This window comes from Pseudomonas sp. FH4 (assembly GCF_000510915.2).
GTDB lineage: Bacteria > Pseudomonadota > Gammaproteobacteria > Pseudomonadales > Pseudomonadaceae > Aquipseudomonas > Aquipseudomonas brenneri.
Genome location: NZ_AOHN01000002.1, coordinates 285,963 through 334,996, shown reverse-complemented (window position 1 = coordinate 334,996; position 49,034 = coordinate 285,963). Strand labels below are relative to the sequence as shown.

The 49,034-nt window shown below is 60.7% G+C and carries 47 protein-coding genes and 1 other RNA gene (1 of these 48 only partly in view); 23 read left to right on the top strand and 25 right to left on the bottom strand.

Annotated elements, in window-relative coordinates:
- Window positions 1-197: 197 nt before the first annotated feature.
- From H097_RS02370 to H097_RS02345, 6 genes are all read right to left on the bottom strand, one after another.
- Window positions 198-1,202 carry an extracellular solute-binding protein gene (locus H097_RS02370; RefSeq protein WP_032856975.1) on the bottom strand — a complete coding sequence of 335 codons (1,005 nt, stop codon included), beginning with the start codon at window positions 1,200-1,202 and terminating at the stop codon, window positions 198-200.
- Window positions 1,203-1,328: 126 nt separating this feature from the next.
- A complete protein-coding gene (locus H097_RS02365; RefSeq protein ID WP_191982816.1) occupies window positions 1,329-2,546 on the bottom strand; it encodes a 2-octaprenyl-3-methyl-6-methoxy-1,4-benzoquinol hydroxylase in 1,218 nt (405 codons plus the stop codon).
- 9 nt (window positions 2,547-2,555) lie between these two features.
- Window positions 2,556-3,041, bottom strand: coding sequence for a DUF4442 domain-containing protein (locus tag H097_RS02360; RefSeq protein ID WP_032856973.1), 486 nt, complete (start codon window positions 3,039-3,041; stop codon window positions 2,556-2,558).
- Window positions 3,034-4,221: a 2-octaprenyl-6-methoxyphenyl hydroxylase gene (gene ubiH, locus H097_RS02355; RefSeq protein ID WP_032856972.1), complete on the bottom strand. Its 1,188-nt coding sequence runs from the start codon at window positions 4,219-4,221 to the stop codon at window positions 3,034-3,036. Before ubiH ends, H097_RS02360 begins: the two co-directional genes overlap by 8 nt.
- Window positions 4,218-5,540, bottom strand: coding sequence for a Xaa-Pro aminopeptidase (gene pepP, locus H097_RS02350; RefSeq protein WP_032856971.1), 1,323 nt, complete (start codon window positions 5,538-5,540; stop codon window positions 4,218-4,220). Before pepP ends, ubiH begins: the two co-directional genes overlap by 4 nt.
- A gap of 20 nt (window positions 5,541-5,560) precedes the next feature.
- The gene (locus H097_RS02345; RefSeq protein ID WP_032856970.1) at window positions 5,561-6,118 is read right to left on the bottom strand and encodes a YecA family protein; all 558 of its coding nucleotides are present in this window, start codon (window positions 6,116-6,118) and stop codon (window positions 5,561-5,563) included.
- A 137-nt stretch (window positions 6,119-6,255) separates the two neighbouring features.
- On the opposite strand from H097_RS02345, the gene H097_RS02340 reads away from it, so the two are divergent.
- From H097_RS02340 to H097_RS02330, 4 genes are all read left to right on the top strand, one after another.
- Window positions 6,256-6,465, top strand: coding sequence for a TIGR02449 family protein (locus H097_RS02340; RefSeq protein ID WP_007982902.1), 210 nt, complete (start codon window positions 6,256-6,258; stop codon window positions 6,463-6,465).
- Window positions 6,462-6,779, top strand: coding sequence for a cell division protein ZapA (locus tag H097_RS02335; RefSeq protein WP_032856969.1), 318 nt, complete (start codon window positions 6,462-6,464; stop codon window positions 6,777-6,779). Before H097_RS02340 ends, H097_RS02335 begins: the two co-directional genes overlap by 4 nt.
- 30 nt (window positions 6,780-6,809) lie before the next feature.
- A non-coding RNA gene (gene ssrS / locus H097_RS27440) (6S RNA) lies at window positions 6,810-6,988 on the top strand.
- Window positions 6,989-7,044: 56 nt separating this feature from the next.
- Entirely contained in the window at window positions 7,045-7,680 is a 636-nt protein-coding gene (locus H097_RS02330) for a 5-formyltetrahydrofolate cyclo-ligase (protein ID WP_032856968.1), read from the top strand.
- 2 nt (window positions 7,681-7,682) lie between these two features.
- On the opposite strand, the gene H097_RS28375 is transcribed toward H097_RS02330, so the two are convergent.
- Window positions 7,683-7,835 (bottom strand): hypothetical protein, encoded by a 153-nt coding sequence (locus tag H097_RS28375; RefSeq protein WP_090292371.1) that lies wholly within the window; start codon window positions 7,833-7,835, stop codon window positions 7,683-7,685.
- A gap of 196 nt (window positions 7,836-8,031) precedes the next feature.
- Between H097_RS28375 and H097_RS02325 the strand changes: the two genes are divergently transcribed.
- From H097_RS02325 to H097_RS02305, 5 genes are all read left to right on the top strand, one after another.
- Window positions 8,032-8,481 carry an EVE domain-containing protein gene (locus tag H097_RS02325; protein WP_032856967.1) on the top strand — a complete coding sequence of 150 codons (450 nt, stop codon included), beginning with the start codon at window positions 8,032-8,034 and terminating at the stop codon, window positions 8,479-8,481.
- A gap of 86 nt (window positions 8,482-8,567) precedes the next feature.
- Window positions 8,568-9,533, top strand: a complete 966-nt coding sequence (locus H097_RS02320; protein WP_032856966.1) for an HlyD family efflux transporter periplasmic adaptor subunit — start codon at window positions 8,568-8,570, stop codon at window positions 9,531-9,533.
- Entirely contained in the window at window positions 9,530-12,247 is a 2,718-nt protein-coding gene (gene rbbA / locus H097_RS02315; RefSeq protein WP_032856965.1) for a ribosome-associated ATPase/putative transporter RbbA, read from the top strand. Before H097_RS02320 ends, rbbA begins: the two co-directional genes overlap by 4 nt.
- Window positions 12,247-13,365 (top strand): ABC transporter permease, encoded by a 1,119-nt coding sequence (locus H097_RS02310; protein WP_032856964.1) that lies wholly within the window; start codon window positions 12,247-12,249, stop codon window positions 13,363-13,365. The genes rbbA and H097_RS02310 overlap by 1 nt, the downstream gene beginning before the upstream one ends.
- A 158-nt stretch (window positions 13,366-13,523) precedes the next feature.
- Window positions 13,524-13,964, top strand: a complete 441-nt coding sequence (locus tag H097_RS02305; protein ID WP_032856963.1) for a hypothetical protein — start codon at window positions 13,524-13,526, stop codon at window positions 13,962-13,964.
- 69 nt (window positions 13,965-14,033) lie between these two features.
- Here H097_RS02305 and H097_RS02300 read toward each other — a convergent pair whose 3' ends face one another.
- A complete protein-coding gene (locus H097_RS02300) occupies window positions 14,034-14,441 on the bottom strand; it encodes a flagellar basal body-associated protein FliL (RefSeq protein ID WP_032856962.1) in 408 nt (135 codons plus the stop codon).
- A gap of 149 nt (window positions 14,442-14,590) precedes the next feature.
- On the opposite strand from H097_RS02300, the gene H097_RS02295 reads away from it, so the two are divergent.
- On the top strand, window positions 14,591-15,568 hold the full coding sequence (locus tag H097_RS02295) for an NADPH:quinone oxidoreductase family protein (RefSeq protein WP_032856961.1): 978 nt from the start codon (window positions 14,591-14,593) through the stop codon (window positions 15,566-15,568).
- Window positions 15,569-15,841: 273 nt separating this feature from the next.
- Window positions 15,842-17,179, top strand: a complete 1,338-nt coding sequence (gene glpT, locus H097_RS02290; protein WP_032856960.1) for a glycerol-3-phosphate transporter — start codon at window positions 15,842-15,844, stop codon at window positions 17,177-17,179.
- Here glpT and H097_RS02285 read toward each other — a convergent pair.
- Window positions 17,176-17,829: a gamma-glutamylcyclotransferase gene (locus H097_RS02285; protein WP_032856959.1), complete on the bottom strand. Its 654-nt coding sequence runs from the start codon at window positions 17,827-17,829 to the stop codon at window positions 17,176-17,178. The two genes, glpT and H097_RS02285, sit on opposite strands and share 4 nt — an antisense overlap.
- Window positions 17,830-18,210: 381 nt before the next feature.
- Here H097_RS02285 and H097_RS02280 point away from each other — a divergent pair, with 381 nt between their 5' ends.
- The gene (locus H097_RS02280) at window positions 18,211-18,687 is read left to right on the top strand and encodes a hypothetical protein (protein ID WP_032856958.1); all 477 of its coding nucleotides are present in this window, start codon (window positions 18,211-18,213) and stop codon (window positions 18,685-18,687) included.
- Between the two features lie 45 nt (window positions 18,688-18,732).
- On the opposite strand, the gene H097_RS02275 is transcribed toward H097_RS02280, so the two are convergent.
- The 5 genes from H097_RS02275 to H097_RS02255 form a co-directional block, all read right to left on the bottom strand.
- Window positions 18,733-19,701 carry a CDP-6-deoxy-delta-3,4-glucoseen reductase gene (locus tag H097_RS02275; RefSeq protein WP_032856957.1) on the bottom strand — a complete coding sequence of 323 codons (969 nt, stop codon included), beginning with the start codon at window positions 19,699-19,701 and terminating at the stop codon, window positions 18,733-18,735.
- Window positions 19,701-21,167 (bottom strand): 4-hydroxy-3-polyprenylbenzoate decarboxylase, encoded by a 1,467-nt coding sequence (gene ubiD / locus H097_RS02270; protein WP_032856956.1) that lies wholly within the window; start codon window positions 21,165-21,167, stop codon window positions 19,701-19,703. Before ubiD ends, H097_RS02275 begins: the two co-directional genes overlap by 1 nt.
- Window positions 21,168-21,323: 156 nt before the next feature.
- Entirely contained in the window at window positions 21,324-22,583 is a 1,260-nt protein-coding gene (gene rho, locus H097_RS02265) for a transcription termination factor Rho (RefSeq protein WP_003176825.1), read from the bottom strand.
- A gap of 232 nt (window positions 22,584-22,815) precedes the next feature.
- Window positions 22,816-23,145, bottom strand: coding sequence for a thioredoxin TrxA (gene trxA, locus H097_RS02260; protein WP_032857000.1), 330 nt, complete (start codon window positions 23,143-23,145; stop codon window positions 22,816-22,818).
- Between the two features lie 120 nt (window positions 23,146-23,265).
- Window positions 23,266-23,967: an FCD domain-containing protein gene (locus tag H097_RS02255; RefSeq protein WP_032856999.1), complete on the bottom strand. Its 702-nt coding sequence runs from the start codon at window positions 23,965-23,967 to the stop codon at window positions 23,266-23,268.
- Window positions 23,968-24,223: 256 nt separating this feature from the next.
- Between H097_RS02255 and H097_RS02245 the strand changes: the two genes are divergently transcribed.
- Genes H097_RS02245 through H097_RS02230 form a run of 4 tightly spaced genes read left to right on the top strand, consistent with a single transcriptional unit; the run spans window position 24,224 to window position 27,063 of the window.
- Window positions 24,224-25,009 (top strand): transporter substrate-binding domain-containing protein, encoded by a 786-nt coding sequence (locus H097_RS02245; protein WP_032856954.1) that lies wholly within the window; start codon window positions 24,224-24,226, stop codon window positions 25,007-25,009.
- Window positions 25,010-25,023: 14 nt separating this feature from the next.
- Window positions 25,024-25,692, top strand: coding sequence for an amino acid ABC transporter permease (locus H097_RS02240; RefSeq protein ID WP_032856952.1), 669 nt, complete (start codon window positions 25,024-25,026; stop codon window positions 25,690-25,692).
- A complete protein-coding gene (locus H097_RS02235; RefSeq protein ID WP_032856951.1) occupies window positions 25,689-26,339 on the top strand; it encodes an amino acid ABC transporter permease in 651 nt (216 codons plus the stop codon). The genes H097_RS02240 and H097_RS02235 overlap by 4 nt, the downstream gene beginning before the upstream one ends.
- The gene (locus H097_RS02230; RefSeq protein WP_032856949.1) at window positions 26,326-27,063 is read left to right on the top strand and encodes an amino acid ABC transporter ATP-binding protein; all 738 of its coding nucleotides are present in this window, start codon (window positions 26,326-26,328) and stop codon (window positions 27,061-27,063) included. Before H097_RS02235 ends, H097_RS02230 begins: the two co-directional genes overlap by 14 nt.
- Here the strand turns inward: H097_RS02230 and H097_RS02225 are convergent.
- The 4 genes from H097_RS02225 to H097_RS02210 form a co-directional block, all read right to left on the bottom strand.
- Window positions 27,035-27,634, bottom strand: coding sequence for a hypothetical protein (locus tag H097_RS02225; RefSeq protein WP_082445509.1), 600 nt, complete (start codon window positions 27,632-27,634; stop codon window positions 27,035-27,037). The two genes, H097_RS02230 and H097_RS02225, sit on opposite strands and share 29 nt — an antisense overlap.
- Window positions 27,600-30,029: a fimbria/pilus outer membrane usher protein gene (locus H097_RS02220; protein ID WP_032856996.1), complete on the bottom strand. Its 2,430-nt coding sequence runs from the start codon at window positions 30,027-30,029 to the stop codon at window positions 27,600-27,602. Before H097_RS02220 ends, H097_RS02225 begins: the two co-directional genes overlap by 35 nt.
- A 49-nt stretch (window positions 30,030-30,078) precedes the next feature.
- Window positions 30,079-30,771, bottom strand: coding sequence for a fimbria/pilus chaperone family protein (locus tag H097_RS02215; protein ID WP_206575966.1), 693 nt, complete (start codon window positions 30,769-30,771; stop codon window positions 30,079-30,081).
- A 135-nt stretch (window positions 30,772-30,906) separates the two neighbouring features.
- A complete protein-coding gene (locus tag H097_RS02210) occupies window positions 30,907-31,554 on the bottom strand; it encodes a DUF1120 domain-containing protein (protein WP_032856947.1) in 648 nt (215 codons plus the stop codon).
- A gap of 481 nt (window positions 31,555-32,035) precedes the next feature.
- On the opposite strand from H097_RS02210, the gene ppx reads away from it, so the two are divergent.
- Window positions 32,036-33,538, top strand: a complete 1,503-nt coding sequence (gene ppx, locus H097_RS02205) for an exopolyphosphatase (protein WP_032856946.1) — start codon at window positions 32,036-32,038, stop codon at window positions 33,536-33,538.
- Between the two features lie 3 nt (window positions 33,539-33,541).
- Here ppx and H097_RS02200 read toward each other — a convergent pair whose 3' ends face one another.
- The 3 genes from H097_RS02200 to hemB form a co-directional block, all read right to left on the bottom strand.
- Window positions 33,542-35,071, bottom strand: a complete 1,530-nt coding sequence (locus H097_RS02200) for an amidase family protein (protein WP_241495417.1) — start codon at window positions 35,069-35,071, stop codon at window positions 33,542-33,544.
- Window positions 35,072-35,223: 152 nt separating this feature from the next.
- Window positions 35,224-37,446, bottom strand: a complete 2,223-nt coding sequence (gene ppk1, locus H097_RS02195; protein WP_032856944.1) for a polyphosphate kinase 1 — start codon at window positions 37,444-37,446, stop codon at window positions 35,224-35,226.
- Between the two features lie 18 nt (window positions 37,447-37,464).
- Window positions 37,465-38,478, bottom strand: a complete 1,014-nt coding sequence (gene hemB, locus H097_RS02190) for a porphobilinogen synthase (protein ID WP_032856943.1) — start codon at window positions 38,476-38,478, stop codon at window positions 37,465-37,467.
- 218 nt (window positions 38,479-38,696) lie between these two features.
- Here hemB and H097_RS02185 point away from each other — a divergent pair, with 218 nt between their 5' ends.
- Both H097_RS02185 and elbB read left to right on the top strand, forming a co-directional pair.
- Window positions 38,697-39,338 carry a DedA family protein gene (locus tag H097_RS02185; RefSeq protein ID WP_032856942.1) on the top strand — a complete coding sequence of 214 codons (642 nt, stop codon included), beginning with the start codon at window positions 38,697-38,699 and terminating at the stop codon, window positions 39,336-39,338.
- 318 nt (window positions 39,339-39,656) lie between these two features.
- Complete coding sequence (gene elbB, locus H097_RS02180; protein ID WP_032856940.1) at window positions 39,657-40,325, top strand: isoprenoid biosynthesis glyoxalase ElbB; 669 nt, start codon at window positions 39,657-39,659, stop codon at window positions 40,323-40,325.
- Window positions 40,326-40,439: 114 nt separating this feature from the next.
- Here the strand turns inward: elbB and H097_RS02175 are convergent, their stop codons facing one another.
- Window positions 40,440-42,332 (bottom strand): FTR1 family protein, encoded by a 1,893-nt coding sequence (locus H097_RS02175; protein ID WP_032856939.1) that lies wholly within the window; start codon window positions 42,330-42,332, stop codon window positions 40,440-40,442.
- 303 nt (window positions 42,333-42,635) lie between these two features.
- Here H097_RS02175 and H097_RS02170 point away from each other — a divergent pair, with 303 nt between their 5' ends.
- The 4 genes from H097_RS02170 to H097_RS02155 are packed head-to-tail and all read left to right on the top strand — an operon-like array spanning window position 42,636 to window position 45,779.
- A complete protein-coding gene (locus H097_RS02170; protein WP_032856937.1) occupies window positions 42,636-44,033 on the top strand; it encodes a lipoprotein in 1,398 nt (465 codons plus the stop codon).
- Between the two features lie 10 nt (window positions 44,034-44,043).
- Window positions 44,044-44,412, top strand: a complete 369-nt coding sequence (locus H097_RS02165) for a YcfL family protein (RefSeq protein ID WP_032856935.1) — start codon at window positions 44,044-44,046, stop codon at window positions 44,410-44,412.
- A gap of 35 nt (window positions 44,413-44,447) precedes the next feature.
- On the top strand, window positions 44,448-45,035 hold the full coding sequence (lpoB, locus tag H097_RS02160) for a penicillin-binding protein activator LpoB (protein ID WP_032856934.1): 588 nt from the start codon (window positions 44,448-44,450) through the stop codon (window positions 45,033-45,035).
- 3 nt (window positions 45,036-45,038) lie between these two features.
- A complete protein-coding gene (locus H097_RS02155) occupies window positions 45,039-45,779 on the top strand; it encodes a hypothetical protein (RefSeq protein ID WP_032856933.1) in 741 nt (246 codons plus the stop codon).
- A gap of 78 nt (window positions 45,780-45,857) precedes the next feature.
- Here H097_RS02155 and H097_RS02150 read toward each other — a convergent pair whose 3' ends face one another.
- The 3 genes from H097_RS02150 to H097_RS02140 form a co-directional block, all read right to left on the bottom strand.
- Entirely contained in the window at window positions 45,858-46,490 is a 633-nt protein-coding gene (locus tag H097_RS02150) for a LysE family transporter (protein ID WP_032856931.1), read from the bottom strand.
- A gap of 70 nt (window positions 46,491-46,560) precedes the next feature.
- A complete protein-coding gene (locus tag H097_RS02145; protein ID WP_032856930.1) occupies window positions 46,561-47,130 on the bottom strand; it encodes a mechanosensitive ion channel family protein in 570 nt (189 codons plus the stop codon).
- A protein-coding gene (locus tag H097_RS02140) for an ATP-binding cassette domain-containing protein (RefSeq protein ID WP_032856928.1) crosses the window boundary here: on the bottom strand, window positions 47,130-49,034 show its 3' portion. It continues 6 nt past the right edge of the window; 1,905 of the gene's 1,911 nt are visible here — the last part of the coding sequence; its start codon lies off the right edge, out of view; its stop codon occupies window positions 47,130-47,132. Before H097_RS02140 ends, H097_RS02145 begins: the two co-directional genes overlap by 1 nt.

Here is a 49,034-nt window from a genome sequence, read left to right as displayed (position 1 = left end):
ACCCCAAGAAATTGGATTGGTGTCCAACTTCTTGGGGGCAGTCCAACATTGTGGGAGCTGGTTTCTGTGGGAGCCGGGCTTGCCCGCGATGCTGACACCTCGATTTATCAGAAATACCGAGGTGATGCTATCGCAGGCAAGCCAGCTCCCACACAAGCCAGCTCCCACATTAGATTTGCGGTGTTTTTAAGCCCGTATCAGTTCCAGCCCGCGCGATCCATCAGGCGAATCGCTTCGGCCTGGCGCTTGCCCGCGACTTCCACCGGCAGGGTATCGGCAACGAACTTACCCCAGGCAGCTACTTCTGCAGACGGCTGTACCGCCGGGTTGGCCGGGAACTCCTGGTTCACGTCAGCAAAGATCTTCTGTGCTTCTGGGGTGGTCATCCACTCCACCAGGGCCTTGGCCGCCTCCGGGTGCGGTGCATGCTTGGTCAGGCCAATACCCGACAGGTTGACGTGCACGCCACGGTCGCCCTGGTTCGGCCAGAACAGTTTGACGCCCAGGTCCGGCTTTTGCTTGTGCAGGCGGCCGTAGTAGTAGGTATTGACGATGCCGACATCACATTGCCCGGCGTTGATCGCTTCCAGCACGGAAACGTCATCGGAGAACACGTCAGTGGACAGGTTACTCACCCAGCCCTTGATGATTTCTTCGGTCTTGGCCGCGCCATGGGTCTCGATCAGGGTGGCGGTCAGCGACTGGTTGTAGACCTTTTTCGCCGTGCGCAGGCACAGGCGGCCTTCCCATTGCTTGTCGGCAAGGGCTTCGTAGGTGGTCAACTCACCCGGCTTCACGCGGGCAGTGGAGTAGGCAATGGTCCGCGCCCGCAGGCTCAAGCCGGTCCAGGCATGGCTTGCAGCACGATATTGCGCAGGGATGTTGGCGTCGATCACCTTGGAGGTGAACGGCTGCAGGATGCCCATCTGCTCGGCTTGCCAGAGGTTGCCGGCATCCACGGTCAGCAGCAGGTCGGCGGTGGCGTTCTCGCCTTCGGCCTTGATGCGCTGCATCAGCGGCGCTTCCTTGTCGGTGATGAACTTGATCGGGACGCCGGTCTTCTTGGTGTAAGCGTCGAATACCGGCTTGATCAGCTCGTCGATACGAGAGGAGTAGACCACTACTTCGTCAGCCGCCTGGGCGGTCGTGCTGGCAATCAGGGTGAGTGCCAGGGCAGTCAGGAGGCGCTTGGGTGCCAACATGGGTGCGGTCTCTCGTAATCGAAGGAGTGCAAATGATAAGGACTCACATTTAGCATCTCAACCGAACACTTGGTGGAGGCGTTACGAGATGTTGCATAACTGGATTCTGGGGTGCGGCAACTGGCCTCAGGGCTTGGCCAGATCCGGTAGATCCCCGGTCAACCCCAGCGCCTGGCGCACAAACAGCGCCTTGGCCTCGGGCATCTGGTCGACCATCTTCAACCCGGCATTGCGCAACCAGCGCAACGGCAATTGATCAGCCTGGAACAACCGCTCAAAGCCCTCCATTGCCGCCATCAGCGCAAGATTGTGGGGCATGCGCCGGCGCTCGTAGCGACTGAGCACCTTCACATCGGCCAAGCGCTCACCGCGCTCGGACGCCTGCAGCAGCACCTCGGCCAGCACCGCCGCGTCGAGGAACCCCAGGTTAACGCCCTGCCCCGCCAACGGGTGGATGACATGGGCCGCATCGCCAATCAGGGCCAGGCCTTCGGCGACGTAACGCTTGGCGTGACGTTGGCGCAGTGGCACGCACAGGCGTGGGTCGGCACTGACCACGGTGCCCAACCGGCCTTCAAAGGCACGTTCCAGTTCGCGGCAGAAGGTTTCGTCGTCCAGGGCCATCAGGCGTTCGGACTCGCTCGGTGTGGTTGACCAGACGATGGAACACCAATCTTCCTGGCCATCGCGCACCAATGGCAGGAACGCCAGCGGCCCGTGGTCGGTAAAACGTTGCCAGGCCGTGCGCTGGTGCGGCTGGCTGCTGCGTACGCTGGTGACAATGGCGTGATGCAGGTAATCCCATTCGCGGGTGGCGGTGCCGGTCAGGCGGCGTACCGCCGAGTTGGCCCCGTCCGCGGCGATCACCAATGGCGCGCGCAGGGTGCGGCCATCGGCCAGGGTCAGCAGCCAGTCGTCGCCGGAGCGGCGCATCTGCTCCAGGCGGGCATTGGCCAGCAGGCCCAGGTCGCAGTCGTGCAGGCGGTCGAGCAAGGCGTCCTGGACCACGCGGTTTTCGACGATATGCCCCAACACTTCGGCATGCACGCTGGCCGCCGAAAAGTGGATCTGCCCGGTGCCGCTGCCATCCCAGACCTGCATCTCGCCGTACGGGCTGGCGCGGCGGCTGGCAATGCCATCCCACACCCCCAGGCGCTCAAGAATGCGATGGCTGGCCGCCGACAAGGCACTCACTCGCGGTTCAAAAGGAGCCGCGGCGTCGAATGGCTTGACGCTCAACGGGCTGCCGTCGAGCAGCAGCACTTGCAGGCCACTGCCTTGCAACGCCAGCGCCAGGGCGCTTCCGACCATTCCGGCCCCGACAATCAGCACATCTGCGCGCATGTCCATGCTTTAAGCCTGTCTCGCTGGCGGCTTGCGCCGCACGTAAAGGGTTTTGTCGACGCGCGCCACCAGGGTGCCGGAGCCGTCATGAATCAGGACCTTGAGGTGGGGCAAATACTTCTCGCCACCTGCGGTCTGTCGACGAATTTCATCCAGCAAGGCGTCGTCGATGGAAAATTCGGCATACACCGGGCCTTTGCCCGGCGAGATGAAATCGATGCTGGCGGCCTTATCCCAGACGATGTAGTCGCGCCCCAGGTTCTCCATCAACAGCAGCATGTAGAACGGGTCGACCATCGAATACAGGCTGCCGCCAAACTGGGTCCCGACATAATTGCGGTTGTACCAGCCCAGGCCCATGCGCACCTTGGCGTGACGAAAATCCGCACTCAGGTGCTGCACCCGAACCCCAGCCCCCAGGTACGGCGGGTATAGGCTCAAGAACCAGCGCAACAACCGCGCCTTGCCCAGGCGCTCGATCAGCCACTTACGCATCGGGGCGCGTACCCAGGCCCATGGCCTGCCGAGCGAACCAGCGCTTGGCCGGCGGCAACAGGTCCAGGCCCAGCAGGCCCAGGTTGCGGCCCATGGCGACCAGTGGTTGGCCGCTGCCGAACAGGCGGGTGACCTGGTCGGAGAAACCCACGGTCATTTGCTGATCCAGGCGCTGGCGTTCGCGGTAGGCCTGCAAGGTCGCCAGGTCGCCCGGTATTGCCGGCCCGCCCAACAACGCCTCGGCCAATGCATAAGCGTCGCGCAGCGACAGGTTGAAGCCCTGGCCGGCAATCGGGTGCAGGCTGTGGGCGGCGTTGCCGAGGATCACCAAGTGCGAGCGCACTTGCTCCTCGGCCTCCACCAGCGTCAGCGGATACAAATGACGCGCGCCGACCTGTTTCAAGGTGCCCAGGCGGTAGCCGAACACGCCCTGCAACTCACTGAGGAAGCTGCGCTCATCCAACTGCGCCAAGCGCTGGGCGTCCATGCCGACACGGGTCCAGACTAGCGCACAGCGGTTGTCCGCCAGCGGCAACAAGGCCATCGGGCCCTCGTCGGTGAAACGCTCGAACGCCTCGCCGTTATGCGCTTCGCTAGGGGTGATGTTGGCGATCAGCGCGCTCTGGTTATAGGGACGCTGTTTGACGCCAATACCCAACTGCTCGCGCAAGCCGGAGCGGCCGCCATCGGCCAGTACCGCAAGGTCGCACTCGATGACGGTTTCATCGTTGAGGGTCAGGCGGTAGCCGTCGGCCAGCGGTTCCAGGCGGCTGACTTCAGCCGGGCAACGCCAACTGATCACGTCCTTGTCCAGGCCTTGCCACAGGCACTGCCCGAGCCAGGCGTTTTCCACCACGTAGCCCAGGGCCGGCACGCCTTCTTCCAGCGCCGACAAGCGGGCGGTAGAGAAGCGGCCACGATCGGAAACGTGGATTTGCTTGATCGGCTCGGCACGCCGAGAAATGTCCTGCCACACGCCCAGGCGCTGGTAAATCTGCCGCGCACCAAACGACAGCGCCGAAGAGCGGGCGTCGTAGCTCGGCTGATAGCTGTCGCCGGGAGCGAAGGGTTCGATCAACACGATCTTCCAGCCCCGGGCCTTGGCCCCGGCCTGCAACGCCAACGCCAGGCTGGCGCCCACCAGGCCGCCGCCGATAATGGCCAGGTTGACCCGGCTCATCGGGCGGCCGCCATCAGTGCTTCGATCTCGGCCACGGTCTTGGGTACGCCGCCGGTCAGAATTTCACAGCCTTGCTTGGTCACCACCACGTCATCCTCGATGCGCACGCCTATGCCACGCCATTTCTTTGCCACGTTCTGGTTGTCCGGGGCAATGTAGATGCCCGGCTCCACGGTCAGGGCCATGCCCACTTCCAGCACTCGCCACTCGCCGCCGACCCTGTATTCGCCGACATCATGCACATCCATGCCCAGCCAGTGTCCGGCGCGGTGCATATAAAAAGCCTTGTAGGCTTCGCTGGCGATCAACTCGTCCACATCACCCTGCAACAAGCCCAGCTTCACCAACCCGGCGGTGATGACGTGCACTGTCGCCTCATGCGCCTGGTTCCAGTGCTTGTTCGGTGCGATCTGCGCAAAGGCGGCTTCCTGAGAGGCCAGCACGACTTCATAGATCGCTTTCTGCTCGGCGGAAAACTTGCCATTGACCGGCCAGGTGCGGGTGATATCGCTGGCGTAGCAGTCGATCTCACAGCCGGCATCGATCAAAACCAGATCACCGTCCTTGAGCAACGCGTCATTCTGCTGGTAGTGCAGGATGCAACTGTTGCGCCCCGACGCGACGATGGAGCCATAAGCCGGCATCTTCGCCCCGCCCCGGCGGAACTCGTAATCAAGCTCGGCTTCCAGGCTGAACTCATGCAGCCCGGCGCGGCTGGCCTGCATCGCCCGGATATGGGCAGCGCAGGAAATCCGCGCAGCTTCGCGCATCACCTTCACTTCTGCGGCGGATTTATACAGGCGCATGTCGTGAAGCAGATGATCCAGGGCAACGAATTCGTTCGGCGGCTGCGCGCCGAGGTGCGCCTTGGAGCGGATCACGTTGATCCATTCCATCAGGTGCCGGTCGAACTCGGCATTGCTGCCCATGGCCGAGTACACCCTGTCGCGACCTTCGATCAGGCCGGGCAGGATGTCGTCGATATCGGTAATCGGGAAAGCATCGTCGGCGCCGTATTCGCGAATCGCGCCTTCGGTACCGGCGCGCAGGCCGTCCCACAATTCGCGCTCGGCATTGCGTTCGCGGCAGAACAGCACGTATTCGCCATGGGCGCGGCCCGGCATCAACACAATCACCGCTTCCGGTTCGGGGAAGCCGCTCAGGTACTGGAAGTCGCTGTCCTGGCGGTAGACATGCTCGACATCACGGTTGCGGATCGCCACGGCGGCGGCCGGCAGGATCGCGATGCTGTTGGGTTCCATCTGCGCCATGAGCGCCTTGCGGCGGCGGGTGTATTCCGCTTTGGGGATATGGATCATGGGCAGATGGGTTCCCTCTCTTAGTGCAGCGACGGCTTGGGCGCTGCGGGCTCAGCGGACTTTTTGGTCTCGGTGAACAGCAGCAGCGGCGCGACGCGCAGGTATTCCATGACTTCCATGTAGTCACCTTCGCCGTCTTCGGATTCTTCCAGGGCATCTTGCACCTGGGAGATGGCTGCCAAATCCTGCAACACTTCCTTGGCGTCGCTGCTCAACTCCAGGCCACCGGCATTTACGCCAAAACCATGGAGGAAGCCCTGGCACCATTGGCCCAGTGCGGCGGCGCGTTCGGCGAGCGGGGCGTCATCGCTTGGCAGCAGCAGGACCACAGTGACGTCATCACCGGTCAGTTCGCCCTTGACCATCTCTTGTAGGCCGATCAAGGCATTGCGCACGTTGTCCAACGGCTCGGTTTCCAACAGCTCGGCAACGTCAGCCAGCCAGTTGTCGGCGTCAAAGCCAACACCGGTGCAACTGCGGCCCAGCAGCACGCCGTGCAGTTCGGCAGGCGAGCAAGGATGACCGCTGGAGCTCAGCAGTTTGGAAAAAGCGTCGTACGGGGAGTTCTGAATAGGCATGATGAGCTAGGCGCCAGGCGGCGCGATGTCTAGAATGAAGCGCTGTATCCTAGCACCGGCAGACGCACCCGACTATCAAGGGCGTCAGATCGTTTATCCTGCAGTTGCCATTCATCAGACAAATCCAGTGGAACCCCATGGAAGACACCGACTTGCAAGCGCTGATGGCCAGACTCGAATTGCTAATTACCCGGGTCGAGCAACTAAAGAGTCAAAACGGACTCCTATTAGCTCAGGAAAAGACCTGGCGCGAGGAACGCGCTCACCTCATTGAAAAAAACGAAATCGCCCGGCGTAAGGTCGAATCGATGATTTCGCGCCTGAAGGCCCTGGAGCAAGACTCATGAGTTCAAGCAATAGCGTCACCGTGCAGATTCTCGACAAAGAATATTCAATCATCTGCCCCCAGGAAGAGCGCAGCAACCTGGTGAGCGCCGCCCGCTACCTGGATGGCAAGATGCGTGAGATCCGCAGTAGCGGCAAAGTCATCGGCGCCGACCGTATCGCCGTGATGGCCGCGCTGAACATTACCCACGATCTGCTGCACAAGCAGGAACGCCCTGACGTACAGGCCAACGGCTCGACACGCGAGCAAGTGCGCGACCTGCTGGAGCGCGTTGACCTGGCTCTTTCCAACGATCAAGAGCAACCCAAGGGCTGATTGCAGCGGCTGTTTGGGGTATACTCGCTTCACTCCCTGGCGTGCTTGCCAGTCGGCGATGTCCCTGAGCCGATTCGCACTACCCTGGAAGTTGCACGTTGGGCTGGTGTGCATGTCCGCTAGACGGAAAGCCTTAAAGCCTACTGCATCTTCCACCTTGAACTTTCGGGTTCAAGGGCTAAGTCGACAGCGGTTCTGTCGGGGAGCCTGATTCCCAAACTCAATGCCAGTCCCCGGACTGGCATTGTTGTATGAGCCGACCACCATGACCGAACCTGCGCCGCTTTCCCGTCCGCAACTTCGACGCATGTTACGCAAGGCCCGCCGTGCCCTGACGCCGAGCGAGCAGCGCCAGGCCGCCCTTGGCCTGTATCGGCAACTGGCACAGCACCCGCTGTTTCGCCGGGCCAAACATATTTCCCTGTACCTGCCGATGGATGGTGAAATCGATCCGCGCTTGCTGCTGCGCGCGGCCCAGCGCCGAGGCAAGGCCACTTACCTGCCGGTGCTCAGCGCCTGGCCGCGGACCAAGATGGTGTTCCAGCGCGTGCGGCGCGGGGAAAAACTCAAAGCCAATCGCTTCGGCATTCTTGAGCCACGGGCCAACCTCGGACAACAGCGCAAAGTCTGGGCACTGGACCTGGTGTTGTTACCGTTGGTGGGCTTCGACGATGCCGGTGGGCGACTGGGTATGGGTGGCGGTTTTTATGACCGCAGCCTGGCCTATCTTTCGCGCCGCAGTCACTGGCGCAAGCCAACCCTGTTGGGCCTGGCCCATGAATGCCAAAAAGTCGAACGACTGGCGCAGGCAAGCTGGGATGTGCCGCTGGAAGGCACCGTTACCGATAGGACGTGGTATGTCGCAGAGGGGACGCCGCTGGAATCAACGGCGCCAAAATAGAGTCAGCGCTTGAACAATTGTGGCTGCTGCTGTTGTGCAAGTTCAACGGGGGCTTCGGTCTTGTTCGACCACAAGCTCTGTGCATACCCGGTGGTCACGACGCCCAGACCGAACAAAATAACCAAAATCCATAGTAAATCCGGTTTGCGTTTCATCGATTGCCCCCCTTCAGGCATATCACACACGATGACAGCAACGTTCCAAAGTAGTCCGTTCCAGCTGCGTCAAGCTTAAAATCCCGGCATTCTGCGTTAACGTGAACCAACACGCAAACCTTGACGTCAACCGACCGTCGGTTTGTCATGAAAGTGACGCACAACCTGCCCAATCCCCTGCAAAGGAGCAAAAACCATGGCCTATTGGCTGATGAAATCCGAGCCCGATGAGCTGTCCATCAAGGGCCTGGAAAACCTCGGCGAAGCGCGCTGGGATGGCGTGCGCAATTACCAGGCGCGCAACTTCCTGCGGGCCATGGCCGTGGGTGATGCGTTCTTCTTCTACCACTCCAGTTGCCCGGAGCCGGGGATTGCCGGCGTAGGGAAAATCGTCGAAGCGGCTTACCCAGACCCGACAGCGCTGGAACCTGACAGTCATTACTTCGACGCCAAGGCCACCCCGGAAAAAAATCCGTGGAGTGCGATCACCGTTGCCCACGTCGAAACCTTCCCCAAAGTCCTCGGGCTCGGCTACCTCAAACAGCAGACCGCCCTGGCTGAACTGCCACTGGTGCAAAAAGGCAGTCGCTTGTCGGTGATGCCGGTGACAGCCGAGCAGTGGGCGGCAATCATGACCCTGCGCTAGCGCCTAAAGGGATTCATTTGACCGGTATCAACGGCTATCGGTTACGATCCCGGCAAACTAGGACGCTAACACCGCAGGATGCACCCATGTCGACGCCCCATCGCAGTTCGCATTTTTTCGCCTTTCTCCTGATTCTGTTGTTGGTAGCCGCCGGTGGCTTCGGCTACTGGAAGTCCACCCTCGACCGCCTGCCGGAAGGCTTGAGCATGGGCAACGGCCGGCTGGAGTCCACCGAAGTGCAGATCGCCACCAAGATCCCCGGCCGCCTGGCCGAAGTACGGGTCGATGAAGGCGACAAAGTGCTAAAGGGCCAGTTGCTGGCGCGTATCGACACCCGCACCCTGGAAGCCCAGCGCGCCCAGGCCGAGGCCGAAGTGTTGCGCGCCAAGGAAAACTTCGCCGCCGCCGAAGCCAACGTGCAACTGCGCCAGAGCGAAAACCTGCTGGCCAGCCAGGAGCTCAAGCGCACCCAGGAGCTGTACCGACGCGGCTTCGCCAGCGCGCAGTTGATCGACCAGCAGCAGGCGCACCAGAACACCGGCAATGCCGCTGTGATCGCCGCCCAGGCCCAGGTCAATGCGGTCAAGGCCGCCATCGGTGCTGCCCAGGCCCAGGTGGCACAACTGACCAGTGAAATCGAAGACAGCAGCCTGCGCGCGCCCATCGACGGCATCATCCAGTTGCGCCTGGCCGAACCTGGCGAAGTGCTCGGTGCCGGCGGGCGGGTGCTGCTGCTGATTGATCCGAATGACCAGTACATGAACCTCTATCTGCCCGCCTCCGTCACCGGGCGCCTGACCGTGGGCAGCGAAGCGCGGATCGTGCTCGATGCCCTGCCGGATCAGCCACTGCCGGCAAAAATCAGCTTTGTCGCGGCCAAATCCCAGTTCACACCCAAAGAAGTGGAAACCCGCGATGAGCGCCAGAAACTGGTGTTCCGCGTCAAGCTGCGCCTGACTCAACCCAGCGCCGTGCCCCAAGCCAAGCCCGGCATGCCCGGCGCCGGCTACGTGCGCACCGCCGACCTGGACTGGCCGGCCAACCTGCAATGAACGGCCTGGCGCTGCACGCCACCGGCATCAACCACCGCTACGGCAAGCAACAGGCACTGATCGACATTGCCTTCAGCTTGCCGGCCGGCACGCGCTGCGGGCTGATCGGCCCGGATGGCGCGGGCAAGTCGAGCCTGCTGGGCTTGATCGCCGGGGTCAAAAAGCTGCAGGCCGGTGATTTGCAGGTACTCGGCGGCTCCATCGAAGACCGCCGCCACCGCAACAGCCTGTACCCGTTGATCGCCTTTATGCCCCAGGGCCTGGGCGGCAACCTGTACCCCGAGCTGTCCATCCGCGAGAACATCCGTTTCTTCGCCACCCTGTTTGGGCTGTCGAAGGCCGATTGCGACCAGCGCATGCACAACCTGCTGCTGGCCACCGACCTGGCACGCTTCGCCGACCGCCCGGCGGGTAAGCTGTCGGGCGGGATGAAGCAAAAACTGGGGCTGTGCTGCGCGCTGATCCACGATCCGGACCTGTTGATCCTCGATGAACCCACCACCGGCGTCGACCCATTGTCACGTCGACGCTTCTGGGAACTGGTGGAAAGCGTACGCAGCGAGCGCCCGCAACTGACACTACTGGTGGCCACGGCCTACATGGAGGAAGCCGAACAGTTCGAACATTGCCTGATGCTCGACCGTGGCAAACTGATCGCCGATGGCCTGAGCCATGAACTGGCCGCCATCACGCCCAGCGGCAAACTGGATGACGCCTTCACCCACTTCCAGGGCGACAGCGCCCACGACAACCAGCCACTGGTGATCCCTCCCCGGGAAAACGGCAACAGCGACATCGCCATCGAAGCCCACGACCTGACCCTGCGCTTTGGCGACTTCATAGCGGTGAACAAAGTCAGCTTCGCCATCGGGCGTGGCGAGATTTTCGGCTTCCTGGGCTCCAACGGCTGCGGCAAGACCACCACCATGAAAGTCCTTACCGGGCTGATGCCGGCCAGCGAGGGCAGCGCCATGCTGTTGGGCAACCCGGTGAATGCCAAGGACCTGGCGACCCGCAAGCGCGTGGGGTTCATGTCCCAGAGTTTCTCGTTGTACGGCGAACTCAGCGTGCGCCAGAACCTGGTGCTGCATGCCCAGTTGTTCGACTTGCCCAAGGCCGACAGTGGCCCGCGTATCGATGAGCTGATCCAGCGCTTTGACCTGAGCCATATCGCCGACCAGCCGTCCGGCGAGTTGCCGCTGGGGTTGCGCCAGCGCCTGTCCCTGGCCGTAGCGGTGCTGCATCGGCCGGAAGTGCTGATCCTCGACGAACCCACCTCCGGCGTCGACCCCGCCGCGCGGGATGATTTCTGGCGCTTGCTGGTGGAGTTGTCCCGCGAGCAAGGGGTGACCATTTTCCTGTCCACCCACTTTATGAACGAAGCCCAGCGCTGCGACCGTATTTCGTTGATGCATGCCGGCAAGGTGCTGGCCTGCGACACCCCAGACGCCCTGCAACAACAGTTCCACGGCGACACACTGGAAGCGGCCTTCGTCACCTGCCTGGAACAGGCTCAGGGCGCCCCCGAAACCGCCACGCCGAACGAAACCGTGAGCGCCGCCAGTGCGCCACCCATCAGTAAACGCGGCTTCAGCCTGGCCCGCTTGCTGGCCGTAGCCAGCCGCGAAGGCAAGGAGTTGCTGCGCGACAAGGTCCGCATGGCCTTTGCCCTGCTCGGCGCGATCTTCATGATGGTGATCTTCGGTTACGGCATTTCCCTGGATGTGGAAAAGCTCGCCTTCGCCGTGTATGACCAGGACCAGACCCCGCAAAGCCGTGCCTATCTGGAAGCCTTCCGCAGTTCGCGCTACTTCGCCGAACAGCCACCGATCACCAACTCGGCCGAACTGCACCGCCGCCTGCAACGCTCGGAAATCAAACTGGCCCTGGAGATTCCTCCCGGCTTTGGCCGCGACCTGTATGCCGGACGCCAACCCGCGGTGGCCGCCTGGCTCGATGGCGGCATGCCGTTTCGCGCCGAGACCAGCCGCAACTATGTAGAAGCGGTACACCAGGCCAATCTCCAGCAATTGGCCGAACTCAACAGCACACCGCTGTCCCAACCCGCTGCCGCCAAACTGGAAACCCGCTTTCGCTACAACCAGGACGTGGTCAGCGTAAATGCCATCGGCCCGGGCGTGATGGCGCTGATCCTGGCGTTTATCCCGGCGATGCTCACCGCCCTGGGCATCGTGCGTGAAAAAGAACTGGGCTCGATCACCAACTTCTACGCCACGCCGCTGACCCGCCTGGAATTCCTCCTCGGCAAACAGGCGCCCTACCTGGCCGTCAGCCTGATCAACCTGGCGTTGCTGGTGGCAATGAACCGCTGGCTATTCGGCGTGCCGTTCAAGGGCAGCGGCGTGACCCTGGCGTTTGGCGGCCTGTTGTATGTGCTGGCCACCACCAGCATGGGCCTGCTGATTTCCGCGTTCACCCGCACCCAGATCGCCGCGATCCTCGGCACCATGATCATCACCAGCCTGCCGACCATCCAGTTCTCCGGGCTGATCGTGCCACGCTCATCCCTGGAAGGTGCGGCCGCACTGATGGGTATGCTGTTTCCCGCTGGTTACTTCCTCGACGTCGCCGTTGGCACCTTCACCAAAGCCCTGGACCTGCGCCAGCTATGGCCACAGTGCCTGGCGCTGTTCGGGTTTTTCCTGGGGTTCACCGGGCTTAGCCTGGTCATGCTCAAGAAGCAGGAGGCCTGATGCATAAGCTTGCGCATATCCTGCGTCTGGGGATCAAAGAACTCACCAGCCTGCGCCACGACAGCGTATTGCTGCTGTTTCTGTTCTACGCCTTCACCGTGGCTATCTATATGCCCGCGGCCGGCTCGGTGATTGGCGTGCACAACGCCAGCGTCGCGTTTGTCGATGAAGACCATGGCCAACTGTCCCGCCAACTGGCGCAAGCCCTGCAACCACCGCAATTCCAGCCCGCCGCACCACTGGCCTACGACCAATTGGACAAGGTCATGGACAGCGGCCAGTACACCTTCGTGATCAATGTGCCGGCCAACTTCCAGGCCGACCTGCTGGCCGGACGCCAACCGAGCGTGCAGGTCAACGTGGATGCCACGGCGATGAGCCAGGCCTTTATGGGCGCGGGGTATATCGGGCGGATATTCCAGCGCGAACTGCTGACCTACAGCGGCCAGGCCGACGTCGCCAGCCGGGCGCCGGCGACACTGACCACCCGGGCACTGTTCAACACCAACCTGGAGGGTGGCTGGTTCCTGGCGGTGATCCAGATCGTCAACAACATCACCATCCTTGCCATCGTCCTGACCGGCACCGCACTGCTGCGCGAGCGCGAGCACGGCACCCTCGATCATTTGCTGGTGCTGCCGCTGACCGCGCTGGAAATCATGCTGGCAAAAATCTGGAGCAACATGCTGGTGGTGGTGCTGTGTACGTGGCTGTCGCTGGAAGTGGTGGTCAAGGGCATGCTCGGCGTGCCGCTGGCCGGTTCGTTGAGCCTGTTCCTGCTGGTGACGGCGTTGTACCTGTTTGCCAGCACCGCCCTGGGCATCTTCCTCGCCACCCTCGCCCGCTCGACGCCGCAGTTCGGGCTGCTGGCGATTCCGGTGATCATTCCGATGCTGTTGCTGTCAGGCGGCAGCACACCGCTGGACAGCATGCCGCAATGGTTGCAGTGGGTGATGCAGGGCTCGCCGTCGACGCATTTTGTGAGCTTGAGTGCGGCGATTCTGTTCCGCGATGCGGGAGTGAACGTGGTGTGGCCGGATTTGCTGGCGCTGGCGGGGATTGGGTTGTTGTTTTTTGCGGTGGCGTTGGCGCGGTTTAGGAAGAGTTTGGCTTCTTGAATAAAACCTTCAAAACTAAAAGCTATAAAAATATTGCACTTAGTAAAAAATACCATAAAGACCTGTCAGTTATAACAGTAGTCCGCGACCCTCTCCGATGATTAATTATAAAAGCGAGTGCAAACTTATTGCCTTCAACATTTCAAGGAAAGCAAAAAATGATTAACTCACCGGAATCAAATAAAAACCGCTCCCAAGACAACGATATCAAACACGATATAAAAATCATTATTGACCCAAAAAAACCTCTAGGGAGAACAACGGTCACTGGAGAATTCAGTCCACATGGCTCCCTAGGAAGGATAGAGGTTGAATATACCCACAAGGACTTAATATATACTCTTAAAGCTATTAGATACATGTGCGCGAACGACACTGGATTCTCGCGAAATCCAAAATTCATAATTAAGCCCATGCTTATCCAAGGACCTGAGCTATCATTCACCCCTGTTAAGGATGGGCAATGGCATGCCTGGGGGGCGTCTGGAGATTATAAAACAAGTCAACCTAGCTTAATCGTCACCTTTACGTTTATTTTCGACTCAAATCCAGACGGGGCCTCTATAGTTGACAATAAGACATTACTACTTACCGCATAATTTTCATTGCAACCAGCAACCTAGGTTGCTGGTTTTCTATACCTGACAAAAAACTCAATCAGTTCAGCTCTATTGAATGATCAGGTTATTGAACAACAGATCCTCAACCACCGGTTTACCCGTCTCGTCACTCATCACTTGCTGCGTCTGCTTCAATGCTTCCTGGCGCAGCTTTTCCTTACCCTCAACACTGCCCATGCTCTCGACAGTCTGCTGGGTAAACAACGCCACCAATTGGTTACGAATCAACGGTTCATTGGCCTTGATCGCCGCCGCCGCTTCCGGGCCGGTCACGCGCAGGGCCACATCGGCTTTGTACACCCGCAGTTTCGGGCCGCCATCCAGGGCATAGTTGCCGACAAAGGGCGGGGTCAGGCTGTAATAGCTGACCTTCGGCGCTTCGCCTTCCTTGGCTTCTTCGGCATGGGCTGCCATCGGCAACGTCAGGGCCAGCATCAACAGGATCCACGCTTTCACAGTTCATTCCTCAAATTCGGTTGCCAGTAGCATAACGCTAGCAAGGCAGAGCACAAGCTTATGGCGACTTATCAGGCCGGGGCATGCTCGTTGACCCGTGACCTGACCCACCTACACTTATCGGCCACTACGCCAAAAGGAAGAGTCCGATGAAAGCCGTGCTGTGCAAAGCCTTCGGCCCCGCCGAAACCCTGGTGCTGGAAGAGGTCGCCAGCCCCGCGATCAAGAAGAACGAGATCCTGCTGGATGTGCATGCCGCGGGGGTGAATTTCCCGGACACGCTGATCATCGAGGGCAAGTACCAGTTCAAACCGCCCTTCCCGTTCTCGCCGGGCGGCGAAGCGGCAGGCGTGGTCAGCGAAGTCGGGGAAAAGGTCAGCCACCTGAAGGTCGGTGATCGGGTCATGGCGTTGACCGGCTGGGGCAGCTTTGCCGAACAGGTCGCGGTGCCGGGCTATAACGTGCTGCCGATTCCGCCGAGCATGAGTTTCAACACCGCCGCCGCCTTCAGCATGACCTACGGCACCTCGATGCACGCCCTCAAGCAACGCGGCCACTTGGCGGCCGGCGAGACCCTGCTGGTGCTGGGCGCATCCGGTGGCGTGGGCCTGGCCGCCGTGGAAATCGGCAAGGCCATGGGCGCCCGGGTGATCGCCGCTGCCAGCAGCGCCGACAAATTGGCCGTGGCCAAGGCGGCGGGGGCTGATGAGTTGATCAATTACAGCGAGACCAATCTCAAGGATGAAATCAAGCGCCTGACCGACGGCAACGGCGCAGACGTGATCTACGACCCGGTGGGCGGCGATCTGTTTGACCAGGCCGTTCGCGCCATTGCCTGGAACGGCCGGCTGCTGGTGGTGGGGTTTGCCAGCGGGCGCATTCCCGAGTTGCCGGTGAACCTGGCACTGCTCAAGGGCGCGGCGGTGGTTGGGGTGTTCTGGGGCGCATTTGCCCAGCGCCAACCCCAGGACAATGCGGCGAACTTCCAGCAATTGTTCAGTTGGTATGCCGAGGGGAAGTTGAAGCCATTGGTGTCGCAGGTGTATCCGCTGGATAACGCAGCGCAGGCGATTAATGACCTCGGGCAGCGCAAGGCCGTGGGCAAGGTAGTCGTCCAGGTCCGCTAGTGATTTGAAATGCAATCAATGTGGGAGCGGTGTATCAGTCACATTTTCAGTGGCTGATACACCGCAATCGCGAGCAAGCCCGCTCCCACATTTTGATCTCCAGCGCTATCAGAAGCCAGTTACGACCACAACTTATCTATTTGCGACATGTTCGTAAAAGAACATGCAATTGCTCAAATTTCCTGTGTTTGCAGATAAGAGGCGATGCTATTTTCGGTAACGAAACTGTAACATTCGCATCCGCAGTCAAAACAAGAAATCTGGAGCTCTTGAATGTTTGCTTTCTTTCGTCCTGCCGCACATCAGGCGCCCCTGCCTGAAGAAAAAATCGACAGTACCTACCGACGCCTGCGCTGGCAGATCTTCGCCGGTATTTTCATCGGTTACGCAGGGTATTACCTGCTGCGCAAAAACTTCTCCCTGGCCATGCCGTACCTGATCGACGAGGGTTACACCCGTGGTCAACTGGGCTTGGCCATGTCGGCGATTGCGATTGCCTACGGTCTGTCCAAGTTCCTCATGGGCCTGGTGTCCGACCGCTCCAACCCGCGCTATTTCCTGCCCTTTGGCTTGCTGGTATCGGCCGGGGTGATGTTCATTTTCGGTTTCGCGCCTTGGGCCACCTCCAGCGTGACCATGATGTTCATTTTGCTGTTCATCAACGGCTGGGCCCAGGGCATGGGCTGGCCGCCGAGCGGGCGAACCATGGTGCACTGGTGGTCGCAGAAAGAACGCGGCGGCGTGGTGTCGGTATGGAACGTGGCGCATAACGTCGGCGGCGGCCTGATCGGCCCGCTGTTCCTGCTGGGCATGGCCTGGTTCAACGATTGGCATGCGGCGTTCTATGTGCCGGCCACCGTGGCCCTGCTGGTGGCGGCATTTGCCTTTATCACCATGCGCGATACCCCGCAGTCTGTGGGCCTGCCGCCCATCGAGCAGTACAAGAACGACTACCCGGAAGGCTACGACGCCAGCCACGAAGAAGAATTCAGCGCCAAGGAAATCTTCGTCAAGTACGTGCTACGCAACAAAATGCTCTGGTACATAGCCCTGGCTAACGTCTTCGTCTACTTGCTGCGCTATGGCGTGCTGGACTGGGCGCCGACTTACCTCAAGGAAGCCAAGCACTTCACGGTCGACAAGTCGTCCTGGGCGTACTTCTTCTACGAGTGGGCTGGGATTCCCGGCACACTGTTGTGCGGCTGGATGTCGGATAAGATCTTCCGTGGCAACCGTGGCCTGACCGGCATTGTGTTCATGGCGTTGGTCACCGTCGCGACCCTGGTGTACTGGCTCAATCCGCCAGGCAACCCGATGGTCGACATGATCGCGCTGTTCTCCATTGGCTTCTTGATCTACGGCCCGGTGATGCTGATCGGCCTGCAGGCGCTGGAGCTGGCACCGAAGAAGGCTGCGGGTACGGCGGCGGGCTTCACCGGCCTGTTCGGTTACCTGGGCGGTTCGGTGGCGGCCAGTGCGGCCATGGGCTACACCGTGGACCACTTCGGCTGGGACGGCGGCTTTGTGCTGCTGATCGGCGCGTGCCTGTTGGCCATCGCGTTCCTGATTCCTACGCTGTGGCACACCAATAGCGTCAGCTCGGCGCGTTAATCGCCGCCGCAGCCTTTGGCACATCGCTTGAGCCGCGCCTCCAGATTCTTGTCTGGCATGGCGTGGCTACGCAGGGCGTTGACGGTCTGCTCGACATAATCGCGAGTAGTGCCGTAGCGCCCGCAAGCGCTGGCGAATACCTGATTCAGCACACTGTCGGGCAAGTTGCCAGCATAGCTGGGCAGGTGCCGCTCCAGCACAAAACCCAATGCCTGCACCTGGCTGCCATCTTCAAGCCGGCAACTGAGCCAGTGCGGCCGATACGAAGGGTAAGGCATCTCCCGCTGCCACAAGGCATAGAGCGAGGCTTCCAACTGCTCCTCCGGCAGGCGGTAGGCAAAGCCGCTGCACGAGCCGCCACGATCCAGGCCAAATACCAGCCCCGGCAACTCCGGCGTGCCCCGATGCTCGTGGGACCACAGGTACAGGCCCCGGTGATAACCGTGGACCCGTGCGCGCAGGCGCTGGGTGGCCGAACACTCGGGGCGCCAGATCAGCGAGCCATACGCAAACAGCCAGACCGGCCCACCCTTGTGCAGGCCCATGGTGGCCTGCATCGAGCTCATCAATTGTTCGTGAGTGAGTTGCGGCCCCAGATCGAGTCGCGGTGGGTAAGCCAATTGCAGAAGTTCGGATTCAATAACGGTCATGGCAGATCGCTTAGGTCTCCTGTGCATTACCAGTTATAGGCGACTTTACCGTAATAGAACGCGCCGCTGTAACCGCAAGGCGAAAAAGTGCTATAGGCCGCGTAGTCACGCCGGGCGTACCCGCTTCAGCGCCTTCCACCAAGCTGTATTGGCGGGAAGTCGGTAGCCCGACGACATATAGCTTAATGACATTTATTTGTACGAATAAATACCCTTTACGAATAAGAAAAAGCATAAGCAACGTGCCCCTTTCGTCAGGATTACTCCAGAAAACCCCGCTATTTTCAGCGCCCGTTCAGCCTTTATGGAGGATGAACCCTCAAAATAGGCCCGCGTCACGACCCATTTAGCCGTGCATTCACCGACTATCGAGGTCGCCCCATGAAAAACCGACTTTCCGGCCTGCTGCTCCTGGCGCAGGCCACCACCGCCCTGGCCGCCGAAGCGCCAGCCAACGACGACAAAGGCTTCTGGTACGCCCAGACCAGCGTCTACACCCGGCACTTTGCGCCGGACCCCGAGCACAACAACAACCAGGACCTGATCGGCCTGGAGCGCAATGACGCTTCGGGGTGGGTGTATGGCGGTGCGACCTTTCGCAACTCGTTTCGCCAGCGCTCGTATTACGCTTACGCGGGCAAACGCTATGACATGGCCGACTATCCGGTGTACTTGAAGCTGACCGGCGGGGCGATCCAGGGCTACCGCGGCAAGTACCGCGACAAGATTCCATTGAACCGCTATGGCGTGGCGCCAGTGATCATTCCTTCGGTCGGGGCTCACTACGGGCCGGTAGCGGCGGAGTTCGTGCTGCTGGGGTTCAATGCGGCGATGGTGACCACGGGCGTGCGGTTCTGACGCAGACAGACAGTGGACACCATCCAATGTGGGAGCGGTGTACGGTCAGGAGCGCGGGGCGTAGGCAAACACGTCGGCGCGCATCTGGTGTGCATCCATGCCGGCGTTGACCAGTGCATCCAGCGTGCCATAGATCATCGCGGGTGAACCGCTGGCGTAGACATGCACACCCTTGAGGTCGCTGATGTCTTCACACACCGCCTCATGCAACAAACCACAGCGCCCCTCCCAACCGCACAGGTCACTGACCACTTTGTGCAGGAACAGATTGGGCAATTGCTGCCACTGCTCCCAATGTTCGACCTGGTAGAAATCATCCGGTTGGCGCACGCCCCAATACAGATGCACCGGGTGCTTGAAACCGCTGGCCCGGCAGTGCTCGATCAGGCTGTGCATCTGTGCCATACCGGTGCCAGCCGCGATCAGCACCAGCGGCCCGTCGGGCAATTCGGCCAGATGGGTATCGCCAAATGGTAGCTCGACCCGCGCCATCTGGTTGCGCTGCAACTGCTCGATCAGGCTGCGGGCGCTGTCTTCACGCACCAGCACATGCAACTCCAGCTCCCGCCCGGCGTGGGGCGCCGACGCCAGGGAAAACGCCGACTTTTCGCCGTTTTCCCGCTCGATCATCAGGTACTGGCCCGCGTGGTAGCGTACCGCCTTGCCGGCCGGCGCCCGCAGGCGCACGCGCCACACGTCGCCACCCAGGTCCACGCACTCGCTCAACTGGCAGGCAAGTTTGCGCACCGGCAACTCTCCCGGCGCCAGCACGCCATCCCACAGCACGACGCAATCTTCCAGCGGCTCGGCAATGCAGGTGTAGAACTCACCATGGTCACGCACCTCGCCGGCCTGTTGCACCCGGCCCTCGACCAACAGGGCCGCGCACACGTGGCACACGCCGTTGCGGCACGCCTGGGGGCATTCGTAGCCAAGGCGCCGTGCACCTTCAAGAATCCGCTCGCCGGGCTGCAAGTCAAGGACCGCGCCGGAAGGTTGCAGGGTTACACGCATCAATCTATTCCCAATTCTTTCCACATCGCATCGACACGCGCCGTCACGGCGTCATCCTTGACGATTACCCGGCCCCACTCGCGGGTGGTTTCACCCGGCCATTTATGGGTGGCATCCAGGCCCATCTTCGAGCCCAGGCCCGACACCGGCGAGGCGAAGTCGAGGTAGTCGATCGGCGTGTTGTCGATCATTACCGTGTCGCGCTTGGGGTCCATGCGCGTGGTAATGGCCCAGATCACGTCGTTCCAGTCCCGGGCGTTGATGTCGTCGTCGGTGACGATAACGAACTTGGTGTACATGAACTGTCGCAAAAACGACCACACACCGAGCATTACCCGCTTGGCATGGCCCGGGTACGACTTCTTCATGGTCACGATGGCCATGCGATACGAGCAACCCTCGGGCGGCAGGTAGAAGTCGGTGATTTCCGGGAACTGCTTCTGCAGGATCGGCACAAACACCTCGTTCAGCGCCACGCCGAGAATCGCCGGCTCATCAGGCGGCCGGCCGGTGTAGGTGCTGTGGTAGATCGGTTTGATCCGGTGGGTGATGCGTTCGACGGTGAACACCGGGAAGCTGTCGACTTCATTGTAGTAGCCGGTGTGATCGCCATACGGGCCTTCATCGGCCATCTCGCCCGGATGAATCACGCCTTCGAGGATGATTTCGGCGGTGGCCGGTACTTGCAGGTCGTTGCCACGGCACTTCACCAACTCGGTGCGGTTGCCGCGCAGCAGGCCGGCAAAGGCGTATTCGGACAGGCTGTCGGGCACCGGCGTCACGGCGCCGAGGATGGTCGCCGGGTCGGCGCCCAGGGCCACCGAGACCGGGAACGGCTGGCCGGGGTGCTTCTCGCACCACTCACGGAAGTCCAGCGCGCCACCACGGTGGCTCAGCCAACGCATGATCACTTTGTTGCGGCCGATCACTTGCTGACGGTAGATCCCCAGGTTCTGGCGATCCTTGTTCGGGCCCTTGGTGACGGTCAGGCCCCAGGTGATCAGCGGGCCGACATCGCCGGGCCAGCAGGTCTGGACCGGAAGCATCGCCAGGTCGACATCATCGCCTTCGATGACCACTTCCTGGCAAACCGCGTCCTTGACCACCTTGGGCGCCATGGCAATGATCTTGCGGAAGATCGGCAGCTTCGACCACGCGTCCTTCAGGCCCTTGGGCGGCTCGGGCTCCTTGAGGAAGGCCAGCAGCTTGCCGATTTCGCGCAGTTCGCTGACCGACTCGGCGCCCATGCCGAATGCCACCCGATCGGGTGTGCCGAACAGGTTGCCGAGCACCGGAATATCAAAACCTGTGGGGTTCTCGAACAGCAGCGCCGGGCCCTTGTTACGCAAGGTACGGTCGCAAATCTCAGTCATTTCCAGGACCGGGGACACCGGCACCTGAATACGTTTCAACTCTCCGCGCTGCTCAAGTTGCTGCACGAAATCCCGAAGATCCTTGAATTTCATTAACCATGCCACCCGTAAAATAGGCGTACATCCTACCTGCTCTGAAGGCCGCTGGCAGCTTATCGCCGCGCATTTGCGCTCGGAACTTGCTTAAAAAACCGGTGAAAAAAAATGGCGCCCCTTGGGGCGCCATTCTTTCGGACCTGAAACGTCGTATTACTTACGCTTCATCGACAGGAAGAACTCGTCGTTGGTCTTGGTGGTTTTCAGCTTGTCGATCAGGAACTCGATGGCGGCGACTTCGTCCATCGGATGCAGCAGCTTGCGCAGGATCCACATGCGCTGCAGTTCGTCATCGGCAGTCAGCAACTCTTCACGGCGGGTGCCGGAACGGTTGATGTTGATGGCCGGGAACACACGCTTTTCAGCAATGCGACGGTCCAGAGGCAGTTCCATGTTGCCGGTACCCTTGAACTCTTCGTAGATCACTTCGTCCATCTTCGAGCCGGTTTCAACCAGCGCGGTGGCGATAATGGTCAGCGAGCCGCCTTCTTCGATGTTACGCGCGGCGCCGAAGAAACGTTTCGGCTTCTCCAGGGCATGGGCATCGACACCACCGGTCAGGACCTTGCCGGAGCTCGGGATCACGGTGTTGTAGGCACGGGCCAGACGGGTGATGGAGTCGAGCAGGATCACCACGTCCTTCTTGTGTTCGACCAGGCGCTTGGCCTTCTCGATCACCATTTCGGCAACCTGCACGTGGCGGGTTGGCGGCTCATCGAACGTCGAGGCAACCACTTCGCCGCGCACGGTGCGCTGCATTTCAGTCACTTCTTCCGGACGCTCGTCGATCAGCAGCACGATCAGGTGAACTTCAGGATTGTTACGCGCGATGTTCGCTGCGATGTTCTGCAGCATGATGGTCTTACCGGCTTTCGGCGGCGCGACGATCAGGCCACGCTGGCCCTTGCCGATCGGGGCGCACAGGTCGATGACTCGACCGGTCAAGTCTTCGGTGGAACCGTTGCCGGCTTCCATCTTCATGCGCACGGTCGGGAACAGCGGCGTCAGGTTCTCGAAGAGAATCTTGTTCTTCGCGTTCTCGGGACGATCGAAGTTGATCGTGTCGACCTTGAGCAGGGCGAAATAACGCTCGCCTTCCTTTGGAGGGCGGATCTTGCCAACGATGGTGTCACCGGTGCGCAAGTTGAAGCGACGGATCTGGCTCGGCGAGACGTAGATATCGTCTGGGCCGGCAAGATAGGAAGCGTCTGCAGAGCGAAGGAAGCCGAAGCCGTCCTGGAGAATCTCCAGCACGCCATCACCGGAGATTTCCTCGCCGCTTTTCGCGTGCTTTTTCAGCAGGGAGAAAATCACGTCCTGCTTGCGCGAACGGGCCATATTTTCTATGCCCATTTCTTCGGCCAGTTGGAGCAGGTCGGTAATCGGCTTTTGCTTGAGTTCAGTCAGATTCATATAGGAATGACGTAATCATTTATAGAGGGGGGGAATTAAGCTTTTGGCTTAATGAGGCCGCGCCGCAGAGAAGGCGACAGGATCGCGTACTAATCGAAAGGAATGCGTCGGCGACGGCTTGCAGGGGGCAGTGGAGAAACCAGTGCGGGGCCGAATGTACCACCTGAATTTCAGAGCGTCTAGCCCTGCTTCACGAAAAAGCCCCGCAATATGCGGGGCTTTTTGACGACGCTTAGATGTTGGCGTCGAGGAATGCAGCCAGTTGCGACTTCGACAGTGCGCCGACCTTGGTGGCCTCGACGTTGCCATTCTTGAACAACATCAGGGTCGGGATACCACGCACGCCATGCTTGGCCGGGGTTTCCTGGTTTTCGTCGATGTTCAGCTTGGCAACGGTCAGCTTGCCTTCGTAGGTGGTTGCGATGTCGTCCAGGACCGGAGCGATCATTTTGCAAGGACCGCACCACTCAGCCCAGTAATCAACCAGCACCGGGCCTTGGGCCTGCAGTACTTCGGCCTCAAAGGTCGCGTCGGTGACGTGCTTGATAAGATCGTTGCTCATGGATGTCTCCGGGTTGTAAGCAAAAAAAACGTTGCCCATCATAGCCGCCCTTCCTTCGTTCAGGAAGCCGCCGCTGATTGACTCTTGCTATCACGCGTCATCATTTTCGGTATTACCGATTCAGGATGTTGCCGGCGTGACAAAGGCGATGCCCGTGCGCAGCGCCGCGTTACGCACGTGCTCCTGCATGGATTTATGTGCCGCCGCGCTGCTGCGCCGGGCCAGGGCACGGAGGATCTTGCGGTGCTCCTGCCAGGTTTCCATGGCCCGCTCCGGTCGGATGAACGGTAGTTTCTGGCTTTCCAGGAACACCTCGGCACTGGCGCTGAGGATGCTGACCATCGCCTGATTGCCACTGGCCAACAGGATGCGCTGGTGGAAAGCGAAGTCCAACCGTGCGGCCGCCTCGAAATCACCGGCCTTGAGTTCCCGGCGCATGGCCTGGACATTGTCTTCGAGCTCATCCAGCTCCTCGGTGGTCAACGTCATGGCCGCCAGCCCCGCCGCAAACCCCTCCAGGGCATAACGCAACTGGAAGATATCCAGCGGGCTGGCCTGCGCGGTAAATGGCCAGGCCACTGCGCCCAGATCGGCCTCAGGCGGCGCCTGCACAAACACGCCCTTGCCCGGCTGCACACTGACCACTCCCAGCGCACTGAGCGAAGACAAGGCCTCACGCAACGAGGCACGACTGACCCCCAATTGCAGCGCCAGGTCGCGCTGGGAAGGCAATGCATCGCCGGGGCCGAAGCCCTGTTCCTTGATGAGTTTGCGGATAGCTTGCAAGGCCGCTTCCGGTACGGCTTGGGCGATGGAATTCATGAAAAAACCCGAGGTTTCAGTCAACAGTGGGCCTAGTTGTAAAGCTATTCTCGGCAGCCGGCAAGCCACGCCCTAAAGGGGCTCGCGCGGTTTTGCCAGCGCTCGAAAAGGGTGCGAAACGAGACCTGACTGTTCAGACCAGTCAGACCGATATACGCCTGGAAAAACCTGCCTTGCAGGCGTTTCAGGGCGTCATGGCATGGGCTATGCACTGGCAAAACTCAGAAATGTCCTTCACCACTTTCGGAGAGTTGCCATGACCAAGCGTTGCAGCGCCCTGCTCACTGCCTTGTTTGCCAGCCTGATGCTTAGCCAGGCGCCTGCCCAGGCCAATGGCCTGGACGATATCGTCGCCCGTGGCACCCTCAAGGTCGCCGTGCCCCAGGACTTTCCGCCGTTCGGCTCGGTTGGCCCGGATATGCAACCGCGCGGTTTGGACATCGACACCGCAAAGCTGCTGGCCGAGCAACTCAAGGTCAAGCTGGAACTCACGCCGGTCAACAGCACCAACCGCATTCCATTCCTGACCACCGGCAAGGTGGACCTGGTGATTTCCAGCCTGGGCAAGAACCCGGAGCGCGAGAAGGTCATCGACTTTTCCAAGGCCTATGCGCCGTTCTATCTCGCCGTATTCGGCCCGCCGGAAGCGACCATCACCCACCTCGACGACCTCAAGGGCAAGACCATCAGCGTGACCCGGGGCGCCATTGAAGATATCGAGTTGACCGCCGTAGCGCCCAAGGAAGCCACGATCAAGCGCTTCGAAGACAACAACTCGACGATCGCCGCCTACCTCGCCGGCCAGGTGGACCTGATCGCCAGTGGCAACGTGGTGATGGTGGCGATCAGCGAGCGCAACCCCAAGCGGGTGCCGGCGCTTAAAGTCAAACTCAAGGATTCGCCAGTGTATGTCGGCGTCAACAAAAACGAGCCGGCGCTGTTGGAAAAGGTCAACCAGATCCTGGTCGCCGCCAAGGCTGACGGCAGCCTGGAAAAGAACGCAATGCAGTGGCTCAAAGAGCCATTGCCTGCCGATCTCTGAGGCGGAGCTGATTGATGGCCTATCAATTCGACTTTGTGCCGGTGCTGGCCAATACCGACCTGCTGTTGCGTGGCGCGCTGTTCACCCTGGAGCTGACCGCCATCGGTGCGATCCTGGGGGTGGCGCTGGGGATTGTCGGCGCCGTGGTGCGCGCCTGGAAAATCCAGCCGTTCTGCTGGTTCTTCGGGGTGTATGTCGAATTGATTCGCAACACACCGTTCCTGGTGCAGTTGTTCTTCATCTTCTTCGGCCTGCCGTCCCTGGGCTTGCAGATTTCCGAATGGCAGGCGGCGGTACTGGCGATGGTGATCAACCTCGGCGCCTATTCCACGGAGATCATTCGTGCCGGTATCCAGGCGATTCCTCGCGGGCAACTGGAGGCGGCGGCAGCCTTGGCCATGACGCGTTTTGAAGCGTTTCGCCATGTGGTGCTGCTGCCGGCGCTGGGCAAGGTCTGGCCGGCCCTGAGCAGCCAGATCATCATCGTGATGCTCGGCTCGGCGGTGTGTTCGCAGATCGCCACTGAAGAGTTGAGCTTTGCCGCCAACTTTATCCAGTCGCGCAATTTCCGCGCCTTTGAAACCTATGCCCTGACCACGCTGGTGTACCTGTGCATGGCGTTGATGATCCGCCAGTTGCTCAATTGGATCGGTCGCCGCTATGTAATGAGGAACAGCCGATGAGTGATTTTTCATTCTGGGACATCGTGCGCAACCTGCTGACCGGCCTGCAGTGGACGTTACTGTTGTCGCTGGTGGCGTTTATCGGCGGTGGGCTGATCGGCTTGCTGGTGATGACCCTGCGCATCAGCCCCAAGGCGCTACCGCGCAACATCGCCCGGACCTATATCGAATTGTTCCAGGGCACGCCGTTGTTGATGCAATTGTTCCTGGTGTTCTTCGGTGTCGCCTTGCTGGGGATCGATATCTCGCCGTGGCTGGCCGCCGCGATTGCCTTGACCCTGTTTACCAGCGCCTACCTGGCCGAGATCTGGCGCGGCTGTGTCGACTCCATTGCCCATGGCCAATGGGAGGCTTCCGCCAGCCTGGCGCTCAATCCTTATGAGCAACTGCGCTATGTGATCCTGCCCCAGGCCCTGCGAATTGCCGTGGCACCGACGGTGGGCTTCTCGGTGCAGGTGGTCAAGGGCACGGCGGTGACGTCGATCATCGGCTTCACCGAACTGACCAAGACCGGCGGCATGCTCGCCAACGCCACCTTCGAGCCCTTCATGGTCTACGGCCTGGTGGCGCTCGGTTACTTCCTGCTCTGCTACCCCTTGTCCCTCAGTGCCCGCTACCTGGAAAGGAGACTGCATGCCTCTGCTTAGAATATCCGCGCTGCATAAGTATTACGGCGATCACCATGTGCTCAAAGGTATCGACTTGAGTGTCGAGGAAGGCCAGGTGGTGGCGATCATCGGCCGCAGCGGCTCGGGGAAGTCTACGTTGCTGCGCACCCTCAATGGCCTGGAGTCGATCAACGACGGGGTGATTGAAGTCGACGGCGAATACCTCGATGCGGCCCGTGCCGACCTGCGCAGCCTGCGGCAAAAAGTCGGCATGGTGTTCCAGCAGTTCAACCTGTTCCCCCATTTGACCGTGGGTGAAAACGTCATGCTCGCGCCCCAGGTCGTGCAAAAGGTCACCAAGGCCAAGGCTGCGGAACTGGCACGACAGATGCTCGACCGTGTCGGCCTGGGAGAGAAGTTCGACGCGTTCCCGGATCGCCTGTCCGGCGGCCAGCAGCAACGGGTGGCCATCGCCCGCGCATTGGCAATGTCGCCCAAGGTGCTGCTGTGCGATGAAATCACCTCGGCCCTGGACCCGGAACTGGTCAACGAAGTACTCAGTGTGGTGCGCCAACTGGCCAAGGACGGCATGACCCTGATCATGGTGACCCATGAAATGCGCTTTGCCCGGGAAGTCGGCGACAAGCTGGTGTTCATGCACCAGGGCAAGGTGCATGAAGTCGGTGACCCGAAAGTGCTATTTGCCCAACCGCGCACCGCCGAACTGGCCAATTTCATTGGCTCGGTGGAGTCGCCGGGCTGACGCCAACGCCATGCGACAACCACTCGACCTGCACCTGGCCCTGGAGCGTCGTTTCGCTGCGCACAGAGAACGCGTCAACCGGCAGGAATGGGGCGATCTCCAGTTGTGCCGATAGCCGTCGGCCCGTTATCGGTACGCCAGCCGCACGGGCAATCAGGACCTGCCCGGGCACAAGCCGCTCGCTGGCGTGCGCAGGCACCGAGCTCTCGGCGACCAACTCCACGGGTCGGCCATCAAGGTGGGCGTGCCGGATATTCAGGGCAAAGGCCCCGGTGGCGCCAAACCGAAAGCCCAAAGGCCCCGCAGGTACCCCACTGAACCGTACTGCCATGGGAACGGGATCAATGCACACCACGTTCAGGAGCACGGTCCGGGTACCGTAAGACTGTGCACTGACATGTTCATCGGGCGCTTGACGCATTACGCCGTAGTCGACCCGTGGCTGGCTTAACGCCAACTGACAGGTAGCGAGACTGGCCTCGCTGGCCAATAACGCCACGACGAATAAAAGACACGGATAAATCCTGCCGATCGATTTACAACGCACGGCAGGTCGCCGAAGCAGTTTCATAAAGTTTGTCATTGGAGGGCTCTGGCTCAAGGTTCAGTTGCAGCAGGCAAGGCTTCGTAGAGCCCGGTAGCTCAACACTCAGGGTCTGTTGGGGCTGGCTGTCATTCAGGAAAATCAGGCCGTCGCCCACTACGTTGGTCAGGAAGGCCTTGTCCTGGCCAAATACTGCAGCGCCCTGGGGTAACGCACGTCCCTGCGGGTCATGGGCCGTCAACAGAACCCGACGGGCGCTGACCACCTTGAACTCCACGGAATTGAACGACCCACGAGCAGCGGCAAGCGTTTGGGTGCCGTTCTTGAGATCGACACGCTTGGGCAGGGACTGGGTCTGCACTTCGAGGTGGCTGGTGCTATAGGCCGGCAATCCAGGAATGACCGCGTGACCGCGGTAGTCGGTCCAGACCGGCCCATGGGGTGTCGAGACTTTGGCTCCCGTGATGTTTCCCACCGATAGCAGGCCGAAAGTATCCTGCACCGCGTAGGGTGAAAAGGTCAGCCCTTGTCCATGAGCCACGACGCCCCCCTGCAATTGCCCGGTGTAGGTGGTGCCTGATGCGTCCCGGTTCACCCCCGCACCCACGCGGGTGTAGCGAGGCATGACGTCTACACGACCATGCACCGCCTTCTGGCGATCCGTAAGGTCGCGCTCGGTGCCCACTTCATAGTTCACATACTCGTTGACCCGTTCCGACAGTGTTGTACCGATATCGGAGCGGCCGTTGCGCCGGCTGGCGAAAGATGTGAGGCGGCGATCATCGCCAAACGGCACACTGACTTGCAGGCGCACCGACAGCCCTTCGGAGGGAAGTTCCTCGTTGACGGCATAACGGCGCTTTCGCCGGCGCGACGGACCGGTCTGCGAGTCGGCGACGAGTGCGACATCGACGTCGTCGAAACGCTTGGTCCACGACGCGAACACATGCTCGGTGCTCTGCCCGTCAAATTGCGCGTTATGGGAGTAGGTGACGGAGAGCGTACCCAAAACCGGCGCGGCCCAACTCAGTCCGGCGGTGTACTGGCGCTGAAAACGCGTGTCCAGAAGATCGTTGGTCGAGGCTGTGCCGACCTCCAGGACATCACGGTAACCTCGACTCTGGGTGGTGGCACTCAGGCTTGCCTCAACACCCGCGCCCAACGGGCTACCCAGCGACACGGAGTTGCGTGTCCCGCCCACACCGCGAACCTTATCGCGGGACCGATTGTGTCGTGCACTCACTGAAACCCGTTGGAAAAAGACACGACTCAACGTGCCACCTGCCGCGTGGTATTCATCCGTCCCCAATAAACCGAGCCCCAGGGCTGTGCCTGCACCCAAATCCCAGGTGCCGCTGCCCATCGCCACCACCGGTTGCTCCCTGTTGCTGGCGATGGTTTCCCGCACCTTGCCCAGCGCAAAGTCGAAACCAGGTTGCACGGGCACGTAGGCACCGAAAGACGCCGCAGGCACCACGAAACTGCGTTTGCCTCCCCGCGTACCGATGACACTCACGTCCAGGTCGCTGGTACCATTGAGCAGTGGCAGGTCCGTCAGGCGAAAAGGCCCTTCGGGCACCAGGGTCGAATGGATCAACACCCCGGACTGGCGCACCTCAACCCTTGCCTGGCTATGGGCCAAGCCTTCGACCACTACACCGTTGGTGCTCCCGACACGGGCGACACCATCAGGAAAGAGCTGGAACCCCGAGAGCTGGAGGCCGCCAAATACCGGGTTCCTGCTGGAAATCTGACCCGCCTGGAAGGTCGACTTCAAGGCCGCGAAATCTCGCTGGGCATAGGCGTACACATGTTCGCTGCTACCCTTGCCGTTATCGGAAACATAGAACTGCCGACTGCGCACAATCCAGTTGCCAAGATTGAAGCCCGCCTCGGTATAGGCCGAGACAAAACGGGTGGAGTCGCCGCGCGCATGGTTATCGAATCCAAGCACATCGTAATTGAGCATGGCGGCCGTACCGCCCTGGCTGAAACTGCCAGCCTCCCACTCGGGTTCACGCAACGATTGCGTAGGTACCACCAGGGACACCTCGTCACTACCGGGGCGCAATCTCACCAACGTCGCCGGGAACTCGCCAAGGAAATCGTGACACGTCTGGTCGGCCGTCACACCAGCCTGCAAGACCGCAGGCGGCACCCGCAAACCAGCTTTGTCCAGTAACCCCCGGGTAAAACACAGTTGGCCCTGGTAATCGAACCGGGCATCCACCAAGCCTAGCGCCGCGCCATTGACCCGCAGCCCGACCACCTGGACACCTTCGCGAAAACGCGCCGCGCTGCGGAAATAGTCCGAAACTTTTGGATCAATGCCATGAGTGGTCAGGGCTGCCAGGTCAAACCCTTCCCCCAACTCGATGGCCAATGCATCCCCATGATGCCCAAAAAGGGTTGCCAACCCCATGAACAGCCCCGAATAACAGGCGCCGCCCACTCCCTTGCCCACCACTCGGTTAAATCCCATGATCGGCAACATCTGCGCTGTAGCTGTCAACGGTGAACCCGTACACCGTGGCGGGCTGCAATACGACCGAGGTAACGCCCGCCAGTGGCCCCTGGGCATCAACCGCCAGTACTTCACCTGGCAGGATGTAACTGCGCGGCAAGGTTGCCAACGTTTTCCCCGGGAGCAGTTGCAACTCCAGCGCCAACCGCACCACATACGCACTGTCGTTATGAACGGCCAGGCCACTGCCCTGGCGCCTCCATTTCAACAACTCCCAGGGTGCCTGGTGCTTGGCCAACCCCTTGGGATGCAGGATCAGCGGTAAATTCTGCCGCAGGGTAAAGCCAATGGTCGCCCCACCAGGGCTGCGGGCCTGGGGAATGCCTTCAAAGGAAACACGTTTCAATCGTTGGGTCTTGAGCGGCGTGCCAGATGTATTGATAAAACGAACCAACTGGGTCTCACCGGCCTCGACCCGGGTAATCGGTGGCGTGACGATCAGCAGTGGCTCTTTATCCTCCGGTATATTCTCGATCACCGAGTGAAGTAGTGCGGGCCCCGGATCTGTGTTCTTGATATTGATCGTCGCTTCACCGTTCTCCTCATAAAGCACGACAACCGTTGTTTCGGGTTGCATACCATCGGCCACCGCCATGCCACTTGCGCAAAACAATAATATTGCACACCACGATAGCGTCACACCTATTTTCAAAAAACAACTCACTGTGTTTTCTCCGCAACGATCAAGACAAATAGCAAACGCACAGAAAAACAGCCGACAAGTCCCGAAAGCGTCATGACACTTTTCGTTTCAATATCGGCTGTTACTAGAGGTTTAGATGTAACTAAGCACTAAGGTGGCGCGGCCATCCAGCGTCACATCACGGGTGAGGTCCAGGTCTTGCGCTTTGTTAATGACCGCCATCACTTCAATGATGCCCGTGAGCTGAGCAATGGATGCGGGGGTTATGCTCGCACCATTACGCCACGAGTACTGGGTAGGCGCTTGTGCGACTTTTCCGTCACTGTTCTGCCAGGCGCCGGTGCTGACCCGCATGATCGGACTCAACGTGAGACCTGAAGACCTCAGATCTCGCAGAGTGACCGAGTACCCCCCGGTACGTCGGGACGATACAGCGCCCAACCCGAAGTTCTGCGCTTCGGTATAGCCGCCGCCGAGAATGCCAGTGACCTTGCTGCCCGCCTGCAAATCGGTCAGGGTCAGGCCGAACTTGGCCGGGGTGGTACCGCAGTTGACAACCAACGATGTGGTTTGCGGTGAGCGAGGATTGAAGCTGGTCTGGGACAACTCACCGGAACGGATAACCCCATAGTCGATGATGCCACTATTACCCAAGCTCAAATTGCAGGCTGCGGGCGTGATCGTCCCCCGCACTACCAACTGAGCAACGTTTGTTGCCTGAGCGCCAATACTTGCAGCCAGGCAAATAACACCCATCGTCAAACCCAATACTTTTTTCATGATCGACCTGTCGTTAGAAAGTGTTCAGGCATTACTTCTTTAATAACCAGGCAATTCCTTCGTCGCCATTAGTTCCTCCCTGAAACACAAAGCTATAAATAAATAACACCACGGCATCATTGCCGACCGACAGTTTCACCTTCGACTCACTCAATAAATATAAGACGACACCCAGAACTCTGTGGGACTCGTTTAAAACAACTGACTCTTTTACCACCCACCAAAGTAGTCCAGAGCAGATTAAGGATGAGCATAATTAACTACTCCTGTAGGAAATTATATAATCTCCAAAATTCTCTAAAAGTCTTTTAGTTCCCTACACCCCACTAAAGATATGTCATCGGTCATCCGGAAACTTTCCCTACATTTCCTACAAAACTTGATCAAGAGCAGGCGTAGGACAAATCACCGAGCACTACGCGTTGGCGTCAGCGTTTGATCGTGGCACGATGGCAAGGTTATCGACCGAGATCCCCTACCCATGCCGCAATCCCAAGCCAAGAATCTGTCCCTGATCGCCGCCATCGACCTGGGCTCCAACAGCTTTCACATGGTCGTGGCCAAGGCCCAGAACGGTGAGATCCGCATCCTTGAGCGGCTCGGCGAAAAGGTACAACTGGCTGCCGGGATCGACGATGAGCGCAAGCTCAACGAAGAATCCATGCAGCGCGGGCTCGACTGCCTCAAGCGTTTTGCCCAACTGATCAACGGCATGCCCCAGGGCGCCGTGCGAATCGTCGGTACCAACGCATTGCGCGAAGCGCGTAACCGTGGCGAATTCATCCGCCGCGCCGAGGAGATCCTCGGGCACCCGGTGGAAGTCATCTCCGGGCGTGAAGAAGCACGCCTGATCTATCTCGGCGTTTCCCACACGCTGGCCGATACCCCCGGCAAACGCCTGGTGGCCGACATTGGCGGTGGCAGCACCGAGTTCATCATCGGCCAGCGCTTCGAGCCGCTGCTGCGCGAAAGCCTGCAAATGGGTTGCGTCAGCTACACCCAGCGCTATTTCAAGGACGGCAAGATCACCCCGGCCCGCTACGCCCAGGCGTACACGGCGGCGCGGCTGGAGATCATGAGCATCGAGCATGCCCTGCACCGCCTGACCTGGGATGAAGCCATCGGCTCATCCGGCACCATCCGCGCCATCGGTCTGGCCCTGAAGGCTGGCGGCCACGGCACCGGCGAGGTGAATGCCGAAGGCCTGGCCTGGCTCAAGCGTAAGCTGTTCAAGCTCGGCGATGCCGAGAAAATCGACTTCGAGGGCATCAAGCCCGATCGCCGGACCATCTTCCCGGCCGGTCTGGCGATCCTTGAGGCCATCTTCGACGCCCTAGAACTGCAACGCATGGACCACTGCGATGGTGCCCTGCGTGAAGGCGTGCTCTACGACCTGCTGGGCCGCCATCATCATGAAGATGTGCGTGAGCGCACCCTCGGCTCACTGATGGAGCGCTACCACGTCGACCTGGAGCAGGCGGCGCGGGTGGAGCGCAAGGCGCTGCATGCGTTTGACCAGGTCGCCGAGGATTGGGACCTGCAGGACGGGGTCTGGCGTGAACTGCTGGGCTGGGCAGCCAAGGTCCATGAAGTGGGTCTGGATATCGCCCACTACCATTACCACAAGCACGGCGCGTACCTGATCGAGCACTCCGACCTGGCGGGTTTTTCCCGGGAAGACCAGCAGATGCTGGCGCTGCTGGTGCGCGGTCATCGCCGCAATATTCCCAAGGACAAGTTCGCCGAGTTCGGCGCCGAGGGCATCAAGCTGATTCGCCTGTGCGCCCTGCTGCGCTTTGCGATCCTGTTCCACCACATCCGTGGCACCCAGCAGATGCCGCAGGTCACCTTGCGCGCCAATGGTGACAGCCTGGATGTGGTATTCCCCGAAGATTGGCTGGACGAGAACCAACTGACCCAGGCGGATTTCGCCCAGGAAGCCGAGTGGCTGACGCGAGTGGGTTTGAGCCTGAACGTGTGCTGATCCCTAGACGCTCTCGGCCGACGACAACATCGGCGCGCCAGGCAGGAACGCCGGCTCGCGGATAGCCTGCGATGCCTGTTCATAGCCATACGCAACCGAGAGCAGTGTGGCTTCACTGTTGCTCGTACCCGCAAAGTGCAGCGCGGTTGGCATGCCCTCATCATCCATGCCCGAGGGCACCGATATGCCGGGGTAGCCAGCTGCCGCGGCAAAGAAATAACTGTCTGAACGAAAACTCGACAGCACCGCGTCCAGCTTATGCTCCTTCAGTGGCTTATCGAAGATATCCCTGAAAATCGGGAGAACAGCCTCCCACAACCGATCCCGTTGCTCATCCGTCACCGCCAGGCTGTTGATGTGTTCCAGCAGCGCCTGATCCGGCTCTCCGGCTCGCCTGTCACGCTCGTTGAACGCAATAAGCTCGGCCAACGACTTCACCGACAACCCTTGCCTGCCAGCTAGGTAGCCGTCGATTTTTTGCTTGAGCCCTGCAAAAAGCGCATCGTTGTATTGATCGTACGTCTCTGGCGCCACATCAGCGTCCAGGCTGGCTATTGGCACAAGGACTGCCCCCTTGGCCACCAGCAATCTGATCGCGTCCTCGAAATACTGCCTATCCGCGCGCCTGGCCGGGTCCCTGGCCTGCTCTGGCGACAACTCAGGCACCGGCGTGTAGCCAATGCGTTTGCCCTGCAAGGCATCGGGCGTCAACCCGGCGGTGTAGACCGTTGTTTCGACCATGGCGTTTAGCGCTTCGCCAGCATCGCACACGTTACGCGTAAACGTGCCCACCGAGTCCAGTCTTGAGCTGGTCATCACCCCCTCGGTACTCACCAGTCCGGCCGTGGTTTTCAAACCGAGCACACCGTTGTAGGCCGCCGGCGCAATGATCGAACCGTTGGTCTCGATGCCCAATGCGAGCGGGACAAGTCCCTGGGCTACCGCCACGGCCGATCCAGTACTCGACCCCGCCACCTGCCCACCCAGTCGATGAGGGTTAAGGGTTTGCCCGCCACGGGAGCTCCAGCCATCAACCGGTACGCTGGAGCGAAAGTTGGACAGCTCACTCATATTGGTTTTACCCACGATCACTGCACCCGCCTTGAGCAAGTTATCCACGACCTTGGCGTTTTTTGTCGTCGGCGAACCTAGCAGCGCACGGGAACCCGCACTGGTGTGCATTTTTCCGCGGGTTTCGAATACATCTTTCAGGGCAATCGGCACACCGTGCAAAAAGCCGCACACCCCGCCGCGGTTACGCTCCTGATCGCGCGCCCGCGCCTGCTCAAGCGCATCGGGGTTGATCTGCACAAACGCGTTGCCGCCTTGCAAGCCATGATCGATGTTTGCGATGTTTTTCAACGAGTCCCGCACCAGGGACTCAGACGTCACCGCCGCCCGGGCCATGTCGCGCGACATGGCCTGCGCACTGCGGTAGCCCTTCGGCGGCGAGGTCAATGCCTCGTAAAGCCCCGCTGCTCCCAACCCGATTCCTATGCCTGATCCCATCATCGAAAAATCCTCAACTGCCATGTACAGGCTATCGCCTGATAGCCAGAGGTCAGTCTAGGAACGGGAACATACAACCCCCAACCTGGCAAATCCGACAGGCTTGTCCGATTTCTCAGTGGTGGATGTAGGCGGGAAACATGGAAGCGGACCTGCCCGCTTCCATGAGGGGAGCGTCAACGAACGGCCAGCACCGGGCTGCCGAGCCGCTCCAGCAACGTCGCCTGCGCACTGCGCGGGTTCTGGTTGCCGGTCGGCGTGTTGCGCACGTAGCGCCCATCCGACTGCAGGCTCCAGCTGTGGGTGTTATCGGTGAGATAACTCTCCAGCTCTTTCTTGACCCGCATGATCAGCTTCTTGCCTTCCACCGGGAAGCAGGTCTCCACACGCTTGTCGAGGTTGCGCTCCATCCAGTCGGCGCTGGAGAGGAACATCTGCTCCTCGCCGCCGTTGAGGAAGTAGAACACCCGCGTGTGCTCCAGGAAGCGGCCGATGATCGAACGCACGTGAATATTGTGCGACACCCCGGCAATGCCCGGGCGCAGGCAGCACATGCCACGCACCACCAGGTCGATGCGCACACCAGACTGGCTGGCCTTGTACAGCGCGCGGATGATCTTCGGATCGGTCAACGAGTTGAACTTGGCGATGATATGCGCCGGCTTGCCGTCGAGGGCGAACTGGGTCTCGCGGGCAATCATGTCGAGCATGCCCTTTTTCAGGGTGAACGGCGCATGCAGCAGCTTCTTCATGCGCAACGTCTTACCCATGCCGATCAATTGGCTGAACAGTTTGCCGACGTCTTCGCACAAGGCGTCGTCGGAGGTCAGCAGGCTGTAGTCGGTGTAGAGCTTGGCGTTGCCGGCGTGGTAGTTACCGGTACCCAGGTGCGCGTAACGCACGATTTCACCGGCTTCGCGACGCAGGATCAGCATCATCTTGGCGTGGGTCTTGAAGCCGACCACACCGTAGATCACCACCGCACCGGCCGCTTGCAGGCGGCTGGCCAGTTGCAGGTTGGATTCTTCGTCAAACCGCGCACGCAGTTCGATCACCGCCGTAACTTCCTTGCCGTTACGCGCGGCATCCACCAGCGCATCGACGATTTCCGAGTTGGCGCCGCTGCGGTACAGGGTCTGGCGCACGGCCAGGACGTGTGGGTCCTTGGCAGCCTGGCGCAACAGGTCGACCACCGGGGTAAACGACTCGAACGGGTGCAGCAGCAAGATGTCCTGCTTGCTGACCACGCTGAAGATGTTCTCGCTGTTTTGCAGCAGTTTCGGGATCTGCGGGGTGAATGGCGTGTATTGCAGCTCCGGATGGCTGTCCAGGCCAGTAATGCTGAACAGGCGCGTCAGGTTCACCGGGCCATTGACCTGGTACAGCTCGGTCTCGGCCAGGTTGAACTGCTTGAGCAGGTAGTCCGAGAGATGTTTCGGGCAGGTGTCCGCCACTTCCAGGCGTACTGCATCGCCATAACGGCGGGAGAACAGCTCACCGCGCAAGGCGCGGGCCAGGTCTTCGACGTCTTCGGTATCCACGGCCAAATCGGCGTTACGGGTCAGGCGGAACTGGTAGCAGCCCTTGACCTTCATGCCCTGGAACAGGTCATCGGCGTGGGCGTGGATCATCGACGAAAGGAATACATAGTTATCGCCAGCCCCCCCTACCTCTTCCGGTACCTTGATGATCCGTGGCAACAGGCGCGGCGCCGGGATGATCGCCAGGCCCGAATCACGACCAAAGGCATCGATCCCTTCGAGTTCGACGATAAAGTTCAGGCTCTTGTTCACCAGCAGCGGGAACGGGTGTGTCGGGTCGAGGCCAATCGGGGTGATGATCGGCGCGATTTCGTCACGGAAATAGCGACGCACCCAGGTCTTGAGCTTGACGGTCCAGTTGCGTCGACGGATGAAGCGCACCTGATGCTTTTCCAGCTCCGGCAACAAAATGTCGTTGAGGATGGCGTATTGGCGATCCACATGGCCGTGCACCAGTTCACTGATGCGGGCCAGGGCCTGGTGCGGCTGCAAACCATCGGCGCCAGCCTGTTCGCGGGCAAAGGTGATCTGTTTCTTGAGGCCGGCAACACGAATCTCGAAGAACTCATCCAGGTTGCTGGAGAAGATCAGCAGGAACTTCAAGCGCTCCAGCAGCGGGTAGGACTCATCCAGCGCCTGTTCCAGCACGCGGATGTTGAATTGCAATTGCGACAACTCGCGATGGATGTACAGGCTGCTGTCATCCAGGTTCGGAATCACGATAGGCGGTGCCGCCACCACCGGCTCCGTGGCCACGGCAGGCTGCTCAGGCGCAAGCTCCGGCGGGGTTTCGGCGACCTGTTCAACCACCGGATGCGCATCTTTTACGGCAACGTCTGTGAGTCCTTCGGTATTCATCGAGTGTTCCTGTGAGGGCTATGGTTGCTCTCTAAGCAATTGGGCGGCACGGGCGGCAAAGTAAGTCAGGATGCCATCGGCACCCGCACGTTTAAAGGCGGTAAGGGATTCCAGGATGACACCTTCACTCAACCAGCCATTTTGAATCGCAGCCATGTGCATGGCGTACTCACCACTGACCTGATAGACAAAGGTCGGCACCTTGAATTCCTCCTTGACCCGATAAAGGATGTCCAGGTACGGCATGCCGGGCTTGACCATCACCATATCGGCACCTTCGGCCAGGTCCGCCGCCACTTCGTGCAGGGCTTCATGGCTGTTGGCCGGGTCCATCTGGTACGAGGCCTTGTTGGCCTTGCCCAGGTTCAACGCCGAGCCGACCGCATCGCGGAACGGGCCGTAGTAGGCGCTGGCGTACTTGGCCGAATAGGCCATGATCCGCACATTGACATGGCCGGCCAGCTCCAGGGCTTCGCGAATCGCCTGGATCCGACCGTCCATCATGTCCGACGGGGCCACCACCTGGGCGCCCGCTGCGGCATGGGACAGCGCCTGCTTGACCAATGCGTCGACGGTGATGTCGTTCTGCACGTAGCCTTCTTCATCCAGAATGCCATCCTGCCCGTGGGTGGTGAACGGGTCCAGCGCCACGTCAGTGATCACCCCAAGCTCAGGGAAACGCTCGCGCAGGGCGCGGGTCGCGCGCTGGGCAATACCTTCGGGGTTCCAGGCCTCGGCGGCATCCAGGGACTTGAGCCCGGCCGGCGTGACCGGAAACAGCGCCAGCGCCGGGATCCCCAGTTCGACCCACTGCGCCGCTTCTTGTAAAAGCAGATCAATGGTCAAACGCTCGACACCCGGCATCGAGGCCACCGCTTCCCGGCGATTTTCACCGTCCAGCACAAACACCGGCAGGATCAGATCATCCACCGTCAGGACGTTTTCACGAACCAGGCGGCGAGAAAAATCATCACGACGGTTGCGGCGCAGGCGGGTAGCGGGAAACAGGCGTTGGGCGGGGGTAAAGCTCACGGCAGACTCCTGAGCCCGGCTTGACGGGCGAGCGTGACAGTTATAAGCGGCCATTATGACGAAGGAATGACAGTTGTGCTTACTCATACAACCGGCATGCGACCTGTCGCCGCATTCATGGTTTCTGTAGGAAATGTTCACTTTGTGACACATCTCGATACTTTCATGAATGTTCACGAAGGCGTAGGCTGCGCGTTCATTTCGCCAGCACCCAGACAATGCTCCAACAATTTCTGAATGACTTTGGCTACTTTGCCCTCTTCCTGGGGACGTTCTTCGAAGGTGAGACCATTCTGGTGCTCGCGGGCTTCCTGGCGTTCCGCGGATACATGGATATCAACGTGGTGGTGGTGGTTGCGTTCTGCGGCAGCTATGCCGGCGACCAGCTCTGGTATTTCATGGGCCGTAAACATGGGCGCAAATTGCTGGCGCGCAAACCGCGCTGGCAACTGCTGGGCGATCGGGCGCTGGAGCATATCCGCCGGCATCCGGACATCTGGGTCCTGAGTTTCCGCTTCGTGTATGGCCTGCGCACAGTGATGCCCGTGGCCATTGGCCTGTCAGGCTACCCGCCGGGACGCTATCTGTTGCTCAACGGCATTGGCGCGGCGATCTGGGCGGCAGCGCTGGGCGCGGCGGCCTACCACTTCGGCGCCGTGCTCGAAGGCATGCTGGGCAGCGTCAAGAAGTACGAGCTGTGGGTGCTCGGCGCCTTGCTCTTGCTCGGTCTGGGCTTATGGTTACGCCGGCGCATCCGTAATGCCCGCCTGGCCCGGGAAAACTGCGCCGCCGAGAAAGCCCAGTTGGCGCAGGTACAGGCCGAAGCGAAAAAGCCCGAGTCTACGACACCCGCCGAGTAAGTCGGACCGATGAGGCACCGCCTGCGGCAATGCGCTGGCCAAGGCAGCTTGTGCCACCCACTCTCGGTGCGCCGGGTATCACTGCACCATTGCGCATAGAACTGCAGGTTGGCCCACGGCGGGTTCCAACTGGCCAGCGGCGTGGCCACGCCAAAGATCACCGCCTCGTTTTCGTCCTCCTCCTGTGAAGGAGCAAAAACCATGGGCAAATCCGGTCAATTATTGTTACATCAAGATTAGGTGCAATGGCCGGATGCCCTATTGGCAATGAGCGACAAATAAGTAGACATTTAACGCCATAAATCAGGAGAAATGCCCATGAGCAAAAAGATTGCAGTGATCCTTTCCGGCTGTGGCGTGTACGACGGCGCTGAAATCCATGAAAGTGTGATCACTTTGTTGCGCCTGGACCAGCGCGGCGCTCAGGTTCAGTGCTTTGCCCCGAACATTGCGCAACACCATGTGATCAACCATCTCACCGGCGAAGAAATGCCCGAGTCACGCAATGTGCTGGTGGAGTCGGCGCGCATAGCGCGGGGTGAAGTGAAGGATATTCGCGAAGCCAACGTTGAAGAGTTCGACGCGCTGATCGTGCCCGGTGGGTTTGGCGCAGCCAAGAACCTGTCGAACTTTGCCGTTGAAGGCGCTGGTTGCAGCGTCAACCCGGACGTACTGGTGCTGGCCGAAGCCTTTGCCGAAGCGGGCAAGCCCGTGGGGCTGATCTGCATCTCGCCGGCGCTGGCAGCGAAGATCTACGGCCCAGGCGTGGTGTGCACCATCGGCAACGATGCTGGCACGGCAGCAGCCCTGGACAAGATGGGCGCCACCCACCAGGAATGCGCGGTGGACGAGATCGTCGAAGACAAGGCGCGCAAACTGGTGAGCACACCGGCCTACATGTTGGCCAAAAACATCAGCGAAGTGGCCTCAGGCATCAACAAGTTGGTGGACCGGGTGCTGGAACTGACCCACGAGAACGACGCCTGACCCGCCCCCTGTAGGAGCCCGGCTTGCCGGCGATAGCATCACCTCGGTGTCACTGACAGACCGAGGCGTCTGCATCGCAGGCAAGCCAGCTCCTACAGAAGCCGGCACCGGCGATCAGGCCACCCGGCGCTTCTCGGCCAGCCGGCTGCGGCTGTACAACACCACAATCGCAATGATCGCCACTGCCTGGGCACTCAACGAATACGCATCGGCATGGATGCCCAGCCAGTCAAAGTCAAAGAACGCCACCGGCCGGGTGCCGAAGATACCGGCCTCCTGCAACGCCTTGACGCCATGCCCGGCGAACACCACCGACAGCGCGCACAGCAGCGCCGCGTTGATCCCGAAGAACAGCGCCAATGGCAGCTTCGCCGAGCCGCGCAGGATGATCCACGCCAACCCCATCAATAGCACCAGCGCCGTGGCGCCACCGGCCAGGACGGCGTTGTGTCCGGCGGGGCCGGCCTGTAGCCACAGGGTTTCGTAGAACAGGATCACTTCGAACAGTTCGCGGTATACCGAGAAGAACGCCAGTATCGCAAAACCAAAACGCCCACCACCGCCCACCAGACTGCTCTTGATGTAGTCCTGCCAGGCGGCCGCGTGGCGGCGGTCGTGCATCCACACGCCCAGCCACAGCACCATCACGCTGGCAAACAGCGCCGTGCAGCCTTCCAGCAACTCGCGCTGGGCGCCGCTGACGTCAATCACATAGGCCGCCAGGGCCCAGGTCGCTGCACCGGCCACCAATGCCAGGGCCCAACCGACGTTGACGCTGCGCACCGCCGACTGCTGGCCGGTGTTACGCAGGAAGGCGAGAATCGCCGCCAGTACCAGAATCGCCTCCAGCCCTTCACGCAGCAGAATCAGCAAGCCCGAGATGTAGCTCAACGACCAGCTCAGGCCATCGCCGCCCAACAAGCCGGCAGCTTCAGTGAGTTTGCCCTTGGCCACGTCCAGGCGCTGCTGGACTTGCTCGATCGGCAGAGCGTCCTGCAACGACTGCCGATAGGCCATCAAGGCTTTCTCAGTGTCCTTGCGCACGTTGGCATCGACGTTATCCAGGGAGCTTTCTACCAGCTCGAAGCCTTCCAGATACGCGGCTACCGACAGGTCGTAGGCCTGTTCATGCTCGCCACTGCGAAACGCCGCCAGGCTCTTATCCAGCGTGGCAGCGGTGTAGTCCAGCAATTGCGCCGGGCCACGCTGGACCTGCGGCGGCTGCGCCCGTTGCGCACGGAATACACGCACGGCGTCCGGGCCTTCGGCGGCCAGCACTTCTTCCGGAGTCTGGCGGGCCAGGTCCGCCAGGTTGAAGGATTTTTCGCTTTTCGCCGCAGCCGGGTCAGCGGTGAAGCCCGCGATGTAGGTCGCCAGGTCCCAGCGCTGACGGTCATCCAACTGGTCGGCGAACGACGGCATATCGGTGCCTTCGACGCCCAGGCCCAGGGTGTTGTAGATGCCGTAGAGGCTCAGGCGGTCCAGGCGCTGCGCATCGCGCAGGTTGGCCGGCGGCGGTGTCATGCCGACACCGGCCGGGCCATCGCCCGCCCCGGCGTCACCGTGGCACACCGAGCAATGCTGGGCGTACAGCGGCGCACCGCGGGTCGGGTCCGGGGTAATGGCCGGCGCCTGGCTGACTTCATAGGCCACCGCCAATTGCGCACCTAACTGCCGCGCCTGACGTGCGACTGCGTTGCCATCCTGGTGACGGGTGACGGCGGCCAACAGTTCATCGACGCCCTTGACCAGGCCTGCGCGCTCGGGCTTGTCCGGCAGCTCGGCCACCAACCCCTGCAATACACCGAGAAATTCCACCTGTTCCTGGTATTCGGACTCATCGACCACCTTGCCCGCCTCCACCGTCGGCGGATAGTCAGCGCCGATATAGTCCAGTAAATGCAGGGCCTGGGGCGCACCTTCTGCGGTGGCCGCCAGCAGATTGAAGCTGCACGACACCAACGCCGGCAACAACAGCCAGGCGAGAAAACGGGAGGGGGCAGTCATGAATGACTCTCAAATGGAAACAAGAAGTAACACATTGTCGAATTTTAATCGGTTTGACTCAAGGCGTTAGTGCTTTTCCCGCCGAAATGACGTGCTCCGATAGTGGCACAAGCCTTTCACAATGGAGCTTAAAAGCCATTGTTTTGCCAGTAGCGCAGCCTATAATGCGCCGCCTTCGTTATCGCGAAACGGCATTTGTGCTCCTCTTTTTATGAGGAATATGTGGGAAAGGCTTTTCCTGCAATTGGTTATTCGGCCCGACCAGCCCCTTCGGCCGATTACGCTCAGGGAAGCAGCACCTCAATGGCATCTCGCGTCTTCATCTCCCTTGCCCTCGCCGCAGTTACGCTGCTGTCGGGTTGTTCGATGTTCCGCAGTTACGACACAGAACTGCAAGCCACCAACCAACAGTTGGCCAGCGGCAACGTCGACGGCGCATTGACCCTGCTGGAAAAAAACAACAGCAGCGACGACAAGGACCTTCTCTACTACTTCGAGAAAGGCGAATTGCTGCGCGCCAAGGGCGACCTGGCCGGCAGCCAGGCGGCCTGGCACCGGGCGGACCTGGCGGTGTACAAGTGGGAAGAGGCGGTCAAGTTCGACACCGAGCGCTACCTTTCGCAATTCGGCAGCTTCCTGGTCAATGACAAGGTGCGGCGCTACGAAGGCTATGACTACGAAAAAGTCATGCTCACCACCCAGATGGCGCTCAACCTGCTGGCGGTCAATGACTTCGACGGCGCCCGCACCGAGATCAAGAAAACCCACGAACGCGAAGCCGTGATCGCCGAGTTGCGGGACAAGGAATACCTCAAGCGCGAAAACGAGGCCGAACGCCAGGGCGTGGCCACGCAGTTCAAGGACCTGCGCGGCTATCCGGTAGAAAGCCTCGACGCGCCGGACGTGGTGGGCCTGAAGAACAGCTACCAGAGTGCGTTCAGCCATTACCTGGCCGGCTTCGTCTACGAAGCCCTGGGCGAAAAAGACCTGGCCGCGCCGGGCTATCGCAAGGCCGCCGAACTGCGCCCCAACACGCCGCTGCTGGAACAGGCCCTGCTCGATCTGGACGCCTCAGCCGTAGCGGCTGACGAAAGCGACGTGCTGATCGTGGTCCAGAGCGGCCTGGCGCCGGCGCGCGACTCGATCCGCCTGCCACTGCCGATCCCCATCGACGGGCATTGGGTGATCACACCGCTGTCGTTTCCGGTGATCAAGCCAGACACCTCGACAGCCACCTTCGCCCAGATCGGTGTCGATGGCCGGCAACAGAACCTCACAGCCCTCAACAGCACCACCGCCATGTCCCGCCGTGCCCTGCGCGACGATATGCCGGGGATCATCCTGCGCACCACCGTGCGCGCCATCAGCCGTGGCGTGACGCAAAAGAACCTGAACCAGACCAACCCAATGGCCGGTCTGGTACTGGGCATCGCCTCCGCTGTCACCGAGGGCGCCGATACCCGCACCTGGCGCACCCTGCCGGACATGACCCAGGTCGCACGCCTGCGCCTCAAGCATGGCGAGCACCAGGTGAGCCTGCCCAATGCCCTGGGCGGCACCCTGGTGACGGTCAAGGCCGAACAACGCCATCAGGTGATCACCTTGCGCGTGGTCGGCAACCAGGTATTCGCCAGCGGCCTGGCGGCCCATGTGGTCGCAAGCAACCCGGCCCAGGCTGTCGCCAGTCTCAAACAACCTTAAGGAGCACGTTATGCGTCATTTTATCCTCGGCGCCCTGGCGCTGGTCTTCCTCGCCGGTTGCGCCACCCCGCCGCCGGAGCCGGGCAGCGCCGCGAGCAAAGTCGTGGTGATGGGCAAGTTCAAGGGCATCGCCGTCGGCGCGATTCGCGTGGCTCGCGAGAACGGCTTCCTGACCGCCAAGGTGCAACTGAGCAACATCACCAGCAGCAACCAGATGATGTATTACCGCTTCGCCTGGCTGGGCGCCGATGGCTTCCCGGTGGGCGATGAAGAAACCTGGAAAGTGCTGAACCTCTATGCCAACCAGGCCACCTTCCTGCCGGCCATCGCCAATCTGCCCCAGGCCGCCGATTTCCGCCTTGAAGTGAAAACGCCTTGAGTCTGCCCCCTATTCAGCTTTCGAGAGACTTTCCCATGCTTGCACGCTTTTCGTTCCTCGCCGTAGTCGCCGTCCTGGCCAGCGGTTGCGCCAACACCTCGCCGGTCATCGGCGGCAAAAACATCAGCTACGGCGATACCAAGGCCGTGGAACTGGTGACCAACGAGTTCGGCTCCACCGACTTGCAGATGATCGCCGAAAGCATGACCCGCTCCCTGGCGCAGTCCGGCATTCTCCAGGGCCGCCCGGTGGTGCAGGTGTATGACGTGAAGAACAAGACCAGCGAGTATATCGATACCCGCGAGATCACCACCTCGATCAAGACGCAGTTGATGAAAACCGGCACCGCCCGCTTCGCCAGCGACAACACCGATATGCAAAGCCAGGTTGACCAGCTCAAGCTGCAAAACCAGAGCGGCCTGTACAAGAAATCCACGGTCAGCAAGACCGGCAACATGATTGCCGCCAAGTACCGCCTGGAAGGCTCCATCAGTTCCATCGTCAAGCGCAGCGCCGACTACAAGGACGTGTTCTACAAGTTCAGCCTGCAACTGGTCGACGTCGAAAGCGGCCTGGCCGAATGGATGGACGAAAAAGAAATCCGCAAGACCACGGAGCGCTAAGCCATGCGCCTATGGATCGGCCTGCTCGGCCTGCTGTGCGCCTTTGGCGCCTCGGCGGCCCCCAAGATCGCCGTCACTGACCTGGCGTACGAAGCCCGCGTAGAGGAATACATCCACGCAGTCTCGGCCAGCAACAACTTCCAGGCCAGCGCCTATAACGCCAGCGGCGCCTCCAGCTACAGCGAGTTCGAAAGCCGCAGCAGCTACATCGAACAGGGCGAACTGCGCAAATTCAGCGGCGATATCAAGGGCGAGATTCTCAAGTCGCGCCAGTTCCAACTGGTCCAGGGCACGCCCTACACCAGCGAAGCCAAGGGCGATGTGTACGACGTGATCAAGCGGATCAAGGCCGGCCACTTCAAGGGCGCGGACTATGTGCTGTTCGGCACCTTGTCGGACATCGACTTCACCCGGGACATCAACGCCCTGGATCGCACCAGCAACTATTCGGCAGTGCTGGGGCTGAGCGTGGTGGCGGACTTCAGTCTGATCAACACCCGCACCTATGAAATCACCTCGGCGTTTACCGCCATGGGTGAAGGCCAGGACACCAAGCTGGTGAGCAGTCGTGATGTGCGCGTGAACCTGAACCGGCCACGGGTGGTGAGGGAAGTGTCGAAAGCCTTGGGTGAGGACGTGGCACGCCAGCTACAAGAGCAACTGGGCGGCGGCGATCAAGAGCCCGGCCAGCCGGCATTGCGCAACAACCTGCCAAGGGACGAAGCGCCGAAGATCCTGCGCTGAGCCTCAATGGCTCGGCTAGCACACATCAATGTGGGAGCTGGCTTACCTGCTCCCACAGTTTTGATTGGGTTTATTCCGTCAGGCGGTGGCGCGGTGCAAGCTGGCCAGGAACGCCGCAGCGCCCACGAACAACCCGGCAAACGTGCGGTTCACGCGCTTCTGCTGCTTGGGCGTGCGCAACAGGCGCAACACTTTCGATGCCAACCCGGTGTAGCCGGCCATTACGATCATATCCACGCCGATCATCGTCGCGCCGAGGATCAGGTACTGGATCAGCAGCGGCGCCTGCGGGTTCACGAACTGCGGCAGTACCGCCAGCATGAAGACCAGGGCCTTGGGGTTGCTGGCGTTCACCAGAAAACCACGGAACATCATCGCCATGGGCTTGCCAATAGGGCGCACGGCAGCGTCATCGGTCATATCCATGGGCAAGGCACGCCATTGCTTGACGGCCAGGTACACGAGGTAGGCCACGCCGAACCATTTGATCGCGTAGAAGGCGGTAGACGATGCCGCAAGCACTGCCCCAAGGCCGCCGGCAACCACGGCAATCTGCATCGCCAAGCCCAGCTGCAGGCCGATGGCGTTCCAGTAACCGCGCACAAAGCCGTATTGCAGGCCACTGGACATCGAAGCGATGGCACCCGCACCGGGAGAGAGACTGATGATCCAACTGGCCAGGAAAAAGGCCAGCCATGTGTCGAGCGCCATTACACACCTCGTAGCAAATTCGTTGTGAGCACTAAGCTAACTCCGAGGGCCGAGGGCTGGCTAGAGAATTTTAAGGCAGGGGGCTGATATCGCTGCCGCGCCAGCGGCGTACCGCGCGCTGGAAGAACAGGCTGTTGGGCACTTGCACCACAGCGCTGTCGGTACCCGCCTCAGCCACTTCGATCAGCGTGGTGTAAAGCAGGTTGATCGCGATCACCCGGCCTTTGACGCCCGGCTTGTCGACGGTATCCACCAACTCGACCACATCACCCAGGCGAAACGGCCCGACGGTGAAAATCAAAATCGCACACAGCAGGTTGGACAACACCGACCACATGGCAAAGAACGCCACGGCCGCCACGGCCACAAAGCCTGACAGTGCGGTCCACAGCACAGTGGCCGAAACCCCCAGGCGTTCGAGGACAAAGATCAGCGCACTGCCCATGATCAGCCAGCGCAGACCACCACGCAGCGGCATCAGCAGTTGCGGCGGGAACGGGTAGCGCTCGCCCAGGCGCGTCAGGCCCTTGGCGACAAAACGCTGGGTCAGGTAGCCCGCCAGCAGGATCAACAGGATTTGCACGCCAACCCAGATCGGTTCGATCCATTGCGCCGGCAGTGGCAGTTGCAAGGCTTCCATCAGGACAGCACCTCCAGCTCCGCTTGCAGACCTTCCAGCAATTCGAGGGCTTCCATCCAGGTTTCCTCCAGTTGCCCTTCGCGCACCTTGAGCTTGGCCTGTTCGGCCAGCAGGTCGCGCAGTTCATCCTTGCGTGCCGCTTCGTACACGGCGCTGTCACCGAGGCTGGCCTCGATCTTGGCCAGGCGCTCGTGGACTTTGCCCAACTCGGCTTCCAGTTTGTCGGCTTCACGCTTGTGCGGCGCCAGTTGCTGACGCAGCGCAGCAGCGGCCTGGCGCTGGGCTTTCTTGTCGGTCTTGTCCGGGTTGACCGGGGTGTTGCTGACCGGCGCGTTACGCAGGCGATACTCGGTCAACCAACGGGCGTAGTCGTCCAGGTCACCATCGAACTCTTCGACTTTGCCATCGGCCACCAGCAGGAAGTTATCAGTGGTGCTCTTGAGCAAGTGGCGGTCGTGAGACACCACCAGTACCGCACCACTGAATTCCTGCAGGGCCATGGTCAGCGCCAGGCGCATTTCCAGGTCCAGGTGGTTGGTCGGTTCGTCGAGCAACAGCAGGTTCGGCCGGTCCCAGGCGATCAGCGCCAGGGCCAGGCGGGCCTTTTCGCCGCCGGAGAAATTCAGCACCGGCTCGTCGATGCGCGCGCCACGGAAGTCGAAACCACCGAGGAAGTCGCGCAGGGTCTGCTCGCGCTCGGTCGGCGCCAGGCGCTGCAAATGCAACAGCGGGCTGGCCTTGGCGTCGAGGGAGTCCAACTGATGCTGGGCGAAGTAGCCCACCACCAGGTTCTCGCCACGGGTCAGGCGGCCGGCCAGGGGTTGCAGCTCACCGGAAAGATTTTTGATCAGCGTCGACTTGCCCGCGCCGTTAGGCCCGAGCAAACCAATGCGCGCACCCGGGGTGAGCTGCAGCTTGACCTTCTCCAGGATGGTTTTGTCGCCATAACCCAGGCGTGCATCCGAGAGGTCGAGCAAGGGGCTGGAGATTTTCACCGATTCGCGGAACACGAAGTCGAACGGCGAATCGACGTGGGCCGCCGACAGTTCTTCCATGCGCTCCAGGGCCTTGATCCGGCTCTGGGCCTGGCGGGCCTTGGTGGCCTGGGCCTTGAACCGGGCGATATAACTTTCCATGTGCGCCCGCTGCGCCTGCTGCTTCTCGAAGGCCTGTTGTTGCTGGGCCAGGCGTTCGGCACGGGCACGCTCGAATGCCGAGTAACCACCGCGATAGAGGGTGATTTTTTTCTGTTCGACATGGGCGATGTTATCGACCACGGCGTCGAGGAAGTCCCGGTCGTGGGAAATCAGCAGCAAGGTGCCTTGGTAGTTCTTGAGAAAATCTTCCAGCCACAGGATCGCATCGAGGTCCAAGTGGTTGGTCGGTTCGTCGAGCAGCAACAGGTCCGACGGGCACATCAGGGCCTGGGCCAGGTTCAGGCGCATGCGCCAGCCACCGGAGAAGTCGGCGACCGGGCGATCCATCTGTTCATTGGTGAACCCGAGGCCGGCGAGCATCTTGCGCGCGCGGGCGTCGGCGGTGTAGCCGTCGGCACTGTCGAGTTCCGAGTGCAGGCGAGCCTGCGCGGCACCGTCCTGGGCTTTCTCGGCCTCGGCCAAGTCGTGTTGCACCTGGCGCAGGCGCAGGTCGCCATCGAGCACGTAGTCGATCGCGATGCGGTCCAGGGTGTCGATCTCCTGGCGCATATGAGCGATACGCCAGTCGGCTGGCAGCAGGCAGTCCCCGGAATCCGGGGTCAGCTCACCGAGCAACAGGGCGAACAACGTGGATTTGCCGGCGCCATTGGCACCGATCAGGCCGGCTTTGTGACCGGCGTGCAGGGTCAGCTCGGCGTCTTCAAGAAGACGTTGCGGGCCACGCTGTAATGTTAGGCTTTGAAGTCG

What these genes read in the sequence shown, in the direction of transcription:
- H097_RS02370 (WP_032856975.1), bottom strand. Translation starts at nt 1,202, where the DNA reads ATGTTGGCACCCAAGCGCCTCCTGACTGCCCTGGCACTCACCCTGATT.
- H097_RS02365 (WP_191982816.1), bottom strand. Translation starts at nt 2,546, where the DNA reads ATGCGCGCAGATGTGCTGATTGTCGGGGCCGGAATGGTCGGAAGCGCC.
- H097_RS02360 (WP_032856973.1), bottom strand. Translation starts at nt 3,041, where the DNA reads ATGCGTAAGTGGCTGATCGAGCGCCTGGGCAAGGCGCGGTTGTTGCGC.
- ubiH (WP_032856972.1), bottom strand. Translation starts at nt 4,221, where the DNA reads ATGAGCCGGGTCAACCTGGCCATTATCGGCGGCGGCCTGGTGGGCGCC.
- pepP (WP_032856971.1), bottom strand. Translation starts at nt 5,540, where the DNA reads ATGATCCATATCCCCAAAGCGGAATACACCCGCCGCCGCAAGGCGCTC.
- H097_RS02345 (WP_032856970.1), bottom strand. Translation starts at nt 6,118, where the DNA reads ATGCCTATTCAGAACTCCCCGTACGACGCTTTTTCCAAACTGCTGAGC.
- H097_RS02340 (WP_007982902.1), top strand. Translation starts at nt 6,256, where the DNA reads ATGGAAGACACCGACTTGCAAGCGCTGATGGCCAGACTCGAATTGCTA.
- H097_RS02335 (WP_032856969.1), top strand. Translation starts at nt 6,462, where the DNA reads ATGAGTTCAAGCAATAGCGTCACCGTGCAGATTCTCGACAAAGAATAT.
- H097_RS02330 (WP_032856968.1), top strand. Translation starts at nt 7,045, where the DNA reads ATGACCGAACCTGCGCCGCTTTCCCGTCCGCAACTTCGACGCATGTTA.
- H097_RS28375 (WP_090292371.1), bottom strand. Translation starts at nt 7,835, where the DNA reads ATGAAACGCAAACCGGATTTACTATGGATTTTGGTTATTTTGTTCGGT.
- H097_RS02325 (WP_032856967.1), top strand. Translation starts at nt 8,032, where the DNA reads ATGGCCTATTGGCTGATGAAATCCGAGCCCGATGAGCTGTCCATCAAG.
- H097_RS02320 (WP_032856966.1), top strand. Translation starts at nt 8,568, where the DNA reads ATGTCGACGCCCCATCGCAGTTCGCATTTTTTCGCCTTTCTCCTGATT.
- rbbA (WP_032856965.1), top strand. Translation starts at nt 9,530, where the DNA reads ATGAACGGCCTGGCGCTGCACGCCACCGGCATCAACCACCGCTACGGC.
- H097_RS02310 (WP_032856964.1), top strand. Translation starts at nt 12,247, where the DNA reads ATGCATAAGCTTGCGCATATCCTGCGTCTGGGGATCAAAGAACTCACC.
- H097_RS02305 (WP_032856963.1), top strand. Translation starts at nt 13,524, where the DNA reads ATGATTAACTCACCGGAATCAAATAAAAACCGCTCCCAAGACAACGAT.
- H097_RS02295 (WP_032856961.1), top strand. Translation starts at nt 14,591, where the DNA reads ATGAAAGCCGTGCTGTGCAAAGCCTTCGGCCCCGCCGAAACCCTGGTG.
- glpT (WP_032856960.1), top strand. Translation starts at nt 15,842, where the DNA reads ATGTTTGCTTTCTTTCGTCCTGCCGCACATCAGGCGCCCCTGCCTGAA.
- H097_RS02285 (WP_032856959.1), bottom strand. Translation starts at nt 17,829, where the DNA reads ATGACCGTTATTGAATCCGAACTTCTGCAATTGGCTTACCCACCGCGA.
- H097_RS02280 (WP_032856958.1), top strand. Translation starts at nt 18,211, where the DNA reads ATGAAAAACCGACTTTCCGGCCTGCTGCTCCTGGCGCAGGCCACCACC.
- H097_RS02275 (WP_032856957.1), bottom strand. Translation starts at nt 19,701, where the DNA reads ATGCGTGTAACCCTGCAACCTTCCGGCGCGGTCCTTGACTTGCAGCCC.
- ubiD (WP_032856956.1), bottom strand. Translation starts at nt 21,167, where the DNA reads ATGAAATTCAAGGATCTTCGGGATTTCGTGCAGCAACTTGAGCAGCGC.
- rho (WP_003176825.1), bottom strand. Translation starts at nt 22,583, where the DNA reads ATGAATCTGACTGAACTCAAGCAAAAGCCGATTACCGACCTGCTCCAA.
- trxA (WP_032857000.1), bottom strand. Translation starts at nt 23,145, where the DNA reads ATGAGCAACGATCTTATCAAGCACGTCACCGACGCGACCTTTGAGGCC.
- H097_RS02255 (WP_032856999.1), bottom strand. Translation starts at nt 23,967, where the DNA reads ATGAATTCCATCGCCCAAGCCGTACCGGAAGCGGCCTTGCAAGCTATC.
- H097_RS02245 (WP_032856954.1), top strand. Translation starts at nt 24,224, where the DNA reads ATGACCAAGCGTTGCAGCGCCCTGCTCACTGCCTTGTTTGCCAGCCTG.
- H097_RS02240 (WP_032856952.1), top strand. Translation starts at nt 25,024, where the DNA reads ATGGCCTATCAATTCGACTTTGTGCCGGTGCTGGCCAATACCGACCTG.
- H097_RS02235 (WP_032856951.1), top strand. Translation starts at nt 25,689, where the DNA reads ATGAGTGATTTTTCATTCTGGGACATCGTGCGCAACCTGCTGACCGGC.
- H097_RS02230 (WP_032856949.1), top strand. Translation starts at nt 26,326, where the DNA reads ATGCCTCTGCTTAGAATATCCGCGCTGCATAAGTATTACGGCGATCAC.
- H097_RS02225 (WP_082445509.1), bottom strand. Translation starts at nt 27,634, where the DNA reads ATGAAACTGCTTCGGCGACCTGCCGTGCGTTGTAAATCGATCGGCAGG.
- H097_RS02220 (WP_032856996.1), bottom strand. Translation starts at nt 30,029, where the DNA reads ATGGGGTTGGCAACCCTTTTTGGGCATCATGGGGATGCATTGGCCATC.
- H097_RS02210 (WP_032856947.1), bottom strand. Translation starts at nt 31,554, where the DNA reads ATGAAAAAAGTATTGGGTTTGACGATGGGTGTTATTTGCCTGGCTGCA.
- ppx (WP_032856946.1), top strand. Translation starts at nt 32,036, where the DNA reads ATGCCGCAATCCCAAGCCAAGAATCTGTCCCTGATCGCCGCCATCGAC.
- H097_RS02200 (WP_241495417.1), bottom strand. Translation starts at nt 35,071, where the DNA reads ATGGCAGTTGAGGATTTTTCGATGATGGGATCAGGCATAGGAATCGGG.
- ppk1 (WP_032856944.1), bottom strand. Translation starts at nt 37,446, where the DNA reads ATGAATACCGAAGGACTCACAGACGTTGCCGTAAAAGATGCGCATCCG.
- H097_RS02185 (WP_032856942.1), top strand. Translation starts at nt 38,697, where the DNA reads ATGCTCCAACAATTTCTGAATGACTTTGGCTACTTTGCCCTCTTCCTG.
- elbB (WP_032856940.1), top strand. Translation starts at nt 39,657, where the DNA reads ATGAGCAAAAAGATTGCAGTGATCCTTTCCGGCTGTGGCGTGTACGAC.
- H097_RS02175 (WP_032856939.1), bottom strand. Translation starts at nt 42,332, where the DNA reads ATGACTGCCCCCTCCCGTTTTCTCGCCTGGCTGTTGTTGCCGGCGTTG.
- H097_RS02170 (WP_032856937.1), top strand. Translation starts at nt 42,636, where the DNA reads ATGGCATCTCGCGTCTTCATCTCCCTTGCCCTCGCCGCAGTTACGCTG.
- H097_RS02165 (WP_032856935.1), top strand. Translation starts at nt 44,044, where the DNA reads ATGCGTCATTTTATCCTCGGCGCCCTGGCGCTGGTCTTCCTCGCCGGT.
- lpoB (WP_032856934.1), top strand. Translation starts at nt 44,448, where the DNA reads ATGCTTGCACGCTTTTCGTTCCTCGCCGTAGTCGCCGTCCTGGCCAGC.
- H097_RS02155 (WP_032856933.1), top strand. Translation starts at nt 45,039, where the DNA reads ATGCGCCTATGGATCGGCCTGCTCGGCCTGCTGTGCGCCTTTGGCGCC.
- H097_RS02150 (WP_032856931.1), bottom strand. Translation starts at nt 46,490, where the DNA reads ATGGCGCTCGACACATGGCTGGCCTTTTTCCTGGCCAGTTGGATCATC.
- H097_RS02145 (WP_032856930.1), bottom strand. Translation starts at nt 47,130, where the DNA reads ATGGAAGCCTTGCAACTGCCACTGCCGGCGCAATGGATCGAACCGATC.